41 protein-coding genes (1 of these 41 only partly in view) are annotated in these 57,671 nt (G+C 68.4%); 18 read left to right on the top strand and 23 right to left on the bottom strand.

The annotated features are described in order from the left end of the window. Positions 1–23: 23 nt before the first annotated feature. Positions 24–350 (bottom strand): hypothetical protein, encoded by a 327-nt coding sequence (locus ACWGKS_RS15320; protein ID WP_067602334.1) that lies wholly within the window; start codon positions 348–350, stop codon positions 24–26. A gap of 276 nt (positions 351–626) precedes the next feature. After that, a complete protein-coding gene (gene eccCa, locus ACWGKS_RS15315) occupies positions 627–4,589 on the bottom strand; it encodes a type VII secretion protein EccCa (protein ID WP_452522959.1) in 3,963 nt (1,320 codons plus the stop codon). 218 nt (positions 4,590–4,807) lie between these two features. On the opposite strand from eccCa, the gene eccD reads away from it, so the two are divergent. Beyond that, complete coding sequence (gene eccD, locus ACWGKS_RS15310) at positions 4,808–6,148, top strand: type VII secretion integral membrane protein EccD (RefSeq protein WP_358503927.1); 1,341 nt, start codon at positions 4,808–4,810, stop codon at positions 6,146–6,148. 35 nt (positions 6,149–6,183) lie between these two features. Here the strand turns inward: eccD and ACWGKS_RS15305 are convergent, their stop codons facing one another. The 6 genes from ACWGKS_RS15305 to ACWGKS_RS15280 all read right to left on the bottom strand — a co-directional run bounded on the left by ACWGKS_RS15305 (position 6,184) and on the right by ACWGKS_RS15280 (position 14,734). Next, complete coding sequence (locus tag ACWGKS_RS15305; protein ID WP_452522913.1) at positions 6,184–8,217, bottom strand: tyrosine protein kinase; 2,034 nt, start codon at positions 8,215–8,217, stop codon at positions 6,184–6,186. 43 nt (positions 8,218–8,260) lie between these two features. After that, positions 8,261–10,312 (bottom strand): protein kinase domain-containing protein, encoded by a 2,052-nt coding sequence (locus ACWGKS_RS15300; protein WP_452455390.1) that lies wholly within the window; start codon positions 10,310–10,312, stop codon positions 8,261–8,263. 19 nt (positions 10,313–10,331) lie between these two features. Further along, positions 10,332–12,410 carry a WD40 repeat domain-containing serine/threonine protein kinase gene (locus tag ACWGKS_RS15295; protein ID WP_452522911.1) on the bottom strand — a complete coding sequence of 693 codons (2,079 nt, stop codon included), beginning with the start codon at positions 12,408–12,410 and terminating at the stop codon, positions 10,332–10,334. 158 nt (positions 12,411–12,568) lie between these two features. Beyond that, positions 12,569–13,108, bottom strand: a complete 540-nt coding sequence (locus tag ACWGKS_RS15290) for a hypothetical protein (RefSeq protein ID WP_452522909.1) — start codon at positions 13,106–13,108, stop codon at positions 12,569–12,571. Between the two features lie 11 nt (positions 13,109–13,119). Next, positions 13,120–14,334 carry an N-methyl-L-tryptophan oxidase gene (gene solA / locus ACWGKS_RS15285; protein WP_358503912.1) on the bottom strand — a complete coding sequence of 405 codons (1,215 nt, stop codon included), beginning with the start codon at positions 14,332–14,334 and terminating at the stop codon, positions 13,120–13,122. A gap of 25 nt (positions 14,335–14,359) precedes the next feature. Further along, complete coding sequence (locus tag ACWGKS_RS15280) at positions 14,360–14,734, bottom strand: hypothetical protein (RefSeq protein WP_358503909.1); 375 nt, start codon at positions 14,732–14,734, stop codon at positions 14,360–14,362. Positions 14,735–15,341: 607 nt separating this feature from the next. Here ACWGKS_RS15280 and ACWGKS_RS15275 point away from each other — a divergent pair. Further along, positions 15,342–16,592 (top strand): MFS transporter, encoded by a 1,251-nt coding sequence (locus ACWGKS_RS15275; protein ID WP_358503906.1) that lies wholly within the window; start codon positions 15,342–15,344, stop codon positions 16,590–16,592. A 161-nt stretch (positions 16,593–16,753) separates the two neighbouring features. Here ACWGKS_RS15275 and ACWGKS_RS15270 read toward each other — a convergent pair whose 3' ends face one another. Continuing rightward, entirely contained in the window at positions 16,754–18,571 is a 1,818-nt protein-coding gene (locus ACWGKS_RS15270; protein ID WP_452455392.1) for an acyl-CoA dehydrogenase, read from the bottom strand. Between the two features lie 307 nt (positions 18,572–18,878). Between ACWGKS_RS15270 and ACWGKS_RS15265 the strand changes: the two genes are divergently transcribed. Then, positions 18,879–19,427: a hypothetical protein gene (locus ACWGKS_RS15265; protein WP_358503900.1), complete on the top strand. Its 549-nt coding sequence runs from the start codon at positions 18,879–18,881 to the stop codon at positions 19,425–19,427. 297 nt (positions 19,428–19,724) lie between these two features. Here ACWGKS_RS15265 and ACWGKS_RS15260 read toward each other — a convergent pair whose 3' ends face one another. Then, the gene (locus ACWGKS_RS15260) at positions 19,725–20,723 is read right to left on the bottom strand and encodes a hypothetical protein (protein ID WP_358503897.1); all 999 of its coding nucleotides are present in this window, start codon (positions 20,721–20,723) and stop codon (positions 19,725–19,727) included. Positions 20,724–20,903: 180 nt separating this feature from the next. Then, complete coding sequence (locus ACWGKS_RS15255) at positions 20,904–21,575, bottom strand: DedA family protein (protein ID WP_358503894.1); 672 nt, start codon at positions 21,573–21,575, stop codon at positions 20,904–20,906. Between the two features lie 166 nt (positions 21,576–21,741). Between ACWGKS_RS15255 and ACWGKS_RS15250 the strand changes: the two genes are divergently transcribed. The 3 genes from ACWGKS_RS15250 to ACWGKS_RS15240 all read left to right on the top strand — a co-directional run bounded on the left by ACWGKS_RS15250 (position 21,742) and on the right by ACWGKS_RS15240 (position 24,988). Continuing rightward, positions 21,742–22,344, top strand: coding sequence for a suppressor of fused domain protein (locus ACWGKS_RS15250; protein ID WP_358503891.1), 603 nt, complete (start codon positions 21,742–21,744; stop codon positions 22,342–22,344). 75 nt (positions 22,345–22,419) lie between these two features. Beyond that, positions 22,420–24,459 carry an acyltransferase family protein gene (locus ACWGKS_RS15245; RefSeq protein WP_358503887.1) on the top strand — a complete coding sequence of 680 codons (2,040 nt, stop codon included), beginning with the start codon at positions 22,420–22,422 and terminating at the stop codon, positions 24,457–24,459. 211 nt (positions 24,460–24,670) lie between these two features. After that, positions 24,671–24,988, top strand: coding sequence for a hypothetical protein (locus ACWGKS_RS15240; RefSeq protein ID WP_358503884.1), 318 nt, complete (start codon positions 24,671–24,673; stop codon positions 24,986–24,988). Positions 24,989–25,505: 517 nt separating this feature from the next. On the opposite strand, the gene ACWGKS_RS15235 is transcribed toward ACWGKS_RS15240, so the two are convergent. From ACWGKS_RS15235 to ACWGKS_RS15225, 3 genes are all read right to left on the bottom strand, one after another. After that, on the bottom strand, positions 25,506–30,560 hold the full coding sequence (locus ACWGKS_RS15235) for a DNA repair ATPase (protein WP_452522904.1): 5,055 nt from the start codon (positions 30,558–30,560) through the stop codon (positions 25,506–25,508). Positions 30,561–30,571: 11 nt separating this feature from the next. Continuing rightward, positions 30,572–32,617, bottom strand: coding sequence for a flotillin family protein (locus ACWGKS_RS15230; protein WP_452455395.1), 2,046 nt, complete (start codon positions 32,615–32,617; stop codon positions 30,572–30,574). A 180-nt stretch (positions 32,618–32,797) separates the two neighbouring features. Beyond that, the gene (locus ACWGKS_RS15225) at positions 32,798–33,439 is read right to left on the bottom strand and encodes a DUF1449 domain-containing protein (RefSeq protein ID WP_358503875.1); all 642 of its coding nucleotides are present in this window, start codon (positions 33,437–33,439) and stop codon (positions 32,798–32,800) included. Positions 33,440–33,745: 306 nt separating this feature from the next. Here ACWGKS_RS15225 and ACWGKS_RS15220 point away from each other — a divergent pair, with 306 nt between their 5' ends. The 3 genes from ACWGKS_RS15220 to ACWGKS_RS15210 all read left to right on the top strand — a co-directional run bounded on the left by ACWGKS_RS15220 (position 33,746) and on the right by ACWGKS_RS15210 (position 36,545). Continuing rightward, a complete protein-coding gene (locus ACWGKS_RS15220) occupies positions 33,746–34,174 on the top strand; it encodes a YciI family protein (RefSeq protein ID WP_358503872.1) in 429 nt (142 codons plus the stop codon). 82 nt (positions 34,175–34,256) lie between these two features. Beyond that, entirely contained in the window at positions 34,257–35,528 is a 1,272-nt protein-coding gene (locus ACWGKS_RS15215) for an RNA polymerase sigma factor (protein WP_452455397.1), read from the top strand. 33 nt (positions 35,529–35,561) lie between these two features. Continuing rightward, on the top strand, positions 35,562–36,545 hold the full coding sequence (locus ACWGKS_RS15210; RefSeq protein WP_452522901.1) for an NAD-dependent epimerase/dehydratase family protein: 984 nt from the start codon (positions 35,562–35,564) through the stop codon (positions 36,543–36,545). Positions 36,546–36,667: 122 nt separating this feature from the next. Here ACWGKS_RS15210 and ACWGKS_RS15205 read toward each other — a convergent pair whose 3' ends face one another. After that, on the bottom strand, positions 36,668–36,856 hold the full coding sequence (locus ACWGKS_RS15205) for a DUF397 domain-containing protein (protein WP_358503863.1): 189 nt from the start codon (positions 36,854–36,856) through the stop codon (positions 36,668–36,670). A gap of 10 nt (positions 36,857–36,866) precedes the next feature. Further along, positions 36,867–37,721 carry a helix-turn-helix domain-containing protein gene (locus tag ACWGKS_RS15200; RefSeq protein ID WP_358503860.1) on the bottom strand — a complete coding sequence of 285 codons (855 nt, stop codon included), beginning with the start codon at positions 37,719–37,721 and terminating at the stop codon, positions 36,867–36,869. Between the two features lie 535 nt (positions 37,722–38,256). Between ACWGKS_RS15200 and ACWGKS_RS15195 the strand changes: the two genes are divergently transcribed. The 5 genes from ACWGKS_RS15195 to ACWGKS_RS15175 all read left to right on the top strand — a co-directional run bounded on the left by ACWGKS_RS15195 (position 38,257) and on the right by ACWGKS_RS15175 (position 41,287). Next, entirely contained in the window at positions 38,257–38,388 is a 132-nt protein-coding gene (locus tag ACWGKS_RS15195) for a hypothetical protein (protein ID WP_358503857.1), read from the top strand. Between the two features lie 97 nt (positions 38,389–38,485). After that, a complete protein-coding gene (locus tag ACWGKS_RS15190) occupies positions 38,486–39,013 on the top strand; it encodes an ATP-binding protein (protein ID WP_358503854.1) in 528 nt (175 codons plus the stop codon). Then, positions 39,010–39,435, top strand: a complete 426-nt coding sequence (locus tag ACWGKS_RS15185) for a hypothetical protein (protein WP_358503851.1) — start codon at positions 39,010–39,012, stop codon at positions 39,433–39,435. Before ACWGKS_RS15190 ends, ACWGKS_RS15185 begins: the two co-directional genes overlap by 4 nt. Positions 39,436–39,647: 212 nt before the next feature. Continuing rightward, positions 39,648–40,205 (top strand): RNA polymerase sigma factor, encoded by a 558-nt coding sequence (locus tag ACWGKS_RS15180; RefSeq protein ID WP_452522898.1) that lies wholly within the window; start codon positions 39,648–39,650, stop codon positions 40,203–40,205. Next, the gene (locus tag ACWGKS_RS15175) at positions 40,202–41,287 is read left to right on the top strand and encodes a CU044_5270 family protein (RefSeq protein WP_358503846.1); all 1,086 of its coding nucleotides are present in this window, start codon (positions 40,202–40,204) and stop codon (positions 41,285–41,287) included. Before ACWGKS_RS15180 ends, ACWGKS_RS15175 begins: the two co-directional genes overlap by 4 nt. Positions 41,288–41,351: 64 nt before the next feature. Here the strand turns inward: ACWGKS_RS15175 and ACWGKS_RS15170 are convergent, their stop codons facing one another. The 6 genes from ACWGKS_RS15170 to dnaK all read right to left on the bottom strand — a co-directional run bounded on the left by ACWGKS_RS15170 (position 41,352) and on the right by dnaK (position 49,112). Continuing rightward, positions 41,352–41,906, bottom strand: coding sequence for a Uma2 family endonuclease (locus ACWGKS_RS15170; protein ID WP_358503844.1), 555 nt, complete (start codon positions 41,904–41,906; stop codon positions 41,352–41,354). A gap of 74 nt (positions 41,907–41,980) precedes the next feature. Continuing rightward, entirely contained in the window at positions 41,981–44,590 is a 2,610-nt protein-coding gene (clpB, locus tag ACWGKS_RS15165) for an ATP-dependent chaperone ClpB (protein WP_452522957.1), read from the bottom strand. A 109-nt stretch (positions 44,591–44,699) separates the two neighbouring features. Next, on the bottom strand, positions 44,700–45,200 hold the full coding sequence (locus ACWGKS_RS15160) for a heat shock protein transcriptional repressor HspR (RefSeq protein WP_452522895.1): 501 nt from the start codon (positions 45,198–45,200) through the stop codon (positions 44,700–44,702). Next, complete coding sequence (gene dnaJ, locus ACWGKS_RS15155; RefSeq protein ID WP_452522893.1) at positions 45,197–46,360, bottom strand: molecular chaperone DnaJ; 1,164 nt, start codon at positions 46,358–46,360, stop codon at positions 45,197–45,199. Before dnaJ ends, ACWGKS_RS15160 begins: the two co-directional genes overlap by 4 nt. A 127-nt stretch (positions 46,361–46,487) precedes the next feature. Then, positions 46,488–47,213: a nucleotide exchange factor GrpE gene (grpE, locus tag ACWGKS_RS15150; protein WP_452522891.1), complete on the bottom strand. Its 726-nt coding sequence runs from the start codon at positions 47,211–47,213 to the stop codon at positions 46,488–46,490. 42 nt (positions 47,214–47,255) lie between these two features. Beyond that, positions 47,256–49,112 (bottom strand): molecular chaperone DnaK, encoded by a 1,857-nt coding sequence (dnaK, locus tag ACWGKS_RS15145; RefSeq protein ID WP_452455403.1) that lies wholly within the window; start codon positions 49,110–49,112, stop codon positions 47,256–47,258. A 568-nt stretch (positions 49,113–49,680) separates the two neighbouring features. On the opposite strand from dnaK, the gene ACWGKS_RS15140 reads away from it, so the two are divergent. The 4 genes from ACWGKS_RS15140 (at position 49,681) to ACWGKS_RS15125 (ending at position 56,885) form a co-directional block, all read left to right on the top strand. Continuing rightward, the gene (locus tag ACWGKS_RS15140; RefSeq protein WP_358503831.1) at positions 49,681–51,900 is read left to right on the top strand and encodes a (Fe-S)-binding protein; all 2,220 of its coding nucleotides are present in this window, start codon (positions 49,681–49,683) and stop codon (positions 51,898–51,900) included. Between the two features lie 436 nt (positions 51,901–52,336). Continuing rightward, positions 52,337–53,332, top strand: a complete 996-nt coding sequence (locus ACWGKS_RS15135; protein WP_358503828.1) for an ABC transporter ATP-binding protein — start codon at positions 52,337–52,339, stop codon at positions 53,330–53,332. A gap of 49 nt (positions 53,333–53,381) precedes the next feature. Further along, a complete protein-coding gene (locus tag ACWGKS_RS15130) occupies positions 53,382–54,224 on the top strand; it encodes an ABC transporter permease (RefSeq protein ID WP_358503825.1) in 843 nt (280 codons plus the stop codon). A 78-nt stretch (positions 54,225–54,302) separates the two neighbouring features. Next, on the top strand, positions 54,303–56,885 hold the full coding sequence (locus tag ACWGKS_RS15125) for a histidine kinase (protein WP_452522888.1): 2,583 nt from the start codon (positions 54,303–54,305) through the stop codon (positions 56,883–56,885). Positions 56,886–56,959: 74 nt separating this feature from the next. Here the strand turns inward: ACWGKS_RS15125 and ACWGKS_RS15120 are convergent, their stop codons facing one another. Next, a protein-coding gene (locus ACWGKS_RS15120) for a hypothetical protein (RefSeq protein ID WP_452455405.1) crosses the window boundary here: on the bottom strand, positions 56,960–57,671 show its 3' portion. The gene runs 32 nt beyond the window's last position; 712 of the gene's 744 nt are visible here — the last part of the coding sequence; the start codon falls outside the window, past its right edge — the gene reads right to left on this strand; it ends in the stop codon at positions 56,960–56,962.

The raw sequence follows: 57,671 nt of genomic DNA, 5'->3' as shown, positions 1-57,671 counted from the left end.
GGCTGGGGCGAGGCCACGGGGCGTCAGTCGAAGTTCAGGTCACGGTGGGACTGCCAGGGGTGGAAGCCGTCCGAGCTGTCGAGGTCGTTCTGGGCGACCTCACCGGCGCCGGCCTGGATGTTGTTGGCCAGGGCGAGACCGTGTTCCTGGAGGTCGATGAGGGCTTGGTCGGCCTCTTCCCGGAACTTGTTGAACCCGGATCTGACGTCTTCGTGGCCGCAGGCGCCCACCGCGTCTCCGAGGAGGAGGTCGAACGCGTCGGCCAGCCCGGCCATCGCGGCGGCGAGGGTCTCGGCGTACTCGCCACCCTCCATCGCCTCGATCGGGTTCGCGCCCGCTTCGTTGGTCATGGAGGCACTCCTTTCGGATGAGGGTGTGCACCGGCGACGGAGACCGGTGTCCGCTGACGCCACTTCGGGGAGTGACGGGGACAGGGTCGCCTGGTGCGACGACGGTAAGAGGACGAGAGTTTCATACCAAAGGAAACAGAAGTGTAACGAGACCCGTATTGTCCGAGGTGACCGTGCGTAGGGTGACCACGCATGTACACACCGAGTTGGAGTCGTCGGCGGCGATGGCTCGCGGCTCTTGGCCGCCTGAGCCACCGTCGGTCGAGGCGGGCGTCGTTACGCGGGGGGCTCGCTCCAGCCGACCTGCAGCAGGTCGGGGCGCTTTCCACGAAGGGCCAACTGCGCACGACCCTGGGGAAGCTGCTTGGAGGCCACACCGTTGGCCAGGCGTCCCTCCATACGGTCGCCGGAGAACAGCACGCCCGGGGTGGCCATGTCGCTCAGCGACTGCAGCACCGGCTCGAACATCGCGCGTGCCGTACCACCGGTGCGGCGGGCGGCGATGACGTGCAGGCCCAGGTCGGCGCCCTGCGGGATGAACTTGGCCAGGGGAGCCAGCGGGTTGCTGCGCGAGGCGATCATGTCCATGTCGTCCACGATGACGTACAGGTCGAGCCCCTTCCACCAGCTGCGATCCCGCAGCTGTTTCGGGGTCACGTCCGGGCCCGGCAGGCGTTGCTGGAGGGAACCGGCGAGGTTGTCGGCGACCGCCTTGGTCTGCTCCGCGGTCGTGCAGTAGGCCAACAGGTGCTCTTCGGGAACCAGTTCCAGGTGTGAGCGTCGGAAGTCGACCATCACGATGCCCAGCTCCTTGGACGGGCGTTGGACGATCTGCTTGACCAGCCCGCGCACCAAGGCGGACTTGCCGCTCTGCGGGTCTCCGAACACCAACAGGTGCGGGTCCCGGTCCAGGTTCATCACGGCCGGGGCCAGGGAACTCTCGGCCATGCCCAGCACCAGCTCCCGCGACCTGCTCCGGCCGGATCTGCGGCCCTTGAGCAGCTCGTCCAGTTCGACGCGCTCGGGGAGGGTGCGCACGCCCTGGACCGCCTTCTGCGGCCAGCGTTCCCGGATCCGTTTGATCAGGTCCTGGACGCCGTCGGTCAGGTCCTCATCGCTCGCGACACCGTCCACCCGGGGCAGCGCCACGTGGGTGTGGTGCTCTTCCGCCGACAGACCTCGACCCGGGGTGTCCTTCGGGATGTCCTCGGCGATCTTGCGTCCGATGCCCGAGTCCATGGGGTCGCTCAGCCGCAGTTCGAACCGGCCGCCGAAGAGCGCCTGCAGACGGGAACGGACCTGGGAGGAGGCCGCGCCCGTCAGGATGGTGTGCACGCCAAGGGAGGGACCACGCGTCGCGATGTCCATGAGGTAGTCGTCGGCGGCGTCGAAGGCGTCCCGAACGGCCGACCAGCCGTCGATCATCAGGAACAGGTCCCCTGGGACGCTGGACGGCACCTCGCCCTCCGCGCGGGCCTGACGAAAGGCCGCGGGCGAGTCGAGCTTGTGCTTGCGGAACAGACGCTGGCGGCGGTCGAGGTGTCCGGACACGTCGGTGAGGACCCGCTGGACCTTCTCCGGGTCGGCCCGTCCGGCCACACCCGCGACGTGCGGAAGCTCGTCCATCGCCTGGAGCGCGCCACCACCGAAGTCGATCGCGTAGACCGCCACACGACCCGGCGGGTACCGCCACGCCAGACTCGTGATGATGGTCCGCAGCAGGGTGGACTTACCGGACTGGGGGCCTCCCAGGACGACGATGTTGCCCTCGCCACCGGTGAAGTCCAGTTCGGCGGGGACCACGCGTTGTTCGCGCGGGATGTCGGTCAGTCCGAAGACCGCCTTGGCCTCGGTCGGGTTCGGCTCGGTGCCCGCACCCTCCAGGTCCTCGCCCTCGCCGAGGTCGGTCAGGACGGTGTCGAAGGTCAGCAGCTCCGGGAGGGGCGGCAGCCAGACGGGGCGTACGGGGTCGGCGCCGGAGGCCACCAACCGATCCACGGTCACCTGCAGGGTGGTGCGCTTCTCCTGCTTGGGTTTTTCCTCCGACTTCGCCTTGATCGAGTCCACCAGCGACTCCACCAGCGATCCCGCGCCCGTCACCTTGCCCAGGCCGTTGTAGGACAGCAGCGGAAGGACCGGGTCGTGCTCGGTCTTCTCCTCCTTGGCCGGTGGTTCGTAGGGCTGGGAGACCATGGCGGCCTTGAACCGTTCGAAGACCGAGGTGTCGACCTTCAGGTAACCCGAACCGGGCTCCGGGGGCAGGTGGTAGGCGTCACCGACACCGATCGCCTCCCGGCTCTCCGCCTCGGAGAACGTCCGCAGACCCACCCGGTAGGACAGGTGGGACTCCAGCCCCTTGATCTTGCCCGACTCCAGCCGCTGGGTGGCGAGCAGGAGGTGCACGCCGATGGAACGGCCGATCCGGCCGATCGCGACGAACAACTCCGCGAAGTCGGGGTGGGCGGTCAACAGTTCGGAGAACTCGTCGATGATGATGAGCAGGTGCGGCAGTGGTTCCAGGCCGGGATCGTTCTCCCGGGCCGCTTCGTAGGCGTGCAGGTTGGGCAGGTTGCCGGCGTTCTTCAGGATCTGTTGCCGTCGTACCAGTTCACCGAAGGTCGCCTCGCGGAACCGGATGACCAGGCCGTCGTCGTCGGCGAGGTTGGTGATGAGCCCGGCGCTGTGCGGCAGCCGGTCGGTGTCGGCGAAGGTCGCGCCACCCTTGAAGTCGACCAGCAGCAGGGCCAGGTTCTCCGGTGAGTGGTTGATGACCAGGGAGGCCACCATGGTCCGCAGCATCTCCGACTTACCGGAACCGGTGGCACCGACGACCAGGCCGTGCGGTCCCATACCGCCGAAGGCTGATTCCTTCAGGTCCAACAGGACGGTGTTGCCGCTCGGGCCCACCCCGATGGGTACGCGCAGGTAGTCGCCGGTGGAGCGTTTGCGCCAGGTACGGCGGGTGTCCAGCGCGGCGACGTCGGGGACGCCCAGGATCTCGGGTAGCCCGACGGTCTCGTGCATGGCGTCGTCGCCGTCGGTCACCGCGATGCCGTAGGGGGCCAGGACGCGGGACAGGGTGGTCAGTTGGGCGACGCCGGCGTTGTCGGCCCTGCCATCGAGGGGCACGTAGGCGGACTCCGGGTCCGGCTTGATGCCCTCGGTGTCCTCACGCAGGGTGCCGTCGGCCTCGATCAGGAGCCGTAGCTCCACGGAGTCGGGTTCCTCGCGTCGCTCCGAGGACAGGATGATGACGTGGATGCCGAGGTCGGCCAGGTTGGTGACGGGGGGCTCGGCCTGAAGGCCGGAGAGGGTGGACTGGTACTCGCCGTCCAGGACGACCACGAGCCGCTGTGTGCCGGGGCCCGGGGGCTTGCCACGGCGACGTTGCAGGTCGACGGTGCGTCGTTCGATCTCGTCGGAGAGGAGTTCCGCGACCTGCACGGTGTTGTCCGAGACGAAGCGGGCGGGCATGGGGCCGTCCGTGGCGTCCTCGAAGGTGTTGTGCGGCAACCACTTGGTCCACTCCCACCGCTCCCGGAGCTTCGGGTCGCGGACCACACCGATGCGCAGGTCGTGTGGGGAGTGGAAGACCGAGAGCTGGGAGATCATCGCTCGGACGAGACCGCGTCCGGCCTCCCGGTCCCCGTTGATCGAGATGACGCCGTGCCGTCGGAGTGGAACGATCAGGGGCATCTCGGGGACGTCGCCGTAGAGCTCGATGAGCTGGTCGGCGGCGCCTTGGCAGACGGGATCGTAGACGATCAGCGGGGAGGAGGTATCGACCTTGAGCTTCAACCTTCGGGCCAGAGGCCGTGTGCCGCATCCGACCCGCACGTCGAGGAAGTCGGGGTCGGAGGCCCGGCGTTCCCATCTTCTCGCCCGGGAGCGGGCCGGTTCCGTGAGCAGACTCGGCTTCGGATGGCGGAAGGCGTTGTCCGAACGCTGGCCGGCGGCGACGTCTCGAACGATCTCGCGCAACTGGTCCAGGTAGTCGACGTAGCGCTCTCGTTGCTCACGAATGCGCTTACGCGGGCCGTTGTGCTGGGCGACGAACATGATGATTCCGACGATGACGCTCGCGAGCATGATCATCACGCCCGCCACCATCATCAATGGTCGGTGACCCATGGTGATGGACATCAGAAGGGAGCCCGAACCGGTGATGATCGGCATGATGATCATCGCGCCCGAGCTACCGGCCGGCGCGTTCTCCGGCATCTGCGGCGGTGTCGCGATGACCAGCGGAGACGTCCCTGGTGCGGGTGGTATCTCACGAGCCGGGCGGGGAACAGGTCTCGTCGCCACGGGGGTCCCTTCTCCGTCCACCTGCAAGGTTTCGTGTTTCGGTGACTACGCTATAGATGATCTCGTGGACACAGCGAATCGCCTAATTGTCATCGGTTGCGCCCGTTGAGCATGGTAATCACAGAACGAGTCGACAAAGAGGGTCTTGGGTGAGCGGATACTGCAGGGTCACGGTCACCGGACCCCGGCGCTGGGCCGATCTGGCGCTACCGGGAAGTGTTCCCGTCGCCACACTCATGCCTCGCATCATCGAGGTCTGCGTGGACGAGGGAGAGAGCACCGAACCGGCTTCCTGGACACTGACCACGGTCGACGGTCAACCGGTTCGCCCCGAAGCGCCTCTCGAAGGCGCGGGTGTCTACGACGGGGACGTGCTCCTCCTCGATCGTGTGGTCGCTCCGAGCCGTCCCGAACACGTCGATGACGTACGCGGCGCGGTCGAGGACAGCGTCGACGAGACCGCGTGGATCTGGAACCCGACGACCACGTTGTCGTTCGGCCTGCTCGTGGGCGGCATCGGGCCGTTGCTGATGCTGTTCCTCATGATGTGGCTGCGTCCGTCGCCGGGGCACCTCGCGGTGGCGGCGTTGGGCACGTTGTTGACGATCGGCACGATGATGCTGGCGGCCCGCCGGCCGCTGCCCGCGGTCGCCTACGTCCTCTTCGCGACGGCCTGTGTGTGGGGTGGTGCCACCGCGGTCCTCGCGGCCGGGTTCCTCTTCAACCCCACCCCCTTGGTCACGGGGGCCATCGCGCTCTGCGGGGGTCTGCTGGTGGCGGTGATCGGCTGGTCCATGCACGAGACCGGGCTGCCCTACATCGCCGGACTCACGGTGCTGACCCTGACCGGGGGCGTTCTGGTCGTGGTCGGGATCTTCGCGCAGCCGGTACAGGGCGTGCGCGCGATGGGGATCGCGCTGGCCCTGTGCGTGGGCGCGCTGCCGCGTGTGGCGATGGTGATGGGCGGCCTGTCCGGACTGGACTACGAGGTCGGACGGTCGGGTCAGGTGGCCACGGACCGGTTCGAGGAGACCTTCACCAACACCGACCGCCTGCTGCTGGGCATCGTGATGGGCACGGCCCTCTCCGGCGGGATCTTCGCGGTCCTGCTCGCCTACTTCGGCACGGGCCTTCCCGACCTGCTGCTGTGCGGTCTCCTCGGGGTGCTGTTGGTGATGCGCTCCCGTCTGTTCGACCGCATCCGTCACGTGCTGCCCCTGCGCCTGGCGGGCGCCGTGGGTCTGGGCGCCGCGGGTGTCGCGGTCACGGTGCAGCACCCGGTGTTCGGCCCGTGGCTTCCGGCCGTGGTCCTGCTCGCCGGGATCCTCCTGAGCGTCCTGAGCTGGGTGAAGTTGAACGACGTCCCCCGTGCCTCGCTCCGAAGGGTCCTGAACTGGACCGAGATCCTCATCATCATGACGATGTGCGTCATGTTCGCCTGGGGCATGGGCCTGTTCGACTTCGTGGCGAGGATGACCGGAGCCACCTGATCCCACGGTGCTCCGAAGCAGGGTGACGCGGGCCCTCAGTAGAGGGTGCCGGTCTGTTCGAAGGTGTCCGGGTCCAGCAGGACCGGGGGTGTGCCGTCGCCGGGCAGGGCCGCGATGACCTCGCCGTCGGGGTGGATCGCGACGCTCCGGTAGGAGGCCGCCTGATCGGCCGCCTCCAGCAGGTTCTCGCCGGACTCCAGGTCCCAGACGTAGGGGTGGTACTCCCGGGAACCGGGGCCCGTGCCCGCCGACCACGTCGCGTACAGCCGCTCCCCGGCGGGGTCGAACAGGAGTTGGACGAGGATGGGCTCGTCGTCGGACTCGAACTCCTCGCGGGTGAACGAGGCGACCTCGCTGCCGTCCTCGTAGTCCTCGACTTGGACCTCGGGGTCTTGCGCGTAGGCGATCTGGGTGGTTCCCGGCCGTACCGCCAGCGAACTGTCCGAGGTCCCCTCCACCGTGCCGACCTCTTCACCGGTGCCGACGTCCCAGACGTGGACGGTGTCGTTGTCGTTGGTGGCGACGTGGTCCTCGTCCACGAATCGGGTCTCGAACTGGAGCCCCTCGGCGAAGGGCTCGCCGGCCTCGCCGGTGGCGGTGTCGACGACGTTGGTGCCCGGGCCCTCGCCGGAACCCTTGTCCAGGGTGACGGCCAGTCGGGTGCCTTCGGGGGAGAACGCGAAACCCCGGACGTTCTTCGGGCTGGCCAACCAGCGTTCCTGGTCGTCCGGGCCCTCCTGCGCTCCCAGGTGTCGGACGGTTTCGCCGGAGATCAGGTCGTAGGTGTGCGCGAGGAGGACGGGATCCTCTCGTCCCTCGTATTCGACGGGCGCGGCGGTGACCAGTGTGCAGCCCACCGGTGAGAGCGCCGCTTCCGAGAACAGGTCCGAATCCGATGTGGTGGGGCGGGCGATCTCCCGTTCCTCCCGCCAGTCCCAGACCATGAACCCCACCTCGGAAGCGACGCCCAGGACGTCTCCGTCACCGGAGAACGTGAGGTTGGAGATGTTGATGTCCGGAGCGGGAGGTTCCTCCGGAGGCGGGAACCCGGTGGCATCCAGGCAACGGCCCTCGCCGACCAGCGACTCCGAGCCCTCTTCCGGGCCGGTCGCGTCCGCCGGATCATCGGACAGTCGGTCATGGGCGAACATCGCGCCCCCGGCCGCGAGTACGACCAGGACCAGCGCCCCGGTGCCCAGGGCGAGCAGTCGTCCGCGCCCGCGACGCATCGTCTGCGGCGGCGTCACCTCCCGTCCCGCGGGGCCGGTGGCCAGGACCTCGCCCTGACGTGTGGCGACCGCGTCGATCGCCGCGCGCAGCGGAGGCGACCACGGAGGTGGCTCGGTGGGCCCACCGAGCATGCTCACCAGGTCCGAGGAGCTGGGACGCAGTCTGGGGTCCCGCTTGAGACAGGCGTCCACCAGGCCGCGCAGTTGCAGTGGCACGGCGGACAGGCCCTCGGGCCCGGCCACCCCGGAGACCGCGTAACAGAGCGTCGCCGCCCACGAGAACACGTCCGTGGCCGGGCTCGCTCCGCCCTCCGGAGCGGCGAACGCCGGATGCGGCGCCCGCCGTTCGGTGTCGGAGACCGCCCACTCCAGGCCGGGGTCGGCCAAAACGGCCCCGTGACCCGCCATGAGGACGCCGTCCGGCCACAGCGAACCGTGTGCCGGGCCGGCGCCGTGCAGGTCGGCCAGCGCCTGGGCCAGGGCCAACGCCAAGGGGCGCACCGCGTCTACGGGGAGCGGGCCGTGTGCGCGCAGGAGTTCGGCCAGGGTGGGCCCGAGCGGACGGGAGACGGCGACCCAGGGGACCGCGCCGCTCAGGTCGGCGTCCCGGACCGCGCACACGTGCGCCCCGGACAGCCCGCGCGCCCCCTCCACCTGGCGGGCGAAGGCGGCGCGGAAGGTGGGGTCGGTGGCGTACTCCGGACGTACGACCTTCACCGCCACCGACGAACCGTCGTGGGGTACCCCCAGGTAGACGCGGGCGTAGGCGTCCTCGCCGAGGCGGGCGCGCAGCCGGTAGGGGCCGATGGCGGGCGGGTCGTGCGGGTGGAGAGGGAACATGGGCCTTACCGGGGTCGGGGAGGGAGGGGACACGGGGCGGGGGTCACATCTCTTCCACCAGACGCAATTCGACCGCGTCCACGAACCACATGCCGCTGCCGTGCCCGGGCACGCCCGAGATGACCTCACCCTCCGGGTGCACGGCGATCTCGTGCAGGTATCCCTCGTTCTCGGCGGCGGTCAGGTCCTCCCCCGTGGAGTACTCCCACACCTTCATGTAGGCGTCCTCGAACTCGTAGTCCACGGGGACGTAGGTGACGTAGACACGGTCCGCCTCCACGCTGTACTGCACGTCGTGGACCTCGAACTCCTCCGCGTCCATGTCCTCGTCGACGAAGTCGGTGGAGTCGGAGGGATCGTCGAGGTTCATCCGGTGGGCGCCGTTGGAGATGGGATGCAGGATGGTGGAGTCGTCCACCATGGACACGCCCTGGGGGCCCACGAGGGGGCTTTCCTCGCTCTGTCCGATGACCTCACCGCTCTCCACCTCCCACAGGTACAGCTTCTCCGAGTAGTCCTGACCGACCACGTGGGCACCGTCGGGGGAGACGTCGACCGAGCGCACGCTGTAGGGACCGGAGAGCGTGTCGGCCATCTCGTCGGTCTCCAGGTCGTAGATCATCACCGCCGAGTCGGTACCCCCACCCGCGCCGACCACCAAACGGGTGCCGTCGTCGGTGAAGGCGATGGAGCCGATGTCGAAGCCCTCCGAGTAGACCGTGTGCTCGCCGCTCTCCAGGTCGTACACGTGCGCGCCGTCGTCGGAGGCGTAGGCCAGCAGGCAGTCGTTCGGGCTGAAGCTCGGGTGCCCGTACAGCATGGGGATCCGCGTCTCGATCCGCGCGACCTCGGTGTCCTCCCGCCAGCTCCACAGGGCCACGCCGCCGGTGCCGGCGACGGCCAGGACCTCGCCGTCGCTGGAGAACTCCGTGTAGAAGACGCCTTCGTCGTCGTTGGGCGCGGTGGGTTCCTCCTTGGCCGCCTCGGTGAACTCGGGGGCGAGGTGCTCGGTGGCGTCGCACGTCTGGCGCGGAGCCGCCTCCTGCTCCTCGGGGTCGGGGGACCCGCCGACCAGACCGGCCTGTCCCGCGGTCCACACACCGAGCCCGGCGACCATCGCCAGGGCCACGGTGGCGGCGCCGGCGATGAGCAGGCGCCCGCCCAGACCACCCTTGGCCCCGGGGGAGGGGGCGGCGGACACCGTGGAGTGGAACTCGTGCGCGACCCCGTCGATTCGGGCCGCGGCGTTCGGCGGCGACCAGGCGGCGGAGGTCGGAGCGGGGGCCACCGGACCACCGAGGGCGTGCAGCACCTGCGCGGCGTTGGGCCGCGAGGCCGGGTCCTTCTCCAGACAGGCCGCGATGACGTCGCGCAGGGACGGTGGGACCTGGGCGAGGTCGGGGTCGAGGTTGGCGATGCGGTACAGGACGGTTGAGGGGTGGCCATCGCCGAACGGTCCCTGGCCGGTGAGCGCGTAGACCATGATCCCGCCGAGCGCGAAGACGTCGGCGGCCGGCCCCGGGCCGTGTTCGGAGTCGACGGACTCCGGTGACATGAACGCGGGGGTGCCCGCGAAGCGTCTCCCCTCCTCGCCGGCCTCGGGGGAGTCCCCCATCGCGTGGGCGATGCCGAAGTCGATCACCTGGGGGCCCTCGGCCGCCACCATCACGTTTCCGGGCTTGAGGTCGCGGTGGACCAGCCCGGTGGCGTGGACGCGTTCCAGGGCCTGGGCGATGCCGCGGGCCATGAAGCGCACCGACTGCTCGGGGAGCGGCCCGGTGTCGTACACCAGGTCCTGCAGGGAAGGGCCCATCACGTACTCGGTGGCCAACCAGGGGGTCTGCCCGGAGGTGTCGCCGGCCAGCACGCGCGGCGTGTAGTCGCCGTGGACCCGCTGGACGAGTTCCAGCTCACGGGCGAACCGTTCACGGAACCCGGGGTCGTAGGCGTACTCGGCGCGCACGACCTTGACCGCGGCGGGCCTGCCGTCGGAGTCCATCCCGAGGTACACGCGCCCCATGCCACCGGAGCCCAGCAGGGCGATGACACGGTAGGGGCCTACCTCGCGGGGGTCGTGTGGGGCGGGTTGCTGCATGGTGGCCTTCCGGGGGTGTTCAGGAGAACTCGGCGACGACTTCGTAGTCGGTCGTGTCCAGGACACGGACGGTGGCGTAGCCGTCCTCGGTCACGGTGGTGGCGATGTGCTCGCCGTCGGCGCTGACCCCGATGACGTCCGAGAGACGTAGCCCCTCGACCGGCGTGACCTCACCGGTGGCCGTGTCCCAGACGGGAGTGTCCGCGGTCGGCCAACTCGTCCCGCCGTAGGCGACGGAACCGTCCTCGGACAGCGCGACCTCGTAGATGTTGTCGTCGCCGAGGCCCGACATGTCCATTTCCCGGGTGGAACCGTCCGTCAGGTCGACCGCCAGGACCTCGGTGTAGTCCATCAGGACCACCAGGGTGCTCCCGTCCCTGGACAGCGCGAAGTCCGAGATCTCCTCACCCTCGAACCGGTGGACTTCCTCGCCGCTCTCGGCGTCCCACACGATCGTGAAGGCCGTGCCCTCACCATCCAGGTTGTAGCTCGCCCCCACCAGCATCGATCCGTCCGGGGTGTAGTCCAGGGCATGCAGGTATCCGTCGAGGGGGAGGTCGAAGACGACCTCCTCGCTCTCCACGTCCCACGTCTGAAGAATCGGGTTCCCGTCCTCGGTTCCATCGTCGGAGGCCTCGGCCGCCAACGTGGAGGCGTCCTCGGTGAGGGCGGCCATGTCGAACATGCCGAACTCCTCGTCCTGGCCCAGGACCGCGATCCGATTGTCGCTTCCGCCCCGCCAGACCCGGATGTACTCGTTGACGGCGGTCGCGACGTGGCCACTATCGGTGAAGTCGGCCCCGAGGGCGCTCGGGTACTCGTCGATCAGCTCCCCGTCGCGCCAGTCCCACGTGCTGAGGGTGCTCGCGCCGAAGACGTGCAGGTGGTCGCCGTCCTCGGAGAAGGTGAGGGTGTACATGAACCCGCCGAAGTGGTCGCTCTCCTCCGTGTCCGGATCGCCTTCGCCGGCGGCCCCGCCGTCCGTCCCCGCGTCCGCCCCGTCATCCGCCCCGGCGGAGGCGTCGGCGGTGGGTTCCCGCCCGTCCTCGGATCCGAGGGGCAGCGCGGTCCACGCCAGCGCCCCACCACCGAGCAGGACCAAGGCGGTGGCCGCGGCCGCCGCGATCACCACGGACCGGCGGCGCCACCACGAGGTTCCACCGCCCCGACCCGGGCCGTTGCCCATGGGCACGGTGGTGCGCTCGGCGGCCCTGGCCTGTTCCGTCTCACCCGCCTTGGCGTCGATCTGCCGGTTCACCCGGGTGGGAAGCCAACCGTGCGCGGCCGACGGCAGCGGCAGACCGGACAGCTCACGTAGGATGGAATCGGTGTCGGGGCGTTGTTCGGGTTCCTTGGCCATGCACCGGGCGATCAGGTCCCGCAGCGGCCCCTCCGGGAGGGCCTCCAGGTTCGGTTCCGCCTTCAGCACCTTGGCGAGGGCGTTGACCGGGCTGCCCGCACCGAAGGGCGGCGTCCCACTGGCGGCGAAGATCACCGCACCGCCCAACGAGAACACGTCGGCGCGCGAAGTGACGTTCTTACCGGTGATCTGTTCCGGAGACGTGTACGACGGGGTGCCGAAGGTCTGGCCGGTCCTGGTGAGGACGGTCCCCTCGACGGCGCGGGCGATTCCGAAGTCGATGACCTGTGGACCCCGCGGGGACAGCAAGATGTTGCTGGGTTTGAGGTCGCGGTGCATCAGCCCGGCGGCGTGGATGGTCGCCAACGCCTGGGCCAACCCCAGGGTGAGCACCAACAGGGACTCGGCGGGAAAGTGCCCGACCTCCCGGACGGCCTCCTTGAGGGTGGGGCCGGGCACGTACTCGGTGGCCATCCACGGTTCGGGGGCCTCGGGGTCGGCGTCCACGACCGCCGGGGTGAAGGGGCCTCGCACGCGTTGCGCCGTGCGTACCTCACGGGCGAACCGTGCCCGGAACCCGTTGTCGTGCGCCAGGTCCTCCTTGACCACCTTCAGGGCGCACAGGTGACCGTCGGGGGTACGCGCGAGGTACACCTTCCCCATCCCGCCGGCGCCCAGCCGGGCCAGGAGTCGGTGCGGACCGATGGCGGGGGGATCGTCGGCGGTGAGGGGTTGCATGACTGCAGGGGATCCTTACTGCGCGCGAGTCGGCGGCGTTTCCGGAGGGTTCACGGAGAGGACGTGTACCGGGCCAATGTAGCGGCTTGGCGACAAACCACCCAGGGCGCTGTCCTCATCCGGCCCGGAGTTCCGCCTGATGGGGCGGTCGAGGGGGCTCAGTCGCGTCCGCCCAAGAGCGCCCTCGGGAAGTAGCCGAGTTCGGGGTCGATCTCGTACACGGCGACGGCCCCGCCCTCGGAACGCACGCCCGTCAGGAGGCTCCCGTCATCGGAGAGCGTGAAGGGGTGTACCTCGGGTCCGGAGGTCGACGGACCCTCCGGCCGGAACTCCTCTCCGGTGTCGGGATCCCAGGCCACCAGGAATCGGGCCCGACCGTCCTCGCCGGTGCGCGAGGCCAGGACGAGGTCGTGCTCGCGACTGTGGGCGACGTCCATGAGGGCGCCGTCGACCATCAGACAGCCGCTCGGGTGGAAGGCGACCGGGGCGGGGGAGGACAGGTCGGTGTCGACGGGAACGTGCGCGAGGGGTTCACCCGACTCGGAGTCCCACAGGGAGGTGCCGTCCTCCATGGCGGTGGCCAGGGCCATGGAGTCGGGGGTGTGGACCAACGTGGACGTGGAACGGGAGTCCGGTGCGGACAGGTCGCCGGGGGCGGCGGGCTCATGGGATCTTCCGGACGTCGTGGACCAGGACACGACGTCGGGGTTCAGCGAGACCGTCGCCCGTCGGTATCCCAGCGGTGCGGATCGAACATACCGATCGGCAGGTCCGTGTGTCCGGTGCGGGCCAGGTCGGCGAGGGCCACGCCCACGGCGGAGGCGAACTTGAACCCGTGACCGGAGAAACCACCCGCCAGGACCAACCCCGGCAGCTCGTCCCGACGTCCGATGAGGAAGTGCTCGTCGGGCGTCATCGTGTACATGCAGGCCACCATGTGTTCGGGCAGTGGGCCCACCCCGCGCAGTCCCGCGGCGAGGTCGCCCAGACGGCGTGCGTCGTCCTCGTCCGGGGGACGGGGGCCGACGTCCGGGTCGACGGGTTCACCCCACTGGGAACCCGCGCGTCGGCCCGCGGCGGCGCGCACCGTCTCGGACTCGGCGTGGATCCCGATCTTCAAGGTGCGACCGTCGTCCATGCTGGGGAAACCGAACCAGAGGGTGCCGTCGGGTTCGTCGCGCGCGAAGACCGGCTCGGGGCCGGCCGTGCTGGGCAGGGGATCGGTGATGGGGAACCATCCGAGCACGCGCCGCTCGACCCTGATGCCACCGCCCAGGTCGGTGAGACCGGGCAGTAGACGGGTCAGCCAGGCGCCCGCGGTCACGACCACGCGGCGGGCACGGATCTCGGTGTCACCGACCCATACGCGCGGGCGGTCGGGATCGGGCTCGACGCGGGTGACGGCCCGCTGCGTGAGCACCCGCGCCCCGGCCTGGCGGGCCAGCCGGACGGCGGCGAGGATCGCGGGTTCGGGCAGGACCACCCCGGCGCCCTCCTCGAACACGCCGACCTCGTCGGGGCGCGTGAGGTGGCGGGGGTGGCGTTCGGCCAGGGCCGACGCGGAGAGGTGTTCGTGGGCGAGGCCGTGTTTCTCGGCGGCCAGGGTGGATCCGGCGATGGCCGCCGAACCGGGGTGGCCGAGCATCAGCGCGCCGGATCGGATGACCAGGCGTGCCCGCGCGGCCTCCTGGAGTTCGTCCCAGGCACGCCACGCGGCGCGCACGAAGGGGACGTACTCCGCGCCCTCCAGATAGGCGGTCCGGATGATGCGGGACTCGCCGTGGCTGGAACCCCGGTCGTGCCCGGGGGAGAACTGTTCGACACCGATCGCGTCGACGCCCTCACGGGCCAGCCGCCACAGGGTCTGGGATCCCATCGCGCCCAGGCCGACCACGACGGTGTCGGTGTCCAGGGGTCTGCTCATGGGGCAGAAGGCTAACGGGAGCGCGTCAGGCGGCGGCCACCGGGCTGCGGTGCGTGTAGTAGTGCGCCGGCTCGGGGATCTGGGCGAACGGGTTGAGCAGGGCCGCGGCGCCGGTGGGGTCGTTCGCCGGGTGCGACATGGTGCCGCCCTGGAAGAGGTCGTTCCAGAAGAAGCGGCCGTCGCGGCACCAGACGTTCACGTCGCGCATGACGGAGGCGACGGCCATCTCGGAGCTACCGGACCAGTAGAGGGGACGGGTGGCCACGGCGGAGAGTTCGTTCAAGAGCGCCGTGATCGCTCGCTGGGCGCAGAAGGCGTGGCGAGGCTTGTGCTTGACCCGGCTGGCGAGTACCGACTTCGCCCGGGAGGCCCGGGGGTTGTTCAGGCGCCAGTGACTCAAGGTCGTCTCCAGTGTGTGTCGAGGAACCGCGGGTGCTGACCGTGTGTGCTTGTGCGGCCACGTCGCCGCGGTGTCGAGGGGCCACCGGATGGCTTCCTCGAACGAAGTTGGTGCGGTGTGAACTCTGCCGTTACCTCGCAGTTATTCTTCGCGCTCCGGATGCTAGCAGCAACGTCCCCCTGGGAGTCGAGGCTTGCAAGTGTGACGCATGTAACACCTAACAAGTCTGTATCGACCCGTTGATTCATAAAACCTGCAGTTCAGAAGGGTCGAATAGAACTTGTGTTCGAGTTATCGAACCGAGATGAAAGGACTCTGGTCCCGATTCGACTGTCGCCAGAGTCACCCGTTTTCGCCACGTTGAGCCGCGAAACTGTCGCCTACAGTGACTTTGTGCAGGTGGGGCAGGTTTTGCCGGTCGGCGGCGGTGCTTTGCCCTTTCCACACCCGCCGCACCACAAGGCATTCCCGTTCTTTTTGCGCGGCCGGTCACCCCGGTGCGGGGGGTGTTCGCCGGTGTGGAGGACACTGGAAAACGGCGGGAAACAAGGAGAGAAGCGGCGAAGTGACCCAGATTCGGTCCGAAACATCCGGTGACAGGACAACAGTGAACGGCGCCGACCCCGACGAACCACGGGGCGGTGCCCGCGCCTGGTTGGTGTGGGGCGTGGCCGTGGGCGGTTACTTCCTCGCCATGCTGCACCGCAACGGACTCGGTGTGGCCGCCCTGGAGGCACAGAGTCGATTCGACGTCGGGCCCGCGCTGCTCTCCCTACTGCCCATGCTGCAGCTGCTCGTGTACGTGGTCCTGCAGGTGCCCGCCGGACTGCTCGCCGACCGGCTCGGCCCCCGGTACACGCTGGTCATGGGCATGGCGGCGATGGCCATCGGATCCTGCATGTTCGCGCTCGCCCCGGGGATCGAGATGGCGGTCGCCGGCCGTTTCCTCATCGGTCTGGGTGACGCGCTCGTCTTCCTCAACGTCATCAGGCTCGCCGCGCTGTGGTTCCCCCGCGCGCGCTACGCGCTGGTGAGCGGTCTGACTGGTGTCGTCGGCGGCACCGGCCAAGTGGCCAGCGCCGCCCCGCTGGCCTGGGCACTGGGCGGGATCGGCTGGGTGGCGGCCTTCCTCGCCACAGCCGGGCTCACCGTGCTCATGGCGTCCCTGATGCTGCTGATGGTCCGTGACCGACCCGACGGGGCGGCCGGACGTTCCACCGTCGCCGACCCCATATCCGCCTGGGCGGCCCTCAAGGAGGCGCTGCGCGCCGACGGGCCCCGGATCGGCATGGCGCACCACGCGGCCGTCATGGCGCCGTTCACGATGATGATGGTGCTGTGGGGCTACCCCTTCCTCGTGAACGGTCTGGGGCTCTCCGAGGGCGCCGCCGCACTCACCCTCACCGGTCTGGCCGCCGGTGCCCTCCCACTCGCACCCCTAGCGGGGGTCCTGGTCGGTCGCAGGCCGGGCGTGCGGGGCTACTTCGCCCTGGTCTTCGGCGGAACCCTGAGCCTGGGGTGGCTCCTGTTGGTCCTGTGGCCGGATGGCGCGCCCGTACCCCTCGGCGTGGCGGTACTGGCCTTGAGCGCGCTCGGTCAGACCATGGCGCCCACGATCTCCTTCGACTTCGCCCGCGACGGTATCCCCGCCGGTCGCACCGGAGTCGCCTCGGGCCTGGTCAACATGAGCGGGTTCACCACCGCCGTCGTCTGCACCGTCGCCGCGGGCGCGATCCTCCAGGCGCTCCCCGAAGAGCCCTCCTCCTACCAGGTGGCCTTCGTTCCCATGGCCGTCACCACGGTCCTGTCCACCTGCGTGCTCGTCGTGTTCCTCCTCCGCGCCCGCCGCCGGAGATAGGGGGCGCGCGTCGGCCCGCGCGCCAGGTCGGGCGAGGAACGCCGCCGCGGTGGCGACCTCGTGGGCGTGGAGCCCTGAGCCCGTGGGGCGAGAACGCCCGAGGGGCGGGGCGGTCGTGTGACCACCCCGCCCCTCGGCGGTGTCCTGTGTCCCGTCGGAGCCTAGAAGGCCTCTTCGGGGACGTCCATGAGGCCCAGGTTCACGTTCTGGGCGATCTTCAGCTCGGCCTCGACGCGGGGCAGGAACTGCTCGGAGAAGAAGCGCGCGGCGGCGATCTTCCCGGTGTAGAAGTTCTTGTCCACGTCGTCGGCGCCGTCCACGCTGTTCAGCGCGATCTCGGCCTGGCGGAGCAGCAGCCAGCCCAGGACGACGTCACCGAAGGCGAACAGCAGGCGGACGGAGTTCAGGCCGACCTTGTACAGCTCGCGGGAGTCCTCGGCGGAGCCCATCGCGTGGCCGACCATGAGCTCGACCATCTTCTCGACCTGGCCGAGGGCGCCGAGCAGGAGCGCGCGCTCCTCCTTCAGCTGGCCGTTGCCGGCGTCGCTCTCGGCGAAGGCCCTGATCTCGGCGGACAGCGCGCCGATGGCCTGGCCACCGTTCTTCACGATCTTGCGGAAGAAGAAGTCCTGGGCCTGGATCGCGGTGGTGCCCTCGTAGAGGGTGTCGATCTTGGCGTCGCGGATGTACTGCTCGATCGGGTACTCCTGCAGGAACCCGGAGCCGCCCAGGGTCTGCAGGGACTCGGCCAGCAGCGCGTAGGAGTGCTCCGAGCCGACACCCTTGACGATCGGAAGCAGGAGGTCGTTCATGGCCTCCAGCCCGGAGGGGTCCTCACCCTTGGCCCGGGCGATCTGGATCGCGTCCTGCTGGGTGGCGGTGTAGATGACCAGCGAACGCATGGCCTCCACGTACGCCTTCTGCGTCATGAGGCTGCGACGCACGTCCGGGTGGTGGGTGATGGTGACCTTGGGGGAGTTCTTCGCCCCGGCGAGGTCGTTGCCCTGCACGCGGTTCTTGGCGTACTCCAGGGCGTTCAGGTAACCCGTGGACAGGGTCGCGATCGCCTTCGTTCCGACCATCATGCGGGCGTACTCGATGACGAGGAACATCTGACGGATGCCGTCGTGCTTGTCGCCGACGAGGTAACCGATGGCGGGGTGCTTGTCGCCGAAGGTCAGCTCACAGGTGGTGGAGGCCTTGAGGCCCATCTTGTGCTCGACGTTGGTCACGTAGGCGCCGTTGCGCTCGCCGAGGGACCCGTCCTCGTTGACCAGGAACTTGGGCACCAGGTAGAGGGAGAGGCCCTTGGTGCCGGGGCCGGCGCCCTCGGGGCGGGCCAGCACCAGGTGGAAGATGTTCTCGGACATGTCGTGCTCGGCCGAGGTGATGAAGCGCTTGACGCCCTCGATGTGCCAGGTGCCGTCACCCTGGTCGGTGGCCTTGGTACGGCCGGCGCCGACGTCGGAGCCGGCGTCCGGCTCGGTCAGCACCATGGTGGCGCCCCAGCCGTTCTCGATGGCCTGCTGGGCGAACTTCTTCTGAGCCTCGTTGCCCTCGGCGTGCAGGATGCCGGCGAAGCCGGGGCCCGCGGAGTACATGTGCACGGAGGGGTTGGAGCCCAGGATGAGCTCGGCCGCGGACCACACCAGGGAGCGGGGGGCGCCGAGGCCGCCGAGCTCCTGGGGAAGGTCGAGGTTGTACCAGCCGGCGTCCATGTAGGCCTGGTAGGACTTCTTCAGGCTCTCGGGGATGGCGACGGTGTTGGTCTTGGGGTCGAAGACGGGCGGGTTGCGGTCCGCGTCCTCGAACGACTCCGCGACGACACCGGTGGCGAGGCGGTCGACCTCTTCCAGGATGGTGCGCGCGGTCTCCTCGTCGAGTTCCTCGAAGGGGCCCTGGCCCAGGATGTCCTGGCGCTTGAAGAGTTCGAAGAGGTTGAACTCGATGTCGCGCAGGTTGCTCTTGTAATGCGTCATGGACAGCTCCGCTGTGTCCCTGGCCGCGGTGTCTGTACACGCGGATCTACCGACTAGTAACAAGTCAATGTTACTACTGAGTAGCTCCATGCGCCAGTCTTGACAGGTACTTGTGTCGGCCAAGAGTGCGTCAACTGTCCCTCAGGGCAGGTTATGGGGGCATTTCGGACACTATGTCCATCGGCATGGGTGCGCTCCCAAACCGACGCGAAGACGCGCAAGAGCCCCCGACCGCCCCACCCTCATCGCCCGCCGTGAGGAGGGGACGGACCGGACCCTGGGTTTCGGCGCCTCCACCGCGGAGGCCGTGACCGCCGCGTTGCGCGACCTGATCGCCATGGAACAACTGGCGGAGCACGGGGTCCCGCCCCACGAGGTGGCCGACACGTGGCTGGAGGCCTTCGACCCACGTTCCCTCGTCCTGGACACCGACTCCCGGGCGGAGCCGCCGGACGACGTCCGAACCACGGCCGACCAGGTGTGCGAGGCGTTGGCCGAGGACGGTCGGAACGCCGTCGTCGTCCGGACCGGCACCCCGGACCTGGAACGTTGCGGGATCCACACGGCCAAGGTGTTGTTCACCGTGCCGTCCGGGACCACCTCGGCCGACGGGACCGAGTATTTCAAACCTGTACTTCATGCTGAAGTGACACCGTGCCTTGTGAGTTCGGGGGATTTTTCTGCGAGCCCCGTGCGCACAGTAACTTTTGTTTCGCTTCCGGTGGGGAGGCAGTGGTCGTGGCCGGTGTCAGGGCCGGCTTCCGATGTGTTATTCGAATATGAAAAGCAGAGTTGGTCGTGTGTTCAGGCCATGTCAATGGTGATTCTTTTTTATGTGAACCTCGATGGCCGTTGAAAGGTCTGATTGCGCAGGTAGAACACTAGGCATCTTATCCACCTGTTCGCACTTGACCTTTTTCCTCCAAAAGTCGCATGAGGGTGTCGAAGTTCGCGCGAATACCTGGCCGGGCGGGCCTTTGCATGTTTTTCCCGTGACGTTAAGTGACTTCGGTCGGAAATGGTGGCGGAGGTTGGATCCTATTCGTCTTCTATTCGACCGGGACAAGGATGTGCGGGCGGTTCCCATCGATGTGTCGCGTTCGATATGGCGCGGGGCGGGACGGCCGAGCCGTCCCGCCCCTGGGTGAGTGCCTCAGCAGGCGCCGCGACCCTCGGTCGTGTCGCACAGCCCTCGTCCGTCGGTCCAGGACAGGGCGTCACGGGCGTTGCCGCCGAACGGGCGGGTGACCGTCACGTCCACCCCGTGCCCCGAGTCCTGCGCCAACCACACCCGGACCTCGTTGTCACCGGCCCGGAGCACGTAGAACGGGTGCGGTACCGGCGACTGGCCACTGCCCGGGTTCGCCCACCAGTCCGCGCCCTGGGCGTTGGCCACGTCCACGAACAGGCAGTCGTACGAAGAGCCCTCGTAGGAGCAGGTCCGCGCCTGGCCACCGCCGTAGCGGTCCACGGTCGGCTCCGCGCCGATGCCGTTGTTGTACGCACGCCAGTAGACGGTGTCGCAGTCACCGGCGGAACAGGCGTTCCAGTCCGACCACGCCGTCGCCCGCGCGGCCGGCGCGGCCGATCCGCCGTTGATGGCGCCGCAGTACTTGTCCACGATGTAGGGCACCACGAAGTCGGACACCCACACCGAGTCGATGGCCTCACCGGCGGTGTTGTCGGTTCCCAGCCCGGCCGAGTCCATCTGCCACAGGCCGACGCCCGGGTTGAAGAACAGGCCGTCACGCCCGGCGGGGTCGTAGAGACCGGACTGGTTGTCGTACCGGGAGAGGGTCATCGGCGAGGGCGGCTCGGAGGAACCGCCGGACACCTCGGGCCAGACCGGGGCCAAGGCCATCGCGGTGGCCTCCTGGGCCGAGATGGTGCAGGACGCGCCGGCCGCCGCGCTCTCCGCGGCGTTCTGGGCCGCGGCCAGGGGCTCGGCGCCGAAGGTCAGCGGGCCGGTCGGGATGGAGACGGCTTCGAGCTTGTCCTCCAGGGCCTGCCGGTCGGCGGACGCACGCTCGGCGGGGGTGTCCGCGGGGGTGGGTGTGAAGTCGGTGTCGGCCATGGCGACCTGGGGCGTGAGCGCGAGAAGCGCCGCCGCCGCCAGGCCGCTCAGGGCGCGTTTGAACACAGGGGAGTTCATGGGGGTCCACCTCTTGAGCGGGTTCGAGGGTGTGCGGGTCTACCACCAAGGTCACGGGAAGTAGTTTTCGTTTATCTCATTGAGATTGGAGGAAACCTACAAGTCTCTCGACCCGCCGACAAGACCCCTTGCCGTGTACCGCGCGGAAACTGTCACCCACCCGCCAGGGAACCCTGTCCCTCAGAGTGTTCGTTCGGAGTCGACCCGAGTGCCCCGCACCTTAGGGCGGCGGCGTTCACGCACCCGCACCACGACGAACCACACGCACGCCAGGCCGACCCCGGCCAGAACCACCTTCGAACCGATACCCACGTACTGTTCCACCACGTGCCACTGCTCGCCCAAGTGGTAGCCGAGCAGGACGAACACGGTGTTCCACACGGCGCTCCCCAGAGCCGTCAGGGCCAGGAACACCGAGAGGCGCATCCGCTCGATCCCGGCCGGGATCGAGATGAAGCTGCGGAAGATCGGCACCATGCGTCCCAACAGGATGGCCTTGGTCCCGTGCCGGCGGAACCAGGCCTCGGTGCGATCGATGTCGGACAGCTTCACCAGGGGGACACGGTCGGCGAGCCGCCGGAACCGATCCCGGCCCAGCCACGCGCCGAGACCGTAGAGCGCCAGCGCCCCGACGAGGGAGCCCATGGTGGCCCAGAGGATCACCTCGATCAGACCCAGGTCGCCCTGGGAAGCACTGAACCCGGCCAACGGCAGGATCGCCTCACTGGGGATCGGCGGGAAGAGGTTCTCCAAGGCGATCGCCAGACCCACCCCCGGCCCGCCCAAGGTCTCCATGAGGCCGACCACCCAACCGACGATGGCCCCCGCCTCGGTCGGATCACTGCTGCTCATCGCTGTCCCCTGTCTGTCCGCCCCCCTCTTCGCGAAGGGGCGGACAGCGACTCTACGTAGGGGCGCGCAAGTTCTTCATAAGGACGGTCGGCGTGCCCTCGGACGACTCCTATCCTCTGAAGTGCGCCGACCACCGCGCACCGAACCCGAACCAGGAGAACGCACGATGCTGGAGATGCTGCCCGGACTCACCCAGATCTACGAGGGGTGGGCGCAGCACTACCCGGACGTGCGGCCGCTGACCATCCAGTTCCCCGGTGGTGGGAACGACCAGGGCATCGACGGCGTGCTCGCCTACCCGATGGAGGGGCACTGGCTGCTCGTGACCTTCGGCCTCACCGAACTGGGGGAGAAGACCAGCGAGGAGAAGCGGGTCTCCGGGGCCGGGTTCGAGTTCTCCTGCCGCATCCCGCGTGAGGAGGGGGACGAGACCGTACCCGCGTGGATCCTCCGTGTCCTGCACGCCCTGGCCGAGCAGTACGTCGCCGGGGCACAACTCGACGTGGGGCACTGGATCATCACCCGCTCTCCGCTCGGTGGCGAGAGGTCGAACGGCGACATGACCTCGCTCGCGATCGTGCCCGACGCCGACATGCGCATCCTGGACACGGACAACGGGCTGGTGCTGTTCTTCCAGGTGGTGGGGCTCAAGACCGAGGAAGCCGAGTACGCCCAGGAGGCGGACACGATCGCCCCGATCATGGCCCTGCTGCGTGACCGCGACCCGAAGATGCTCACCGACCCGAACCGCGAGACGATCCGCCTCTGACCTTCGACGGGGTTCTTCCGGACGAGACCGGGAGGTCGACCCACGTACGCGCGCCCTTCACCCGGGCGGGCCATCATGGCGACCTCCCCGTTCCCTTCGCGAAGGTCGTCCGTGCGTTCTCCCGTGCCCACCGAAGGCCACCGGCCGGAGATCGACGGGCTTCGCGCGATCGCCGTCCTCCTCGTCGCCGCCTACCACATCTGGTTCGGCCGGGTCTCCGGCGGCGTGGACGTCTTCCTGCTGCTCACCGGCTTCCTCATCACCGGATCCCTGGTGCGGGCCGCCGGCCGCGGACGCATCCGCTACGGGGACTTCCTCGCGCGACTGGCCACACGGTTGGTGCCCACCGCCGTCCTGGTGATCGGGGCGACCCTGGTCGCCACCCGGTTCCTCCTCCCGGAGACCCGGTGGCGCGACACGGTCGCCGAAGGAGTCGCTTCGGCGCTCTACCTCGAGAACTGGCACCTGGCGCTCGGGTCGGTCGACTACCTGGCCCGTGACGACGGCGCGAGCCTCTTCCAACACTTCTGGTCGCTTTCGATCCAGGGGCAGTTCTACCTGCTGTGGCCGCCGCTGATCGGCCTGGCCCTCTGGTGGGCGACCCGGAGAGGAACCTCCCCGCGGCGCGGCCTCGTCGTCGCCCTGGGCGCGGTGTTCACCGTCTCCCTGGCGTACTCGGTGTACGTCACCCGAACCGACCAGACCTGGGCCTACTTCGACACCGGCGCGCGCCTGTGGGAGTTCGCGCTGGGCGGTCTGCTCGCGCTGTTCCTGCCGTACCTGAAGCCGGCGAAGAGCCTCCGGATCCTCCTCGGCTGGGCCGGCCTGGCCGCCCTCGTCCTCTGCGGTGTCCTGCTCCAGGTGTCCACGGTCTTCCCCGGCTACGCGGCACTGTGGCCGACCCTCGCGGCGGCCGCCGTCGTCGTCGCGGGAACCACGGATTCACGCTGGGGCGCGGACCGGATGCTCACCCCGCGCCCGGTGCGCTACCTCGGCTCGATCTCCTACGCCCTGTACCTGTGGCACTGGCCGGTCCTGGTGTTCTACCTGGAGTTCACTGGCCGAACCCTGGCGAGCCCCCTCGGCGGCGCGATGGTCCTCGCCGTGTCCATGGCCTTGGCCGCCGCGACGACCCCTCTGGCCGACCGGGTCACGACCTACGCCCGGGCTTCGCGGGTCCGAGGCCCGGCCCTCGCCTTGGCCTGCCTTTCGCCACTCCTCCTGGCCACGACCGTGTGGACCACACACATGGACACCGAACAGCGACGCCTGGAGGAACTCATCGCCGATCCGCAGCGCTACCCGGGCGCCGCGGCGATCGGCGCCGAGCACGGAGAGTACCCCGACCCCGTCCACCCCGCTCCCGCCTCCGCGGCCCAGGACACCCCGCTCACCTACGAGGACGGCTGCAACCAGACCATCGCCGGAACCGAGGCGATCGTCTGCGAGTACGGGCCCGAGGACGCCGACCGCACCATCGCCCTCGTCGGCGGCTCCCACGCCGCCCACTGGTTCCCCGCCCTCGAAGTCATCGCGGAGCAACAGGGCTGGCGACTGCTCAACATCGTCAAGGGCGCCTGCCTGTTCACCGACGCGCCCCAGCTCTACAAGGGTGAGCCCTACACCGAGTGCGCCGAGTGGAACCAAGGCGTGATGGCCGAACTCGCCGACCTACGCCCCGACACCGTGTTCACCACAGGCACCACCACCAGCCTGGACACCACCGCCGGTTTCGGCGAAGAGGTCTTGGTGGAGGGGTACGTCGACCGCTGGCGCGAGCTGGAGGCCCTGGGCATCGAGGTCGTCGCGGTCCGCGACACCCCGCGCCTGGGCTTCGACGCCCCCGAGTGCCTGGCCACGGCATCCCCAGAGGAATGCACGGCGCCCCTCACCGACTCGATGGCCGAGGCCTCCCCCTTCGAAGCCGCCGACCTCGACCTCCCGAACAACGTCGTCACCCTCGACCTCACCGACCGCATCTGCGAACCCGACCTGTGCCGCCCGGTCGTCGGCAACGTGCTGGTCTTCTGGGACGCCGGACACATCAGCGCCACCTACATGCGCACCCTCGCCCCAGAGCTGCGTGACCGCCTCCTGACCGCCACCGAGTGGTAGACACACGAACGCCTCAGCGAGCGTGCCGTTCGTACTGTCGCTCCACCACGTCGACCACCGTATGGACATCGGCCCAGGGGTGATCGTCGTAGTGGTCCGCCCTGGTTCGGGTCGTGATCTCGATCTTCACCGGCTCGGGACCTCGCCCCGAAGACACGGAGGCTCTTCGCCCGGACCACTTGAAGTGGTCGCGTAGGCCTACGAAGTACTCGTGCTCCGTTTCGCCCTCCCCAAGGATCAGGACCTTGGGACGCTCTCGAAGCCCACCCGGTCGTTTACCCGGGCTGCGACCTCTCCTCATCGGGGGTTCCTCTCCTGGGCCCTGACGCTCTACGGGGGTTCGTGGGCGAAGGGCTTCGATCTCGGCCTGTTCCTCGGGAGTGAGGGGGATCCTCTCGACCTTGTAACCATCGATGCCGGTGCCGACCGCGCCTGCCGGTTCGGTGAGGCGGCGCAGATGTTCTGTATCGCCGGCCGGTGGTCGGTTGCCTCGCAAGGACCCCAGATCCCCGGAAATGACACGGAGTGAGGTTCTGAACCATCGACGTACTCGGTTGAGGGCGCCGACCGCCTCCGAATGGAACGTGGTGGGGCTCGCGAGGGATTTGGGGCAGGCCATCGCCTTCTGGGCCGTAAGAAGAGAACGCCGGTGTCCATCTGAATGGATCACCACGCACCTTACGCCGCATGAACGCGATCGCCCTGACCACGGAAGACTTCCCGGAGGCGTTTGCTCCGAAGATCCCGGTCGTCTTGAGCGGACCGATCTCGTCGGGTGAGGGGAATCCAACGGCGCTCTGCTCGGCGGGTACGAGGATGAGTTCCTGCTCGTCGCGTAGCGACCGATGGTTCTCTACCCGAAAACTCGGCAGTATGCCCTTGACTCGTCGTTCGTCGCGACGCTCCAAGGCTTGGCTTTTCACTATGCCCGCATCACTTTAGAGGAGTCGTGAGCACATGCGCAGGGGCGGGGTGAACTTCTGTGGACAACTCGAAGGGCCGGTTCCGGGGCGTCCCCGGAACCGGCCCTTACCGGCCGAACGGTGTCAGCGGTCGTTGTTGTTGAGCGCGGTACCGATCTCTCCGACCCGGTCGGCGAGCAGGCCCATCGCACCGATGGCCCTGGTCATCGGGTCGTCGTCGGCTCCGCCCAAGGCCCGGCCCCGACGGAAGCCGTCCTTGACCTCGGCCCAGCGCCGTTCCTGCTCCTGGGTCATCACCCCGCGCAGCTCGGCGAGCTTCAGCAGGTTGGCCTCGGCGCCCGACGTCAGGGTCTGTGCCTCGCCCAGGTAGTGGTCGTCGATGACGGCCTCCACCTCGGCTTCGTTCATGACCGGCACGATCTTCTCGGAGAGCCGGTTCATGTTGCGGTACGAACCCTGGAGCTGGAAGGGCGGTTCGGTGCGGGAGTCCTCGGACTGCGCGGCCGAGGCGATGTAGGCCTGGTTGTTGGCCAGCACCACTTCCTGCACCCGCAGCAGCTTCTGGAGCACCGACACGATCCGGTCCACCTCGGCCGCCGAGTACGGGTGCTTCAACCGGTCCGTGCCGACCGACTCGTCCCCCTGGGCCATGCGCACGAACGTGTGCACGTCCTCCTGGTCCCGGGTGGACAGCGGCGCCAGGGTCGGGTTGGAGGTGATCGCGTTCTCGATGTAGCTGAGCGCGAACAGCTCCTCCTTCCCGGACAGCACGTCGCCCAGGTTGTACACGTCGGCACGGTTGGCCAACATGTCCGGGATCCGGAACCGCTTGCCCTGTTCGGTGTAGGGGTTACCGGCCATGCAGACCGCGAACCGCTTCCCGCGCAGGTCGTAGGTGCGGGTTCGGCCCTCCCACACGCCCTCCATCCGGCGCTGCCCGTCGCAGAGCGAGATGAACTTCTGGAGCAGCTCGGGGTTGGTGTGCTGGATGTCGTCCAGGTACAGCATCGTGTTGGCGCCCATCTCCAGCGCGAAGGAGATCTTCTCGATCTCCTGGCGGGAGGTGGCGTCCGGGGCCTCGGCCGGATCCAACGAGGTGATGGAGTGCCCCAGAGAAGGCCCGTTCACCTTGACGAACACCAGCCCCAACCGGCTGGCCACGTACTCCATGAGCGTGGTCTTGCCGTATCCGGGCGGGGAGATGAGCAGCAACAGGCCGCTCTGGTCGGTGCGCTTGTCGTCACCGGCCGCCCCCAACTGCTTGGCGAGGTTGTCCCCGATCAGCGGCAGGTACGACTCGTCCAACAGACGGTTGCGCACGAACCCGCTCATCACCTTCGGCTTGTACTCCTCCAGCCGCAGACGTTCGCGTTCGGTGCCCACCAGGTCGTTGCGGCGCCGTTGGAAGTCCCGGTAGGCGGGCACGTCCACGGCCTGGAACCGGCGGGTGCGCGGCAGGATCTCGTCCAACCGCACGGAGAGCGACCGCCCCTCGATCCTCGGGTGGGACCCCAACAGCCCCGGCACCGTCTCCTCGACCGAGGCGGAGGACTCGTACCGGTTCACGGTGGCGAGTTGCAGCGCCACCGCCTCGGGCAGGTCACCCGGGGCGGCCGGTTCCTCCAGGGTGGTCGCGTAGGCCTCCAACCAGGCCGTCACGAGCTGGTGTCGGGCGGCCACGTCGTCGCCGAGCCCTCGCAGGTCCTCCTCGAAGGCCTTACGGGTGGTCTCGCGGGTACTGCCCAGAGCCCGGTGGAACCGGTCCAGCAGGGTGCGCGCACCCGCACCGGAGACGAATCCGCGCCGGTTCGGACCGTCCAGGGCCATTTCCTCGAACAGGTAGTCGCCCACCGTTTCGAGGTCGGTGTCCTGGTGCAGCCCGGTCTCGGTGAGGAAGGTGTCCACGGCCTCGGCGAGCTCGGTGCGCAGGGCGTCGATCGCCGCCGACCTCCGCGCCCCGAACACGCTCCGGGCCCGGGCCAGGGAGACCGCGCGAGTACGCCAGGAACGTCGCAGCCCCTCGTCCGCCCCGTTGGCCCAGAACAACTGGGCGACCGCGCGCACCTGCCCCGGGTAGCGCAGCAACTCGGCCCCGGCGCGCAACCGCAACAGCACCGACAGGATCTTCGCGGCGTCGTGGTCGTGCACGCCCCGCTCGTATCCCTCGTCGTAACGCGACTCCGCGACCCCGCGCACCAGCGAAAGCAACGAGTCGCCGTTCTCGGCGTGCAGCTCCGCGTCGTGCAGGGCGTCCAGGGACAGTCCTTCGGCACCTTCCTCGGCCGCGGCCAGGATCGACGTGGCCAGGTACTCGGCCCGGTACACGTCGGGGCTTTCGGAGACCAGAAGCCGGTCCCACAGGTGCCGGGTCTCCTGGAACGCCTCGTCGGTGACGGGCGAGCGGAAGTCGGTACCGGTGATGGCCACCGACATGTGTCCGTCGTGCGGAGTGAGGGTGAGGTCGATGGGTTGGGTGTTCACCGCGAAACGGTGCCTGCCCAACCGGATCGTCTCGCCCCCGGGCCCGCCCTCGAACAGGTCGCTGCGGTCCTGTAGGGCCCGTCCGGCCTCCTGCCGGGCGGCCAGGATCTGGCCCTCCAGCTCCTCGGCGCGGACGGTGTCACCGAGTTCGCGCATCTCCGTGACGGTGCGGCGCAGTCGCGTCACCATCGCGTCGGACGCGAAGTAGGTGTTGATGTCCTCCAGCGTGGTCAGGGTGGCGACCCGCCGGTGCACCCCCTCCAGGACACGGGCGGCCGAGGACGCCAGACGGTCGGCCCGCCTGGACCTCTCGTCCACCAGCGACTGCTTGCGGGTGGAGAACGCCTCGTAGACGTCCTCGCGTTTGTCGGCCAGCTCTTGGAGGAAGTCGTCGAACTCCGCGAAGCGCGACTCCAGGTTCTCCAGCTGGAGCATGATCCGGCCGAGCTGTTCGTCGCAGCGCTCCGGGGTGTCCGCGGCGGCGATCGCCCCGGTGATGGCCTGTCCCAGCAGCGCGAACTCGGCGGCGAACTCGGCCCGACCCTCCAGGGCGAGGAGTTCCTTGCGCCGGGATTCCAGGGTGGCCCGGGCGCGGTTGACCCCGCCCATGACCTCGCTGATCCGCTCCAGGATGCGGGTGCGCACCTGGGCGTCGCCGATGTCGAGTGAACCGATGACCTCGGTGACGACCTGCAGGCCCTCGGTCTGTTCGGCGATGCGTTCGCCGACGGCGGTGGCGGCGCTGACCGCCTCCAGCGCCTCGGCGTCCTCGACCAGCCGCTCCACCTCGGAGTGGTAGCCGTCGAAGGCGTCCTCCTGCTCCAGGAAGGACACCGTGCGCCGGCCGGTGGAGGCGATCTCCTCGTCGAGGCCCTGCTCGATCGCGTCGATCCGCTCGCCGTCCACGTAACGCATCTCGCGCAGCGTGGCGGCCTGACCCTGGGCGCGGCGCAGTTCGGTCAGACGGGTCACCCAGCCCTCCGCCGACCTCGGGGTCTCGCCCCTGGATCGACGGATGAGCGCGGTGACCTTCGCCTCGGTCTCCGCGAGGGTCTCGGCGGCCTGCCGGGTCAGGGACTGGACGGTCTCGAACTCGTCCAGCACCCGCTCCGCGGTGCCGCGTACCTCGGTCAGTGGAGCTGCGAGGTCGCCCAGTTCCTCGTCACCGAGCCAGTGGAACCGGTCCAGGACCCTCCGGCAGGAGGCGATGATCGCCTCGAACACCTCGGTGGAGGGCCGCATGTCCTCGGCGATCCGCGACACCGACAGACTCTCCGAGATGCCCTGCACCAGTTCGGCGTTGCCGATCCGCTCCAGGGGCCCGGTGCCCACCGGCTGTGCGGCGGCGTACACGTCGGAGACGAACGGGGTCCGCCACACCTGCATCGGGTGCACCCGGGTGGGTTCGCCCGAGCCGTCGCGGAACACCGTCATGGTCCCGTCGTCGAACAGCGAGTGGCCGTGACAGACGATCGGGTTGGCGACCTCCTTGCGGATGGTGTTGTAGGGCAGCAGCAGGCTGCGCCCATCCGTTGGGGAGTGGAAGACGTACAGCACGTCCTCACCGTTGGGAGAACGCACCACCCGGTCGAACTCCAGGTCGGTGACGTCGGTGTCGAAGGTCCGCGCCACCCCGGTGGCCAGGTAGTAACCACCCGGGAAGATGAGCCCTTGGTCGTCGGGCAGCCGCTGGCAGGAACGGCCGATGCCGTCGAGGCGCTCGACCTCCTTGGTCCGCTTGTTGAAGACCAGGTACCGCCACGTGGTCTCGTTGTACGGCAGGACCTTCAGCAGGATCAGCGCGCCGACCTCGGCGTGGAACACCGAGGCGTCGGCCAGGCTCTGCAGCGGCTCGTCGACGGGCTCGCTGTAGATCCCCTCGCCGACCTCGGTGTTGTTCTCGATCTTGATGGTCAGGTCGCCGCCGACCGTCTCCACGAACAACTCGTCGCGGATCGAGATGTGCGGATGCCGCCCCATCACGTGGTTCTCGCGGGTGGCCTCCACCCACTCGAAGTCGTGCGCGGGCGGGAACACGTGGTCGCGTTCGCCCCGGTCGTCGAGGTAGGCGATCTCACCGGCGGGCGAGACCGACCACCTCAGGACGCGGACGTCCTCCGTTCTCGGGCCGGTCTGGAAGACGGCCAGCAGCCGCTCCTCGACCCTGCGCAGCTGGAGCAGGCGGGCGTCGCGGTAGTAGCGGTACAGCTGCTCGAAGTCCTGCCGGAAACGCTCGTCCGCGAGCAGCCCGGGGATGGCGTCCTCGGGCGCGTCGGTGAACTCGAAGGAGTCGTCACCGTGCTCGTACCGGTGCAGGGAGAACACGTCGGGGACGTGTGTGGTGCTCTGCATCCCGATGTAGACGTTGTAGCCGAAGAGGATCGTGTCCCCGCCGGCGTCGTCTCCGACGGAACGCCCCACGCTGACGATGTCGCGCGGCACGCAGTTGTGTTCGGTGCGGATGCGTTCGGTGCCGAGCAGGGCCAGCTCGGTGCCGCCGAACACCTCCAACCGTCGGTTGTTGAGCTCCTCGGTCCGTCGGGCCAGTTCGCCGGTCTGTTCGCGGAGCCGGGCGCGGAGCACCTCATAGGTGCCCGCGTCCAGCGACCGCGCGTCCTCGGCTTCGGGCCCGGGGCCTTCGGTCTCCTGGAGCCGTGCTTCCTGGGGCTGTGCGCCCCCGGACTGGGCCTCGGTCACGGAGGACTACCTCACTGCTTCACGGGGGCGAGTGCGTTGACGGGCAGCTGGTCCAGCCCCATGGAACGGGCGGTTCCGAGCAGCCGGTCCAGCTTGCCGGTGTCCGGGCCGCCCGCGCCGATCAGCTTGAGCAGCAGCGCGGAGACCGTGAGGTTCTTGACGTCCTCGGTGTCCACCTCGGCCAGGACCCTCTTGATGTCCTCGGCGAAGTTGCCCTCGCCGTTCAGCCAGCCGTTGCCCAGCGCCTGCACGGTCTCGGAACCGTTGACGAACCCGTCCACGGCCTTGCCCATGCCGATCGAGTTGACCATCCGGTCGAAGAAGGCGCCGTCGCCACCGACGATGTTGATGTCGGCGCTCTCCAGCCCGGCGGCCATGGCCGTTGCCTGGGCCTCGGCGATCTGACGGTTGACGTCGATGCCGGCGAGGCGGACCTCCTTCTCCGCCTCCAGACGCAGGCGGTACTCCTCGTGGTCGCGGCTGACCTCGTCCAGGGCGGCCATCGCGGCGGCCTTGTCGGTCAGACCCGCGGCCTCGGCGCGCAGCTTCTTCTCCACGGCGTCGGCCTCGACGTCGGCCTTCTCACGGGCCACGACGGCCTCGGCGCGGCCCAGCTTCTCGACGGCCTCGGCGTCCTGCTCCCGGACCTGGACCTCGGCCAGACCCGCGGCGGCGGCCTCGGCCTGCAGGCCCTCGGCCAGGCGGATCTTGGCGCGGGTGTCCAGCTCGGCGGCCTGCTGACGGGCCTCGGCGAGGGTGAGCTCCTCCTGCGCCTTGTGCTTGGCCGCGGCTTCGGCGGCCTCGGCGGCCTTGATGTCCTTGACCAGGTTCTCCTGGGCCTCGGCCTCGGCGTGGATGATGATGGCCTGACGCTGGCGCTCGGCCTCCTCCACGGCCCGCAGCTTCTTGATCGCCTCTTCCTGCTCGGCGACGGTGCGGTCGACGGCGATCCGCTCGCGGACGACGTCGGCGACCTCGCGCTTCTCGGCCTCGACCTCCTTGTCCTTGGCGATGCTGCTCAGCTCGGTCTCGCGCTCGCGGCCGATGACCTCCAGCATGCGGTCCTTCTCGATGCGTTCGGTCTCGATGGCGATGACCCGCTCGCGGTTCTTCTCGGCGACCGCGATCTCACGCTGCTGGTTCTGGTGCTGGACGCCGAGCTGCTCGGAGGTGCGGATGTTGGCGGTCTCGGACTTGAGACGCTCCTCGGCCTGGACCCGGGCGGTCTCGGCCTCCTCGCGGGCGCGGATGATCTCGATCTCGCGCTTGGCCTTGGCGGCCGCCTCCTCGCGACGCTTCTCCAGTTCGGCGAGGGTCTCGGCGGTCTCCGTGTCCTGGCGGTCGATCTCCTTCTTGCGGTCGTTCTCGAACTCGTTGGTGCGCTTGTGCTCCCGGGCGGTGCGCTCGGTGATCTTCGAGATGCCCTGCGCGTCCAGGATGTTGTTGGCGTCGTGCTGGTGCAGCGGGGTCTGCTCCAGCTCGTCGATGGCCACGTCCTCCAGGATGTAGCCGTTGAGGTCGGTACCGATCAGGGAGACGATCGCGTGGCGGAACTGCTCGCGGTGGGTGAACAGCTCCTCGAAGTCGAACTGCTTGCCGACGGTCTTGAGCGCCTCGGAGAACTTGGAGTTGAAGAGCTCCTGCAGGGTGTCCTGGTCGCTGGCGCGTTCGGTGCCGATCGCCTTGGCGACCTTCTTGACGTCCTCGGCGGTCTCGTTGACCCGGACGTAGAAGAACACCGTGATGTCGGCGCGGATGTTGTCCTTGCAGGTCAGGCCTTCACGGCCACCGCGTTCCAGGGTCAGGCTCTTGAGGGAGATGTCCATGATCTCGGCCTTGTGCAGGACCGGGAGGACGATCGATCCGGTGAAGGTGACGTGGACGTCCCGCACCTTGGAGATGATCAGGGCCTTGCCCTGCTCCACCTTGCGGAACAACCTGGTCACCATCAGCAGTAGGGCCAGGAGGACGACGATTCCGATGGCGATGGCGACACCGATGGTCAGGAAGGTGGCATCGGCCGCTTCCTGTCCGGTGGCCGGAGCACTCAGCAACACGTAGGGGTCTCTTTCTGCGAGCGGCGTGGATCGGGGGACACGCGGCGTCGGGCGGAGGGACGGGAGTGGGACGGCCGTGCCCGAAAAGATCGCTTGTCAGGGGTTATGACGCGTCCGCGTGGCGAACGGTTCCGAAGTGGACAAGATCATCCCTGCTCATCGCGGGTGGAGCCGGAACACTCAGTGCTGACCGGGATCCAGAGCGGGATCGAAGGCGGTGACGAGGAAGTGGTCGTCGGCCGCGTCGTGGTCGAAGATGAGGGCCGTGCTGCCGACGGACAGGACCTCGCCGCCGGTCGTTCGCACCGGGATGGAGATGGCGGCCCCGCCGGCGGTGGTGATCTCGGCCTGGCCGAAGTCCTCACGGGCCTCACCGATGCGGATGCGGCAGGTGCGGCCGACGAGTTCGTGCTTGGAGTCGCCCTTGCGCTTGGGCAGGAACCGCTGGAGTCCCATCACCACGCCGCTGGTGACCGCCCACGCGGCGACCAGGGCGATGAGTAGGACGACGGCCCCGAGGGCCCACAGCATCGGCGCGGAGGTGGTCTCGATGAGGCTGGTCACGATGCTTCCCATCATGCTGACGAACCAGGCCACGCAGATCAGCATGGTCAGGGCCACGGTCACCGGAACCCTCCCCAGCCCGGCCTTGCTCAGGACCGCGCTGAGCCCGGCGGCGTCACCGTCGGCGTCCACGCTGTCGAGTGCTTCGGTGTCCGCGGCACCGACGATCACGAAGATCCAGTAGCCCAGGACCACGATGAGCATCGGTGTGAACAGGACGGTGGGGAATCCGAAGGCGGTACTCAGGAACAGGCCCATCCCGCGTACTCCTTCGTGTTCTCGTGGTTCCGCGACCGGCGCCGGGGGAGGGCGACCAGGGTTCGTATCCGTCGGAACCGTGCCGAAACCCTATCGAACGCCCCAGCTCAGCACGTTCCTCGGGGTCCCCGTTGTCCGATTGTGGCCGGCACCCCGTTTCGTGGGCGCAGGTCGAACGAGCCGCGTTGGGAAGGAAGGAGGAGTAGGAAAAAAGTTCATGGCGGGTGTCGATCCGGCGTCGACCCGTTCGACGAACAGGTGAGAGCGGGGAAGACCCCGCCGGACACTCGAAAGAGGGCGAACACCATGCGTTACCTGATGTCGATCATGAGCGACCCCGCGTCCGAGGCCGCCGACTACGAGCCCGGGCCCGAGATCTACGAGGCGATGGCCGCCTACAACGAGGAGCTGGCCAAGGCCGGGGTCCTGCTGACCGGTGAGGGCCTGGCCCCCACCTCGGAGGGCGCCGAGGTCGTCTTCCGCGACGGGGAGGCCACCGTTGTCGACGGGCCCTTCACCGAGGCCAAGGAGTTCATCGCCGGGTACTGGGTGCTCCAGGTGTCTTCGCACGCCGAGGCCGTGGAGTGGGCCAAGCGTTGCCCGCACCCGCCCAAGGGGGACCCGACCGAGATGAAGCTCCAGCTGCGCCGGATCGGTGAGCTGGAGGACATGGACGACATGCCCGAGGAGCTCAAGGAGCGAGAGCGCGCCCTGCGCGCCCAGCAGGAGGGGTGAGCTTCCGGTGGTACGGGGGCGGGTCCGCGTGGGTCCGCCCCCGTACCTTGCGGCCGGAGCCCGCCGGTGCTGTCATGATGCGGTGGATCATACGGATGTGACGCGCCAGGTGGAGGCGGTCTGGCGGATCGAGTCGGCCCGCTTGATCGCGACCTTGACGCGAATGGTCGGCGATGTCGGATCGGCCGAGGAGTTCGCGCAGGACGCGCTGGTCACCGCGCTGGAGAAGTGGCCCCGGGAGGGTGTGCCACGTAGTCCCGGGGCCTGGCTGACCACCGTCGCCAAGCGGCGGATCCTCGACCGCTGGCGCCGGGACGAACGTTTCCGGGACCGCATGGTGGAACTCGGTCGGGAGTTCGTCGAGCACGACGGACAAGCGGAGTTCGACGCCGTCCTGGAAGAGGACTACGGCGACGACCTGCTCAAACTCATGTTCGTGTGCTGTCATCCCGTGCTGTCCACCGAGGCTCGGATCGCGCTCACCCTCCGCCTGCTCGGTGGACTCACCACCGACGAGATCGCCCGCGCCTTCCTCGTGCCGGAAACCACCATCGCCCAGCGCATCGTGCGGGCCAAACGACGGCTGACCGAGAAGAGGGTTCCGTTCGAGGTGCCCTCGGGTGCGGACCGCGACGCCCGCCTCGCCGACGTGCTGGAGGTCCTCTACCTGGTGTTCAACGAGGGGTACACGGCCACCTCGGGGGAGGGGTGGCTGCGTTCCGAACCGTGCGAGGAGGCCATGCGCCTGGGACGGATCCTCGCCGGGTTGATGCCCAAGGAACCCGAGGTGCACGGGCTGATCGCGCTCATGGAGCTTCAGGCCTCCCGGTTCCGGGCCCGGATCGGTGCCGATGGGGCGCCGGTGACCCTCGCCGATCAGGATCGTTCCCGGTGGGATCGGCTGCTCATCCAACGTGGACTGGTCGCTTTGGAAGGTTCGATCCCCGTCGATCCCGCCCGTCCACGGGGCGTCTACTCCCTCCAGGCCGGCATCGCCGCCAAGCACGCCACGGCCCACACCGCCGAGGACACCGACTGGCGTGGGATCGCCGTCTTGTACGAGGTGCTGGCCCGCCGCACCGGGTCGCCCGTGGTCGAACTCAACCGTGCGGTGGCGGTGTCGATGGCGATCGGGCCCGGTGCGGCACTCGACATCGTCGACGCCCTGCGCGATTCCGGGGCACTGGACGGCTACCACCTGCTCCCGGCCGTTCGCGCCGACCTGCTCCAGCGTCTCGGACGAGGTGAGCAGGCTCGTGCCGAGTACGAACGGGCCGCCGACCTCACCCGCAACGAACGCGAACGCGCCCTCCTATTGGAGCGCGCCCGTTCTGCCGTGGGCAGTGGGCTCTAGCGACGAGCGCTCGTTCTGGTCACACTGGTCCGCATGAGACTTCTGGTTCTGGGCGGTACCGAGTTCGTGGGACGGGCGATCGTGGAGGACGCGCTCGCCCGAGGGTGGGACGTCACGGTGTTCCATCGAGGACGGCATGAGGCTCCGGTGGGGGCGCGTGTGCTGCACGGTGACCGTACCGAGGAGGGTGGTCTCACGGCGTTGGAGACGGGGGAGTGGGACGCCGTCGTCGACACCTGGTCGGGTGCCCCCGGAGCCGTTGCGGCCACCGCTCGACTGTTGGACGGTCGGGTCGGCCACTACGCGTACGTCTCCAGCCGTTCCGTCCACGGCATGCCCAGCGCTCCCGGCGCGGATGAGACCGCCCCGACCGTGAAGCCCGCCCTCGCCGACGAGGGAGAGGACTACGCGCGGGCCAAACGTGGGGGTGAGGTGGCCGCCGAGGAGGTGTTCGGCGAGCGGGCGCTGTTCGTCCGGGCCGGTCTCATCCTGGGTCCGTACGAGAACATCGGCCGGTTGCCGTGGTGGCTGAACCGGATCGCGCGGGGTGGTCCCGTTCTCGCGCCTGGGCCGCGTGACCTGCCGTTGCAGTACATCGATGTCCGGGACCTGGCCGCCTGGACCCTCGACGCGGTGGAGAAGGGATTGGCTGGTCCGTACAACCTGGTGAGCCCGAGTGGGCACGCCACCATGGTGGAATTCCTGGAGGCCTGCCGGGAGGTGACGGGTTCGGACGCGGAGTTCCGCTGGACCGATCCCCAGGTGATCGAGGCGGAGGGTATTCGCCCCTGGATGGACCTTCCGGTCTGGCTGCCGCCGGGCGAGATGCACGAGACCCTGCACCAAGGGAATGTCGATCGTGCCCTGGCCACGGGGTTGAGGTGTCGCCCGGTCATCGAGACCGTCGCCGACACTTGGGCGTGGTTGAGGTCCATCGGTGGCGAGGCGCCCCAACGCCCCGACCGGCCCAGTCTCGGTTTGGACCCCGAGGTCGAACGGCGTGTTCTGGGTCGGTGATCAGACCCCCACCCCCGCCGTGATCTTGCTACCAGTAGCAATACAAGCGCTTTCTTCGCCTCTGGTAGCAAGATCGCCGGGGTCGAGCCGGGTGGGGCCGAGTCGCCCACCCGGTTCTGGCTCTAGCGAACGCTCGCGCGTAGGAGGGCCGTCCACTCGTTGGAGGGGAACATCAGGTGCCCGGCCTCCCTGTTCTGGGTGTCGCGTACGGCCGAGCCGGACGGAAGGTCGGCTACCTCGACACAGTCCTGAGTCTGGCCCCCACTATGGGAGGACTTGCGAAAGTTCAGGGGGTGGGGCTTTTCTGGCATGGGTGCTCTCTCACAGGGATGACAAGCGGTTCCGAATCAGAGCGTGCGACTCTTCCACGGACAAGGCAGACGCCTGCACGAAGTCGAACCGGCGCGTGTACTGGCGGACCTGTGGTTCGGACTCCAGGTAAAGCTCCTCCGTGGCGACCTCCAGATACACCACTGGAGGTTCCGGCCTTGGGAACTCCAGGATCACGAAGTGTGCTGTCATGGCAGCGTGCAGCCCTCCCGACACGGGAAGGACCTGGATGCCGACGTTCGGTCGTTGACCGACCTCAAGAAGATACTCCAGCTGGTCACTCAGCTCGGGCGTGATGTGCAAAAGCGCGGCTTCGTCGATGACAGCCCAGAACGCAGGGGGATCCGCGCGGCTGAACACTGCCTTGCGCAGCATCCGAACCTCGACTCTTTGGTCGACATCGTCGGTGTCACCCATGGAACTGGCAACGGCCATGGCACGTGCGTAGGACTCGGTCTGGAGTAGCCCCGGGATCGTCATGGATTGATAAGAGCGGATCGATGAGGCTTCCGCCTCCAGCCCGATCAGCTGTCCCGTGCCGAGAACGTTCTCGTAGGTCGCCCACCAGCCCTTACGGCTGGCCTCCTTCACCAGCTCCGCGTACCCGTCTCGCTCAACCGGGTCGGCGACCCCGTAGATGTCCAACAACAGGAAGACATCCTCGACGGAGAGCCTCTTCCAGTCGCCGGTTTCCAGCCTGTTCACCTTGGATTCGGACCAACCGCGAGTCTTACCACTGCGCTTCTTGGCTTCGGCGGCGACAGCTTTCGCAGTCAGTCCGGATTTCTCACGTTGTTGGAAGAGGAGTCGGCTGAGACGCCGCCGACGCAGGGTCGGGCTGACCATGTCGCTGTCCTTCCGTGAGGGTCCGGTCTGGTGGCCTGATCCTATGGCGGACCAGCGGGATTCCGACATTTAGTGCGCCTTCCGTAGATACTCGCTTCGCCCTTGAATATTAGGGACTCCAGATTAAACTTGGGGCTTGCAAATATTGGAGCAAGAGGCAACCATGGTGTCACCAGAACATCCCGCCGGACCTCCCGCCCGGCACCTGAGCACCAGGAGCCGCGCTATGCCGCGTTGCTTGAACCTGTCCGAGCTGACCTACGCGCGTCACCGCGCTGCTGAACTGGTGCGCCGCCGTCGCCCCCGAAGGGCTGGGCGGGTGCGTGCCTACGCCTTGTCGCCCCGAACCCCGGCCGGGGCAGGGTCGTCGGGCTCACCCCGGCCACCACGGGTCCCGGGTCCGCGTCTCCCACTGGACACCGTTCCGCTGGACGTCCTCCACGCGGTCTTGTCAGGGCTACACCGACTGGAAACGAGCGCCTGAACAGGGCCGGCAGGAGCCCTTCGCTCCTTGGTCTCGGCCCGGTGAGGCGCGATGGACAACCGAACGACCTGCTCGGACCCCAACGGGCACGACTACATCCCCGATCAACCCCCGGTGAGACGCGGTAACACGGCCACCGCGACCTGCCGTTACTGCGAGGACACCATCACCGCGACGCGCTGAACCCCCGGCGCCCATGAAAAAGCTCTGGCGGGTGCACCAACACCCCCAGAGCAGGCCGACAACCAACACCGATTTCAACCGAAAGAGAGTTGCCGACATGGCCATTGTGCCGCACACCCGAGCCCCGATCCACACCCCCATCCCGCCCTTCACCGGCCGCCGCTGGCCCTCCCGCGTCTACCCCGGTGACCTGGCCCAGACCGCCTGGGTCCGCTCCGACCTGGCCTCCGATCTGGCCCGCCTGTCCGGGCTGTCCAAGGAGACCGGCGAGGACATCGTGCTCTGTGCCAGCGAGATGTTCGCGAACGCGTGCGACCATTCGCGATCGGGACAGGACCCTGAGGGGCGCGTGATCCGCACGCTGCACATGCCCACCGCCACCACCATCCAGGTCGCGATCGTCGATGATGGCATCCGAGTCGACGCCATCGAGCCCAAGGGCCCGGAGCTCCCGCATCAGCGCACCTCCGAAGACTGGGAGGAGGCCGAGCGTGGCCGGGGACTGCTGCTCATCCACCACCTGGCCGAGCGCTGGGGCTCCCACTCGGTCCTGGACTTCCCCTTCTGCGATGGTCTGGGCACCATCATCTGGGCCGAGTTCGCGTTGGGCGGTGCCCGGTCATGACCACCGTCGACTCCAGGGTGCGCTCCGTGCTGAACGCGCCCCGAGGCCAACGTTTCTCCCGTCCGGTGCTTTCCCACCCCACGAACGTCCGGCCGGAATCGCACCAGGAACGACGGGAACGGTTGCTGCGACAGATGCGGGGCAACCCCAGGGTCGCCTACATGCTCGAACACGGCGAACTCCCGCACTGGATGATCGTGGCCCGCCAACGTCGGGAACAGGCCGAGAGGCAAGCCCGTCAGGTCGGCGTGCCAACTGATCCCCCGACCGGTTCCCCCTCCAACCGCCGGGGCCGTCATCGGGCACCGCGCCGGCGGTGGGCCCTGCCCGCTCTGGCCGTCAGCGCGGCCCTTCTCCTGGGGCAGAGGGTCGCAGAAGTGGTCGGCCAATCGGGCACCCAGTCCAGTGGATTCCCGCTCTAGCCGCTGTAGCGCTTGAGGCCGTCGATGTTCAGGGTGACTCCGACCCCGGGTGGCTCTGTGTGTCCGTTGTCGAGAGTGAGGGTGCTCCGGTGACGGCCCCGGACAGAGGCCCCGGCGGGGGCGAGGACCGGCAGCCGGAAAAATCCGCACCGCCGACCGAACACACAGCCCTCCTCCCGACATAAGCAGGTGAGAGGACGGGAGGAATGCCCATGGGAAGCAGCACGGACGGGGACCCTTACTCCGACGAGTGCGCCTTCAACGCCCTGTTCGAGAAGCATTACGACGCCGTGTACCGATACGCGCGGCGCAGGGTGGGCGCCGATCAGGCGGACGACGTGGCCTCGGAGTCCTTCGTCGTGGCCTGGCAACGACGAAAACGCCTGGTCCCGCAGCAGGAACTGCCCTGGTTGTACGAGTGCGCGCGAAGAATCACCCTGGCCCACCTGCGCCGCGGCCGGAGCCAGGATCAGATCGCGCAATCGTTGACCCGAGAACCTGGCCGGATCGGCGCGTACGCCGACCACGCCGACGGCGTCATCGACCGCAGTGGGGCCCTGGCGGCCCTTGCACGACTGACCGAGATCGAACGCGAACTCGTGATGCTCGTGACCTGGGAGGGACTCGACACCCGCCAGGCGGCCAAGGTCGTGGGATGCAGTCACGTCAACGCTCGCGGACGACTGCACCGCGCCCGTAAGAGGCTCACCGCTCACCTGAACGAGGCGGCCGAACCCGAACCGGACTTCACTTGGGAGAAGACGTCATGAACGACCTGACCAGTCTGCGCGCGGCCCTCAACGACAGCGATCCGGCCAGGGACAGCGCCCCCACCGACCAGGGCCGTCGATGGGCCCGGGCCAACGCCATCGCCAGACTGAGGGAGAACACCCCCGTGACAAATCCCCTGTGGCGTCGTGTCCCCGTGCTCGTGGCCGGTGCCGCCGCCGCTGCCCTGACCGTGGGTGTGGGAGCGATGCTGTTGCCCACGGACCACCCGGCCGGAGTACCCGTGGCCTACGCCTCCCCGCCCGAGACCGTGGAGGTCGTCGGTGGGGAGCCGGTCGACGGCACGGAACCCTTGCTGGAGCTGTCCGAGGTCACGGCCGAACGCGGTGATCCCCAGGGACGGGGAGACGTGGGGTTCGTATCCTCCACCGGCACCACCATGTACCGGATGAACGCCGACGCCGGTGACGCGGACCCGGAGGAGACCCACGGGTACGGGTTCATCCCCTTCGAGTGGAACCGGTGGCAGAGCCTGGACGGTGAGCTGCGTGAGGACCAGAACCCCCAGCCCCCGACCGAGACGGGAGGAGAGGCCGGCGACCACGAGTGGTTCCTGGACCAGGTCGGTGAGACCCACGAGGAGACTCTTCACCCCAGCCTGGTCCTGCCCGAGGCGCTGCCCACCGACCCCGACGCTCTGGCGGAGACCCTCATGGGCCTGGGTGATGACCCTGAGGAGGACGAGAGAACCGACGCCTCCCTGTTCCACGCCGTCGCGGGCCTCTACGAGAACCGGCCCTTGTCCGGTGTGGAGGAGGCCGCCGTCCAACGGATCATCGCCGACCGTGCCGAGACGAGCCACCTGGGCACCGCCACCGATCCGTTGGGCCGAGAGGGCGAGCTCTTCTCGTTCGTCGTCGAGGAACCCGGTGTCCAGACGCTGGAGTACCGCTACCTCTTCAGCGCGGAGGACGGGGCGTTGCTCTACCAGGACTCCATCCTGATGGCCGAAGAGGACCCGGAGACCCCGATCGAGGACTACGGTCTTGAGTACCCCGTCCTGTCCCAGCAGGTCAGCTACGTCTGGACCGGGTGGGTCGAAGAGATCGGTCAGCGTCCTTGATCTGGTTCCCCTGACCATGCGGGCCGTATCGCGTCCACCCGGCGACCGGCGAGAGCTTCGTGCTCTAGCGGCCGTAGCGCTTGAGACCGTCGGTGTCCAGGGTGACTCCGACCCCGGGGATCTCGATGGTGTGGCCGTAGCAGAGCGTGACGATGCTGCGGTAATGGTCCCCGGAGGGCTCGCTGTGCACGGTGACGCTGTCGTCGTCGCGGTCGATCAGGAGGTGGACGCCGATGTCGCAGGCGGCGTAAGCGTGGGCCTTCTCGACACGATCACGGGCGTTGGCGCCTGAGTCCCGGGAAGTGACCTCGACGACGGCGAGGACGCCTTGAGGGTCGGCCCATTCGCCCTGTCCCGCGAAATGGTCGATGGGGGCGAGGATGCCGTCGGGTCGTGCGCGGCCCTTACGGTAGGAGTCCACCTTGAGACCCTGCCCGGTGACGTTCAGGTCCAGGTCCGCCCGCTGCGTCATGAACCGACGCATCAGCCACATGAGGATCGCGTTGTGGTCGCTGTCGGGCACGGGGCGGACCACCACACGCCCATCGAGGTATTCGAAGGTGACGTCCTCCCCGTCTGCCGCTCGTGCGATGACCTCGAACCGTTCGATCGTGTCCATGACAAGGATTCTTCCCCGGACACGCCGAAGGGGGGCCGCACCCGACCGGGTACGGCCCCCCTTCGACAATGGGCTCAGGCCTTGGTGGGGGTCACCACCAGGCGGTCGCGTTCGGGGTCGACGTCCACGGTCACGGTGTCGCCCTCGGTGAGCTCGCCGGACAGCATCACCTTGGCCAGCGGATCACCGATCGACGACTGCACCAGGCGACGCAGTGGCCGGGCGCCGTAGTTCGGGTCGAACCCGGTCAACGCCAACCACTCACGTGCACCCTGGGACACGTCCAGCGTGAACCTGCGCTCGGCCAGTCGCCGGGCCAGCTTGTCCACCTGTAGGTCCACGATCCGGGTCAGCTCCTCGGTGGACAACGCGTCGAACATGATCACGTCGTCCAGGCGGTTGAGGAACTCCGGCTTGAAAGTCGCGCGCACGACGTCCATCACACGTTCCCGGCGGGTGGCCTCCTCCAGGGACTGGTCCACCAGGAACTGTGACCCCAGGTTCGAGGTGAGGATCAGGATGGTGTTGCGGAAGTCCACCTGACGGCCCTGGCCGTCGGTCAGTCGACCGTCGTCCAGCACCTGCAACAGGGTGTCGAACACCTCCAGGTGGGCCTTCTCCACCTCGTCCAGCAACACCACGGTGTAGGGGCGGCGGCGCACCGCCTCGGTCAGCTGACCGCCCTCCTCATAACCCACGTATCCGGGGGGCGCACCCACCAGGCGCGACACCGAGTGCTTCTCGGAGTACTCGCTCATGTCCACGCGCACGATCGCGCGCTCGTCGTCGAACAGGAACTCGGCGAGGGCCTTGGCCAGCTCGGTCTTGCCGACACCGGTCGGGCCCAGGAACAGGAACGAACCGGTGGGCCGGTCGGGGTCGGAGATGCCCGCCCGGGCCCTGCGCACCGCGTCCGACACGGCGGCCACGGCGTCCTTCTGTCCGATCAGCCGCCGACCCAGCTCGTCCTCCATACGCAGCAGCTTGGAGGTCTCGCCCTCCATCAGCCGACCCACGGGGATTCCGGTCCAGGCCGACACGACGTCGGCGACCTCGTCGGCGCCCACCTCGTCCTTGACCATCGGGTCATCTCCATCGGAACCGGCCGAGTCCGCGGCCTTCTCCTCGGCCTTGGAAGCCTCCTCGACCTGCTTCTCCAGCTGCGGGATCTCCCCGTACATCAGCCGGGACGCCTCCTCGAAGCGGCCCTCGCGTTCGGCCAGTTCGGCCTTGGTGCGCATCTCGTCCAGGCGGCCCTTGAGCTCACCGACCCGGTTCAGTCCGGCCTTCTCCTGCTCCCAACGGGCCACCAGCCCGTTGAGCCGCTCCTGGTTGTCGGTCAGGTCCGCGCGCAACCGCTCCAGCCGTTGCCGACTCGCGGGGTCCGACTCCTTGTCGAGCGCCATCTCCTCCATCTTGAGGCGGTCGACGGTGCGGCGCAGCTCGTCGATCACCACCGGGCTGGAGTCGATCTCCATGCGCAGCCGGGACGAGGCCTCGTCGATGAGGTCGATGGCCTTGTCCGGCAGGAACCGCGCGGTGATGTAGCGGTCCGACAGGGTGGCCGCGGCGACCAGCGCGGAGTCGGAGATCTGCACCTTGTGGTGCGCCTCGTACCGCCCCTTGAGACCGCGCAGGATCGCGATGGTGTCGGTGGCCGAGGGCTCACCGACGAACACCTGCTGGAAACGGCGCTCCAGCGCGGGGTCCTTCTCGATCTTCTCCCGGTACTCGTCCAGGGTGGTGGCGCCGACCATGCGCAGCTCACCGCGGGCCAACATCGGCTTGAGCATGTTGCCGGCGTCCATGGCGCCCTCGGCGGCGCCCGCGCCCACCATGGTGTGCAGCTCGTCGATGAACGTGATGACCTGGCCCTCGGACTCCTTGATCTCCGTGAGCACCGCCTTCAGCCGTTCCTCGAACTCGCCCCGGTACTTGGCGCCCGCCACCATCGCGGACAGGTCCAGGCTGATCAGGCGCTTGCCGAGCAGGGACTGCGGAACGTCGCCCGCCACGATGCGCTGGGCCAGTCCCTCGACGACGGCCGTCTTGCCCACGCCCGGCTCGCCGATGAGCACCGGGTTGTTCTTGGTGCGGCGGCTGAGCACCTGGATGACCCGACGGATCTCGCCGTCGCGACCGATGACCGGGTCGACCTTGCCCTCGCGGGCCCGCTCGGTCAGGTCGACACCGAACTTCTCCAGGGACTGGTAGGTGTCCTCGGGGTTCTCCGAGGTGACCCGACCGGTACCGCGGACCCGCTCGAAGGCCTCCAAGAGGCCCTCCGGGGTCGCCCCGGCGTCCTTGAGCAGCCGGGACGCCTCGCCACCGTCGGCGGCCAACCCCACCAACAGGTGTTCGGTGGAGACGAACTCGTCCTCCATCTGCTGGGCCCGCTGCGCGGCGGTGTTGATGGAGACGATGAGCTGCCGCGAGGAACTGGGGGAGCTGACCGTCGAACCCGCCACCTTGGGCAGGGCTCCGATGGCCGACCCGACCTTGTCCTTGAGCCGGTCGGGATCGACCCCGACCTCCTTGAGCAGCGGCCGGGTGATGCCCTCCGCCTGGTCCAGCAGGGCGTTCAACAGGTGCAGGGGCTCGGTCTGAGGGCTGCCGTCGGTGGTGGCCTGACGAATGGCGGCGGCCAGAGCCTCCTGGCTCTTCTGGGTGAGCTTGTAGTTCACGATCCGTGACTCCATTCACATGAAGTTTCACTCAGGGTAATGTCCAATGGCCGACCCCACCGCGCAATAGGGGTGGAGTCCGCGAGGCCCGACCCCGAGGGTCCGGCCCCTACTTCTGGTCGGGATCGCCCGTGTCGCGGGCGTTCCCGTCGTCCCCGAGCCCGCCGCCCCGCTCGGGACGCTCTTCGGGGTCGGCCGTGTTGAAGATCGTCACACGGGTGCGGCGCACCAGTTCCCCACGTGGGGTTCCGCCCTCGGGGCGGGCCGGACGGCCGCGCCGGGACACCGCACGGCGCGCCGCCTCAAGTTCGTTGGCCAGGTGGAACACCTGCTCGCGCAGCTGCTCGACCTCGTCCTCCAGTTCCAGGATCCGCTTGATCCCGGCGAGGTTGATGCCCTCCTCCTGCGACAGCCGCTGCACCACGCGCAGCGTCTGCACGTCACGCATGGAGTAACGACGGCCCCGCCCGGAAGTACGTCCGGGCGACACGAGCCCCAGCCGGTCGTACTGCCGCAGCGTCTGCGGATGCATACCCGCCAACTCCGCGGCCACGGAGATGACGTAGACCGGGGCGTCGACTCCGAACGAAGGATCGTTCACGACATTCACGCGCCCTTCGCCCGCGCTTCGAGTCCGTCACGCGGGTCGTAGTCCGACGTCGCCGCGCGGAACTTCTCCAACGCCTCGCGAGCGTCGTCGTTGAGTGTCTGCGGCACCTTGACCTCGAAGGTGACCAGCATGTCGCCGATGGTGCCGTCCTTGCGGGTGGCGCCCTTGCCGCGAACCCGCAGCGTGCGCCCGTTCTGGGTGCCCGGCGGCACCTTCACCGTCACCGGGAAACCGCCCAGGGTCGGAACCCGGACGTCGGCGCCCAACGCGGCCTCGGGGAAGGACACCGGGACCGTGATGGTGACGTTGTCGCCGTTCTTACCGAACACCGGGTGATCCTTCACATGGACGACGACGTACAGGTCACCGGCGGGGCCACCGTTCTCGCCGGGTGCACCCTTGCCCTTGAGCCGGATCCGCTGCCCGTCGGACACACCGCCGGGGATGCGGGTCTGGATGCTGCGCGTGCTCTTGCCGCGCCCGCTGCCCGAACAGGTGGGGCAGGGGTCGTCGACCACCAGGCCGCGTCCCTTGCACTCGCTGCACGGCTCCGACAGCGAGAAGCCGCCCAGGTTGGTGTTCTCGTGCCCGGTGCCGGAGCACTTCGGGCACATTCGAGGGGCCGTGCCGGCGCGCGCGCCCGTGCCCCTACAGGTGGGACACGCCGCGTCGCTGGTCAGCTGGAACGAACGGGTCACCCCGTCCGCGGCCTCTCGGAAGTTCAGTGTCGTCTCGGTCTCGATGTCGGAACCACGTCGGCTGCGGGTCGCCTGACCCGACCGTCCGCGGTTGCCGAACAGCCCACCGAACAGGTCGCTCAGCCGTTCGCCACCGGGGGCGCCACCACCGCCACCGCCCTGACCGAAGATGTCGCTCATGTCGAACCCGCCCGGGCCGGTGCCGCCACCGGGCCGGTACGAACCACCGAACATCGAACGCGCCTCGTCGTACTCCTTGCGGCGCTTCTCGTCCGACAGGACGTTGTACGCCTCGGAGATCTCCTTGAAGCGGTCCTCCGCCTTCGGGTCGTCACGGTTGGCGTCGGGGTGGTTCTCCCGGGCCAGCTTGCGGTAGGACGAGCGGATCTCGTCCTTGGTGGCTGTCTTTGAGACTCCGAGGACCTTGTAGTAGTCCTTCTCCAGGTAGTCCTTGGTGCTCATCGACTGGTGCCTTCTCCCCGCTGGTGCCGGTTGCGTCCGATGTTTCCACGTGGGTCCCGGCCGTGTGGGGCCGGGGTCGACCTGTGGCCGTGACCGACGATCTCATGCCGGCCACGGCCACAGCTCGTTACTTCTCGTCCTCGTCCTTCTCGGCGGAGGCATCCCCGGTGTCCTCTTCCGAGGCATGCGGAGTGTCGCCGGTGGGTTCTCCCACGACCACGCGGGCCGGGCGCAGGACCCTCTCCCCGATCCGGTACCCCGGCTGGAACACCTCGATCACCGACTGGACGGAGATGTTCGGAACCGGGACGAGGGTGAGTGCCTCGTGCACGTTCGGGTCGAACTCGTCACCCTGCTCGCCGTACTTCTCCAGGCCCAGCTTGGTCGCCGCCGCCTCCAGGGACTCGGCCACCGCCTTGAACCCGCCGGTGAGCTCATCGTGGTCCCGGGCGCGACCGATGTCGTCCAGGATCGGCAGTAGTTCGCCGATGACCTGGGCGGTGGCGACCTCACGGACGGCCACGCGGTCACGCTCGACACGCTTGCGGTAGTTGGCGTACTCCGCCTGCACCCGCTTGATGTCGTTGGTGAGTTCGACGACCCGCTCATCGGCGTTGATGGCCTCGCTCACCACCGACTCGGGGGTGTCCGGGATCTCGGGGATGTCCTCGACCTCGGCCTCGACGACCTCGGGCTCCTCGGCGTCGTCCGCCTCGGACTCCTTGGTCTCCTCGACCTCGGGTTCGCGGACCTCACCGGTCTCGGGGTCGATCCTGCGGTTGTCGCGGATCACCGGACCCTGGGTCTCGTCACCGTCACCGGAGTCGGGGCTGTTCTTATCCGACAGCGCCATGTCCGACGTTCCCTCCTTCCTCGACTCTTACGGGACCACGTGTCAGGACTGGTCGCCCTTGCCCTTGCCGTTGTCCTCGTCGACGATCTCGGCGTCCACGACGTCGGCGTCGTCGGCGGAGCCGTCCGCGCTCGCGTCGTCGGCCGGGGCGCCCTCACCCTGCTGGCCCTGGCTGTAGATGGCCGAGCCGATCTTCTGGCTGGCCAGGGCGACCTTCTCGCTGGCGGTGCGGATGGCCTCGGTGTCGGTGCCCTCCAGAGCGGTCTTCAGCTCGGAGACGGCGGCCTCGGTCTCGGAACGCACGTCCGCCGGGATCTTGTCCTCGTTGTCCGTGATGACCTTCTCGGTCTGGTAGACGAGGGACTCGGCGTTGTTGCGGACCTCGGCCTCTTCGCGACGCTTGCGGTCGTCCTCGGCGTACTGCTCGGCCTCGCGGACCATCTTGTCGATGTCGTCCTTGGACATGGCCGAACCACCGGAGATGGTGACCGACTGCTCCTTGCCGGTGCCCAGGTCCTTCGCGGTGACGTTCACGATGCCGTTGGCGTCGATGTCGAAGGCGACCTCGATCTGCGGGACGCCGCGCGGCGCCGGGGGCAGACCGGTCAGGTCGAAGACGCCCAGCTTCTTGTTGTACTGGGCGATGTCGCGCTCACCCTGGTACACCTGGATCTGCACGGACGGCTGGTTGTCGTCGGCCGTCGTGAAGATCTCGGAGCGCTTGGTCGGGATGGTGGTGTTGCGCTCGATGAGCTTGGTGAACACCCCGCCCTTGGTCTCGATGCCCAGCGACAGCGGGGTGACGTCCAGCAGCAGGACGTCCTTGACCTCGCCCTTGAGCACACCGGCCTGGAGCGCGGCACCGATGGCCACGACCTCGTCCGGGTTGACGCCCTTGTTCGGGTCCTTGCCGCCGGTCATCTCCTTGACCTGCTCGGCGATGACGGGCATACGGGTGGAGCCACCGACCAGCACGATGTGGTGGATCTGGTCCAGGGCGATCCCGGCGTCCTTGAGGACCTGCTGGAACGGCACCTTGGTGCGCTCGACCAGGTCGGAGGTCAGACGCTGGAACTCGGCGCGGGTGAGCTTCTCGTCCAGGTGCAGCGGGCCCTCCGCCGAAGCGGTGATGTAGGGCAGGTTGATCTGCGTCTCGCTGGAGCTGGAGAGCTCGATCTTGGCCTTCTCGGCGGCCTCGCGCAGGCGCTGGAGCGCCATCTTGTCCTTGGCCAGGTCGACGCCGTTGGAGTTCTTGAACTTCTCCACCAGCCAGTCGACGACCTTCTGGTCCCAGTCGTCACCACCGAGGTGGTTGTCGCCGTTGGTCGCCTTGACCTCCACGACGCCGTCACCGACCTCCAGGAGGGAGACGTCGAAGGTGCCGCCACCGAGGTCGTAGACGAGGATCGTGGCCTCGTCCTCCTTCTCCAGGTGGTAGGCGAGCGCGGCCGAGGTGGGCTCGTTGATGATGCGCAGGACGTTGAGGCCCGCGATCGTGCCGGCCTCCTTGGTGGCCTGGCGCTGGGAGTCGCTGAAGTAGGCCGGGACGGTGATGACCGCGTCGGTCACGTCCTCGCCCAGGTACGCCTCGGCGTCACGCTTGAGCTTTTGCAGGATGAAGGCGCTGATCTGCTGCGGGTTGAAGGTCTTGTCGTCGATCTGCACCGACCAGTCGGTGCCGATGTGACGCTTCACCGAGCGGATCGTCCGGTCGACGTTGGTGACGGCCTGGCGCTTGGCCACCTCACCGACGAGCACCTCACCGTTCTTGGCGAACGCCACGACCGAAGGGGTGGTGCGGGAGCCCTCGGCGTTGGTGATGACCGTCGGCTCGCCACCCTCCAGGACCGCGACACACGAGTTCGTCGTACCGAGGTCGATTCCGACCGCACGTGCCATGGTTGCTTCCTCCGTCAAAGTTGAGTCGTTCAGGCGTAAGTTTGCTTCGTCAGGTCAGGGCTGTCAAGTCAGTTGAGTCAATGAGGCTCAACTTGATTCCTACGACCTGACAACGGGTGGCCCGGCGGAGATGTTCCCGACCTGGGGAATTTTTGGTGGGCCCGTGGCCGAACTCCGGGACGACTCGGGGAGATCCTCGATTCGAGAATCCGGGAGAGTAAGGGGCTACTCAGGGGGACCGGTGGACCCACCGATGCCCGGGTGTGCCCGATCGGTCCGGCCGTCCGCTTACATAGGGGGCGTGGTGTGTACGTGTGCGAAGGGACCGGAAGCGACCGGCGTGATTCCGTTGTGGCCGAGGCCGGCTACGGTGGGCCCGCGCGTGAGGGCGGTTCCGCGATCGAACGGCACGTCGCGAGAGAACGCATCGGCGAGGGCTCGGAAGCGGGTCTCGGGCCAGGATGGCCCGGGGTGGTGGCGACCTTGCTATTACTCGCTAGTAACATAAGTTGGGACCACCGGTGTGTGGCGCACCGGATGACGAACGCAGGATGGGAGGCCACGGACGATGCACCCGCTGTACTTGACACTGGGCATCATCACCTCGGTCTTCGCCGTGGTCGCGATGGCCCTGTTCGGGTTCGGTCTGTACAAGATCGTGCGAACAGTGGGCATCGGCAGAACGGTGGAGCCCGAGCGCAAGGAGTCGCCGGGCAAGCGGCTGACGATGACGCTCATCGAGATCCTCGGACACACCCGGATGCTCAAGCGTCCCTGGGTCGGTGTGGCCCACTGGTTCGTGATGGTGTCCTTCCCCCTGTTGGTCCTCACGGTCATCGAGGCCCAGGGTGAAGTCTTCGACCCGCACTTCAAGCTGCCGATCATCTACGACTGGACCATCTACGGTCTGGCGATCGAGTTCATCGCCGGGACCAGCCTCATCGGCATCCTCGGCCTCACCGCCTACCGCCTGCTGAACGGCCCCCACCGCAAGGGTCGCGACTCCCGGTTCGCCAACTCCAGGACCTGGACCGCGTACTACGTCGAGGCCTACATCATCGGCCTGCTGCTCGCCGTCTTCGTGATCCGCGGCTTCAAGGTCGCCATCGAGGACTTCGCCTTCCCTGTGTGGGCCACCCCGATCTCGCACGCGGTCGGCGCGATCCTGCCCGGTGACGCCGCGATCGCCGAGCCCGGCATCGCACTGGTCGCCGCCTTCAAGCTGATCATCAGCTACGCGTTCTTCGTGGTGCTCTACCTCAACCTCACCATGGGCATCGGCTGGCACCGCTTCATCGCGCCGGTCAACATCTTCTTCAAGCGCAACGCCGACGGCAGCCCGTCCCTGGGCGCCGCCAAGCAGATGATGGACAAGTCCGGCACCAAGCCCCTCGACTTCGAGGAGGCCGACCCGGACGAGGACCCGTTCGGCGCCGGCAAGCTGGAGGACTTCACCTGGAAGGGCCTGCTGGACTTCACCAGCTGCACCGAGTGCGGTCGCTGCCAGTCCCAGTGCCCCGCCTGGAACACCGGCAAGCCGCTGTCGCCCAAGAAGGTCATCCTCGACCTGCAGGCACACGCCTACGAGAAGGCCCCGTACCTGCTCCAGGGCATCACCGAGGAGACCCTCGCCGAGGCCCCGGACAACAGCCACGCGGGCGTCGACGTCCTCGCGCTCCTCAACAAGCCGCTGGTCGGCACCGAGGAGGAGGGTGGCGTCATCCACCCCGACGAGCTGTGGGCCTGCACCAACTGTGGTGCCTGCGTCGAGCAGTGCCCCGTCGACATCGAGCACATCGACCACATCCTGGACATGCGTCGCTACCAGGTCATGGTCGAGTCCAACTTCCCGTCCGAGGCCAACACCCTCCTCAAGAACCTTGAGAACAAGGCCAACCCTTGGGGCATGGCCGAGGACCGGCGCATGGACTGGATCGAGGAGCTGGCCGGCCAGGAGAATCCGGTCGAGGTCCAGGTCGTCGAGGACAAGCTGCCCGAGGGCACCGAGTACCTGTTCTGGGTCGGTTGCGCCGGTGCCCTGGAGGACCGCGCCAAGAAGACCACGAAGGCCATCGCCGAGCTGCTGGACATCGCGGACGTCAAGTTCGCCGTCCTGGGCGGCATGGAGGCCTGCACCGGTGACCCGGCGCGGCGTCTGGGCATGGAGTACGTCTTCCAGATGCTGGCCCAGCAGAACGTCGAGACGCTCAACGACGCCGGTGTCACCAAGATCGTGGCCAGCTGCCCGCACTGCTTCAACACCCTGGCCAAGGAGTACCCGCAGCTCGGTGGCACCTACGAGGTCATCCACCACAGCCAGCTGCTGGCCCAGCTGGTGGACGAGGGTCGCCTGACCCCGGTGAGCTCCATCGACGAGAACATCACCTACCACGACCCGTGTTTCCTGGGCCGCCACAACAAGGTGTACACGCCACCGCGCGACATCATGGCCCAGGTGCCCGGCGTCAAGACGCAGGAGATGCACCGTCACAAGGAGCGGGGCTTCTGCTGTGGCGCCGGTGGCGCCCGCATGTGGATGGAGGAGCGGATCGGCAAGCGCATCAACACCGAGCGGGTGGACGAGGCGCTGACCACCAACCCCGACACCGTCTCCACCGCGTGCCCGTTCTGTCAGGTCATGCTCGGCGACGCCATCAACGAGAAGAAGTCCGCCGGTGAGGCCAAGGAGACGCTGGAGGTCGTCGACGTCTCCCAGCTGCTGCTCCGTTCGGTCAAGGGCGACGATCCCGCGGCCGGCGGGGAGAAGAAGGAGACCGCCGACGCCTAGCGTCCGATCTCGCCGAGAATCCGCGCGCGAATGGGCGGGACACCCACGGGGGTCCCGCCCATTCCGTTTCTTCGAAATGCCAGTAGATCCCATAGGACGTTTTTTCCTGAGAAGAAATTTCTCTTTCGTTGTCTCGTGGGATCGATTCAACGGAGAATGACGAATTCCGACGACAGGCCGAGTGTGGTTCGTGTAGAAAGTTGGTGACCGCAGGTACGGCCCCGCCCGACGTGAGTGTGAGGGGACGGGCGTGGACCGCACAGCGGCCGCGACCGCGCTCGCACGTGAGGTGACGAAGGGGCACGTGCGAGCGCGGCGCACCCCCACGGGCCCGGTGGGAATGACATTTGTCAGTACCGGAGCCGGGTGATCGCCATCGTGCTCCTGTGACAGCCGAGTCTGTCGCCGGCCCGCCCCATGCGAAAAGCTGTGGGACATGACGGCGACAGCGAACACCACCGCGACCACCACCCCCCACGCTTCCAAGGAACCGGCGGTGGTGGTCCGCGATCTACGTCAGAAGTACGGCGATTTCGAAGCGGTCAAGGGTGTCTCCTTCGAGATTCGGCCCGGTGAGCTCTTCGCCCTCCTGGGCACCAACGGCGCCGGTAAGACCACCACCATCGAGACCCTCGAAGGGTTCCGCCGCCCCAGCTCCGGCACCGCCCGCGTCTTCGGGCAGGACCCCTACGGACAGCCCGTCGGGGTGCGCGAGCGCACCAACGCGGTACTCCAGGGCAGCGGTCTGATGGAGGACCTCAGCGTCGACGAGACCCTCGCCCTCGCCAGTGACCTCGCCGCCGACCCGCGCGGAACCGACGAGGTGCTCACGCTGATCGGCCTCACCGACAAGCGCGGGCTGCGGGTCCGACAGCTCTCCGGTGGTCAAAAGCGTCGACTCGACCTCGGCCTGGCCCTGCTCACCCGGCCCGAGGTGCTCTACCTCGACGAACCCAGCACCGGGATGGACCCCGAGGCGCGACACGAGACCTGGCGCATCATCGGCGACCTCAAGCGGGACGGCGTCGCGATCCTGCTCACCACGCACTACCTGGAAGAGGCCGAGAAGCTCGCCGACCGGCTCGCCATCATGCACCGCGGCGAGATCCGGGTGGAGGGCACGCTCGCCGAGGTCCTCGCCGGATGGGGCGACCGGGTGACCTTCCTGCTGCCGAGCGACGTGCGCACCGCCGACCTGCCCCGACTGGAGGGTGCCGAGGTCGAGGTGCAGACCCGCGAACAGCGGCTGTGGGCGACCTACACGATCCGCGGCGGCGACGTCGCCGACCGGGCCCACCACACCGTCGCCGCCCTCATGACCTGGGCGGGCGAGCGCGGCGGAACCCTGCAACACCTGCAGGTGCGAGGCGCCTCCCTGGAGGACGTCTTCCTCCAGGTCGCGGACGGCGCGGCGGACCTGGTCGGCGAGTAGCGACCGGCCACTCGGACCACCCATCCCACAGACTTCTGGAGCACCCGACATGACCACCACAGCCCCCGAGGGCACCGAACGCCGCAAGAAGGGGCCGGGCGTGCCGCGTCAGACCCTGCGCCTGGGCCGCACCGAGTTCACGCTCTTCGTCCGGTACAAGACCGCGTTGATGTACCTGATCATGCCGATGATCCTGCTGCTTCCGGTCCTCAACCAGGAGAGCGTCCCGATCCTGGGGGACTACACCACCACGGAGGCGGCGCTGGTCGGCACCATCGGCGCCATCGCCCTGTTCATCGGCCTGGGTCACCCCTCCAACGTCTTCACCGCCCGACGTGAGGCCCTGGTCCTCAAACGGCTCCGGGTGAGCGGGGTGCCCGCGGTGGCGATCTTCGGGGGCGTGTTCCTCGTGGTCCTGCTGTTCACCCTGCTGATCGCGGCGCTCATCATCGGTGGGTCCGTCGCCCTCGGCGGTCCGCTGCCCTCCGACCCGGTGATGTTGGTGTTCTCCGTGGTGCTGGGATGCCTCGCGATGACCCTGCTGGGTCTGCTGATCACCCGATTCGTGAGCAACGCCGAGTCCGCGCAGATGCTCTCGATGGTGCCGATGATGGCCCTGCTGTTCCTCGGTGGCAGCTTCATCCCGCTGGAGGTCATGCCCGACGGCCTGCGCCAGGTGGCGATGCTGCTGCCGGTCGCCCCGACCGTGGAGATGGCCCAGGCCGCCTACTTCGGCTACGACGTCTTCGGTGGCTTCGAGGGCGCCGAACCGGTGGGTCTCATCGGTCTGTGGGCCGGCGCGCTGCCCAACATCGGCATCATGCTCGCCTGGATCGTGGTCCTGGCGCTGCTGGTCCACCGTTACTTCCTCTGGGACCCCCGCCGTCCCTGAGCGTGACGGACAGACCGAACGTGTCGGGAAGACCCAGGACGGTGGCCTTCCCGGCACGTTCTAACGTGAGGTGGACGGATGTCGGTGGGGAAGGCGGGGCGGGTGGCGCTACGGGCCGAAGAGGACACGGAGTCGACCGAGGTCTTGGAATCGTCGGACGGCGGTCTCTACACCCGCAGGCAGCGTCGCCTCCGCTGGGTCGTGCTGATCTTCATGTCCGCACTGGGGCTGCTCTTCCTGGTCTGGCCCTTCTACGAGCTGCTCTTCCAGCTCGATCCCACCGCGTACCGGGCCGTGGCGGGACAGCGGCGGTGGCCCACCCTGGTGGCCCTGGGGCTGGGGGTGGTCGGCTCGGCCTTCGGGTGGCGGATGACGTGGCAACGGGTGAACGGTCGCGCCGTCGCCGACCCCCGTCTGTACTGGGGATCCCTGGCCGTGGTCGCCCTGATGTGCGTCTTCCTCCAGGTCCCCTTCTACATCTTCTCCGCGTGCGCGGGCGCCTGGTGCCTGCTGGTCTTCATGGCCCCGTGGCGACGGTCCCTGTGGATCAGTCCGCTCCTGGTGGTCCTGCCCTGGGTCCGGGTCCTGCTGGACCCGATCGGCCACTCGCCCCTCCTACTGGGGGCGGACTTCGTCCTCGCGGTCCTCTTCATGCTGATCATCTGGTCCGGTTGCGTGGCCACCTTCTGGATGTGGGACGCGACCCGTGAGGCGGTCGAGGGCTCCCAGGCCCGGGCCCGGCTGGCGGTGAGCGAGGAACGTCTCCGTTTCGCCGACGACATCCGGGGCCTTCTCGGCACGGAACTGAGCACACTCGCGGTGAGCGCCGAGCACGCGGGACGGGTCCTGCGCACCGACCCACAGGACGCACGGCTGAGGATCGACCAGGTGCACGAGGCGGCCCGGGGAACGTTGCAGCGAGTGCGATCCGTGGTCCGCGGCTACCGTGACCTCGACCTGGAGACCGAGGTGGGTTCGGTCCGGGCGGTCCTGGAACAGAACCGGACCGTCACTACGGTCACCGGCCTGAGCGGGTTGGACCTGCCACGCGAGACCGCCGGTCTGGCCGCGTGGGTGGTGCGCGAGGGCGGCACGAACGTCCTGCGGCACAGCGAGGCCCGCCGGTGTCGGATCGGGTTCTCCGTGGTGGAGGCGGCCGACGACGTTCCGAGCAGCCTGGTCATCGAGATGGCCAACGACGGCGCCGAGGTCGGTGAGGTCGAGGACACGGGCTCGGCCAGCGGTCTGTCGGGGCTGGCCGAACGCGTCGAGCGTGTCGGTGGCACACTGACGGCGACCGGTACGGCCGACGGCGGTTTCCGGCTGCGCACGGTCGTCCCGCTCTCCAACGCCTCGCTCCAGAGCGCCCCCCGCAACCCGGTGCGACCGGCCACCGTGCCGGCCACCGCGCGAGCGGACATCGCGCCGGCCCCACCGCGAGCGGACGCCGTGTCACCCTCTGGAAGCGTCCAGGGCGAGACGAGCAGTGGGAGGGAACGGTGGGCCGACCGTCGTTTCCGGATCACGCGCTTGATCAACTTCGTCATGCTCGGCGGCAGCTGCCTGTCCACGGCCTTCTTCCCCCTCCTCGACCTGGTCTTCAGCGCGTCGGGACAGAGCCCGATGTGGCGGTCCGCGCTCGGGGTGGCGCTCTGCGTCCCCAACATCGTCCTGCTCATCCTGTTGCTGCGCGAGCGCCTGGACGGCGACCGGTCCCCCTCACCGAGGCTCTACTGGACCTCTCTGGCGTTGTTGGCGGCGACGGCCGTCCTGCTCGCCTCACCGGTGGCGAGCCTGTTCACGATCGCCCTCTGGTGGTCGGTCGGCGCCCTCCTGACGCACGGACGCACCACCCTCATCGTCGCTGTGGCCCTGCTGTTCTCCCCGCTGGTGCTGCTGCCGACCTACGCCGTGCCCATCACCGACCTCCCCCTGTACCTCGTGGTCTGGGCCGGGGCGGTCGTGGCCGCCTTGGTGCTGGTCGGCACGACCTTGCTCACCATCTGGCTCTGGGACGCGAGCCGTGAGGCGGTCATCGGCCAGCGGGCCCGAGCCCGGCTCGCGGTGACCGAGGAACGACTCCGCTTCGCCCGGGACATGCACGACCTGCTCGGGCACAGCCTGTCCGCCCTGGCGGTCAAGGCCCAGTTGGCGAGCCGTCTGGTGGACCGCGCTCCGGATCGCGCCGCCGTCGAACTGGCGGAGGTCCAGGACCTGGCCCGCAAGGCGCTGGGCCAGGTGCGATCGGCGGTGAGCGGCCACAGGGAGGCCGACCTGGCCGACGAGGTCGCCTCGGTCTCTTCGATCCTGGAGACCGGAGGGACCCGGACCACGGTCACCGGGTTGGAGGGACTCGAACTCCCGGAGCGGGTCGAGGCGACGGCCGCTTGGGTGGTCCGGGAGGGAGGCACCAACGTGCTGCGACACAGCGACGCCGAGGAATGCCAGATCACCTTCACCCTGGCCCGAGGGGAGGCCGGGGAGAGCGCCACCCTGGTGCTGGAGATGCACAACGACCACGCCCGGGAACGGGTGCGGGACGAGAACGGTGGCAACGGGCTGACCGGGCTCGCCGAACGTGTCTCCGCTAACGGGGGGACGGTCTCCGGCTCCCGCACCAGGGACGGAGGTTTCCTGCTCCGCGCGGTCCTGCCGCTCTGACCCCACGCGTGGGCCTCCCTGCCCCGCGACACCCTGGACCGGGGTGTCGCGGAGCATCCGGGGGGTCGGTTCCGTCAGAGGGTGACCACGGAGTCGAAGGCGGCATCGATACCGTCGGTGACCTCGTCGCCTCCGCCGGTGTTCAAGCCGAGCATGAACGCGCCCTGGTCGCCGCCGAGCTCCATGACCAGGAATCTTCCGTAGGTGTTCGCACCGTCACCCGAGTCGCTGCCCATGGTCACCCCGAACGCGGGAACGCCGTCCACCTCGGTGGCGCCGTCCGGTTCGATCCACAGGTCGCCCTCCTCGGCGACCAGTTGGCCGACCATGTCCGTGGCCATGTCCACGGCGGTGAGCGCGAGGGGTTCGAGGGGGCCGAGTTCCTCGGTGCCGGTCACGATGATCGCCTCCGGATCCTCTGGTGAACCATGGATCGAGTAGGTGTCGTATTCCGATGGCACCTGGTCGTCACCGAGTCGCCGCCAGCCCTCACCGGGGAGTTGGAAGGCCAACCCCGCGTTCGGGTCGGAGACGGTGCCGGTCTCGACCGGAGTCCGGTCCGCTTCGCTCTCCCCGCCCTCGCCTGAGTCCTGCGACGCGGAGGCGTCACCCGAGGCGTCACCGGGGTCGGTCGAGGCGTCGTCGCGCGACAGGAACCATCCGACACCCGCCGCCGTGATCAGGAGGAAGAGGATCGTCACCGCGGCGGCGATGGTGAAGGTGACCTTGCGCGCGTTGTCCGGCTCTTCGGAGTCGTCGGTGTCGTGGAGGTCGAGGCGCCGCCGG

The sequence above is a fragment of the Nocardiopsis sp. NPDC055879 genome, from assembly GCF_053615935.1.
Note: the sequence above shows the minus strand (reverse complement) of the source record. Positions and strands in the feature narration are given on the sequence as shown.

What these genes read in the sequence shown, in the direction of transcription:
- ACWGKS_RS15320 (WP_067602334.1), bottom strand. Translation starts at nt 350, where the DNA reads ATGACCAACGAAGCGGGCGCGAACCCGATCGAGGCGATGGAGGGTGGC.
- ACWGKS_RS15305 (WP_452522913.1), bottom strand. Translation starts at nt 8,217, where the DNA reads ATGTTCCCTCTCCACCCGCACGACCCGCCCGCCATCGGCCCCTACCGG.
- ACWGKS_RS15300 (WP_452455390.1), bottom strand. Translation starts at nt 10,312, where the DNA reads ATGCAGCAACCCGCCCCACACGACCCCCGCGAGGTAGGCCCCTACCGT.
- ACWGKS_RS15295 (WP_452522911.1), bottom strand. Translation starts at nt 12,410, where the DNA reads ATGCAACCCCTCACCGCCGACGATCCCCCCGCCATCGGTCCGCACCGA.
- solA (WP_358503912.1), bottom strand. Translation starts at nt 14,334, where the DNA reads ATGAGCAGACCCCTGGACACCGACACCGTCGTGGTCGGCCTGGGCGCG.
- ACWGKS_RS15270 (WP_452455392.1), bottom strand. Translation starts at nt 18,571, where the DNA reads ATGACGCATTACAAGAGCAACCTGCGCGACATCGAGTTCAACCTCTTC.
- ACWGKS_RS15260 (WP_358503897.1), bottom strand. Translation starts at nt 20,723, where the DNA reads ATGAACTCCCCTGTGTTCAAACGCGCCCTGAGCGGCCTGGCGGCGGCG.
- ACWGKS_RS15255 (WP_358503894.1), bottom strand. Translation starts at nt 21,575, where the DNA reads ATGAGCAGCAGTGATCCGACCGAGGCGGGGGCCATCGTCGGTTGGGTG.
- ACWGKS_RS15250 (WP_358503891.1), top strand. Translation starts at nt 21,742, where the DNA reads ATGCTGGAGATGCTGCCCGGACTCACCCAGATCTACGAGGGGTGGGCG.
- ACWGKS_RS15245 (WP_358503887.1), top strand. Translation starts at nt 22,420, where the DNA reads ATGGCGACCTCCCCGTTCCCTTCGCGAAGGTCGTCCGTGCGTTCTCCC.
- ACWGKS_RS15225 (WP_358503875.1), bottom strand. Translation starts at nt 33,439, where the DNA reads ATGGGCCTGTTCCTGAGTACCGCCTTCGGATTCCCCACCGTCCTGTTC.
- ACWGKS_RS15220 (WP_358503872.1), top strand. Translation starts at nt 33,746, where the DNA reads ATGCGTTACCTGATGTCGATCATGAGCGACCCCGCGTCCGAGGCCGCC.
- ACWGKS_RS15210 (WP_452522901.1), top strand. Translation starts at nt 35,562, where the DNA reads ATGAGACTTCTGGTTCTGGGCGGTACCGAGTTCGTGGGACGGGCGATC.
- ACWGKS_RS15205 (WP_358503863.1), bottom strand. Translation starts at nt 36,856, where the DNA reads ATGCCAGAAAAGCCCCACCCCCTGAACTTTCGCAAGTCCTCCCATAGT.
- ACWGKS_RS15200 (WP_358503860.1), bottom strand. Translation starts at nt 37,721, where the DNA reads ATGGTCAGCCCGACCCTGCGTCGGCGGCGTCTCAGCCGACTCCTCTTC.
- ACWGKS_RS15195 (WP_358503857.1), top strand. Translation starts at nt 38,257, where the DNA reads ATGGACAACCGAACGACCTGCTCGGACCCCAACGGGCACGACTACATC.
- ACWGKS_RS15190 (WP_358503854.1), top strand. Translation starts at nt 38,486, where the DNA reads ATGGCCATTGTGCCGCACACCCGAGCCCCGATCCACACCCCCATCCCG.
- ACWGKS_RS15185 (WP_358503851.1), top strand. Translation starts at nt 39,010, where the DNA reads ATGACCACCGTCGACTCCAGGGTGCGCTCCGTGCTGAACGCGCCCCGA.
- ACWGKS_RS15180 (WP_452522898.1), top strand. Translation starts at nt 39,648, where the DNA reads ATGGGAAGCAGCACGGACGGGGACCCTTACTCCGACGAGTGCGCCTTC.
- ACWGKS_RS15175 (WP_358503846.1), top strand. Translation starts at nt 40,202, where the DNA reads ATGAACGACCTGACCAGTCTGCGCGCGGCCCTCAACGACAGCGATCCG.
- ACWGKS_RS15170 (WP_358503844.1), bottom strand. Translation starts at nt 41,906, where the DNA reads ATGGACACGATCGAACGGTTCGAGGTCATCGCACGAGCGGCAGACGGG.
- dnaJ (WP_452522893.1), bottom strand. Translation starts at nt 46,360, where the DNA reads ATGAGCACCAAGGACTACCTGGAGAAGGACTACTACAAGGTCCTCGGA.
- grpE (WP_452522891.1), bottom strand. Translation starts at nt 47,213, where the DNA reads ATGGCGCTGTCGGATAAGAACAGCCCCGACTCCGGTGACGGTGACGAG.
- dnaK (WP_452455403.1), bottom strand. Translation starts at nt 49,112, where the DNA reads ATGGCACGTGCGGTCGGAATCGACCTCGGTACGACGAACTCGTGTGTC.
- ACWGKS_RS15140 (WP_358503831.1), top strand. Translation starts at nt 49,681, where the DNA reads ATGCACCCGCTGTACTTGACACTGGGCATCATCACCTCGGTCTTCGCC.
- ACWGKS_RS15135 (WP_358503828.1), top strand. Translation starts at nt 52,337, where the DNA reads ATGACGGCGACAGCGAACACCACCGCGACCACCACCCCCCACGCTTCC.
- ACWGKS_RS15130 (WP_358503825.1), top strand. Translation starts at nt 53,382, where the DNA reads ATGACCACCACAGCCCCCGAGGGCACCGAACGCCGCAAGAAGGGGCCG.
- ACWGKS_RS15125 (WP_452522888.1), top strand. Translation starts at nt 54,303, where the DNA reads ATGTCGGTGGGGAAGGCGGGGCGGGTGGCGCTACGGGCCGAAGAGGAC.